At 60.9% G+C, this 55,588-nt stretch carries 60 protein-coding genes and 1 tRNA gene (2 of these 61 only partly in view); 19 read left to right on the top strand and 42 right to left on the bottom strand.

Annotated features, from left to right (window positions below):
* Positions 1 to 924, bottom strand: partial view of a pyridoxal-phosphate-dependent aminotransferase family protein gene (locus BM234_RS11050; RefSeq protein WP_092064632.1) — the 5' portion only. Its footprint begins 327 nt before the window's first position; the window shows 924 of its 1,251 coding nt (coding positions 1-924); it begins with the start codon at positions 922 to 924; the stop codon falls past the left edge of the window.
* A 128-nt stretch (positions 925 to 1,052) separates the two neighbouring features.
* Between BM234_RS11050 and BM234_RS11055 the strand changes: the two genes are divergently transcribed.
* Positions 1,053 to 1,748 (top strand): fused DSP-PTPase phosphatase/NAD kinase-like protein, encoded by a 696-nt coding sequence (locus tag BM234_RS11055; protein ID WP_245752595.1) that lies wholly within the window; start codon positions 1,053 to 1,055, stop codon positions 1,746 to 1,748.
* Positions 1,749 to 1,763: 15 nt separating this feature from the next.
* Here BM234_RS11055 and BM234_RS11060 read toward each other — a convergent pair whose 3' ends face one another.
* Positions 1,764 to 2,447: a TIGR04283 family arsenosugar biosynthesis glycosyltransferase gene (locus tag BM234_RS11060; protein WP_092064635.1), complete on the bottom strand. Its 684-nt coding sequence runs from the start codon at positions 2,445 to 2,447 to the stop codon at positions 1,764 to 1,766.
* A 61-nt stretch (positions 2,448 to 2,508) separates the two neighbouring features.
* Between BM234_RS11060 and ygfZ the strand changes: the two genes are divergently transcribed.
* On the top strand, positions 2,509 to 3,261 hold the full coding sequence (ygfZ, locus tag BM234_RS11065; RefSeq protein WP_092064638.1) for a CAF17-like 4Fe-4S cluster assembly/insertion protein YgfZ: 753 nt from the start codon (positions 2,509 to 2,511) through the stop codon (positions 3,259 to 3,261).
* Between the two features lie 6 nt (positions 3,262 to 3,267).
* On the opposite strand, the gene BM234_RS11070 is transcribed toward ygfZ, so the two are convergent.
* Positions 3,268 to 3,858: a hypothetical protein gene (locus BM234_RS11070; protein ID WP_092064641.1), complete on the bottom strand. Its 591-nt coding sequence runs from the start codon at positions 3,856 to 3,858 to the stop codon at positions 3,268 to 3,270.
* Positions 3,859 to 3,934: 76 nt separating this feature from the next.
* Positions 3,935 to 4,498 (bottom strand): elongation factor P, encoded by a 564-nt coding sequence (gene efp, locus BM234_RS11075; protein WP_092064644.1) that lies wholly within the window; start codon positions 4,496 to 4,498, stop codon positions 3,935 to 3,937.
* A gap of 212 nt (positions 4,499 to 4,710) precedes the next feature.
* On the opposite strand from efp, the gene BM234_RS11080 reads away from it, so the two are divergent.
* On the top strand, positions 4,711 to 5,028 hold the full coding sequence (locus BM234_RS11080; protein ID WP_092064647.1) for a DUF6280 family protein: 318 nt from the start codon (positions 4,711 to 4,713) through the stop codon (positions 5,026 to 5,028).
* A 191-nt stretch (positions 5,029 to 5,219) separates the two neighbouring features.
* Here BM234_RS11080 and BM234_RS11085 read toward each other — a convergent pair whose 3' ends face one another.
* On the bottom strand, positions 5,220 to 6,443 hold the full coding sequence (locus BM234_RS11085) for a UbiH/UbiF/VisC/COQ6 family ubiquinone biosynthesis hydroxylase (protein ID WP_092065226.1): 1,224 nt from the start codon (positions 6,441 to 6,443) through the stop codon (positions 5,220 to 5,222).
* Between the two features lie 82 nt (positions 6,444 to 6,525).
* Between BM234_RS11085 and BM234_RS11090 the strand changes: the two genes are divergently transcribed.
* Positions 6,526 to 7,869: an amidase gene (locus BM234_RS11090; protein ID WP_092064650.1), complete on the top strand. Its 1,344-nt coding sequence runs from the start codon at positions 6,526 to 6,528 to the stop codon at positions 7,867 to 7,869.
* Between the two features lie 19 nt (positions 7,870 to 7,888).
* Here the strand turns inward: BM234_RS11090 and BM234_RS11095 are convergent.
* The 4 genes from BM234_RS11095 to BM234_RS11110 form a co-directional block, all read right to left on the bottom strand.
* Positions 7,889 to 7,965, bottom strand: a tRNA-Arg gene (locus BM234_RS11095).
* A gap of 66 nt (positions 7,966 to 8,031) precedes the next feature.
* Positions 8,032 to 9,420 (bottom strand): sensor histidine kinase, encoded by a 1,389-nt coding sequence (locus BM234_RS11100; protein WP_092064653.1) that lies wholly within the window; start codon positions 9,418 to 9,420, stop codon positions 8,032 to 8,034.
* 18 nt (positions 9,421 to 9,438) lie between these two features.
* Positions 9,439 to 10,857: a dihydrolipoyl dehydrogenase family protein gene (locus BM234_RS11105; protein ID WP_092064656.1), complete on the bottom strand. Its 1,419-nt coding sequence runs from the start codon at positions 10,855 to 10,857 to the stop codon at positions 9,439 to 9,441.
* Complete coding sequence (locus BM234_RS11110) at positions 10,850 to 11,587, bottom strand: TVP38/TMEM64 family protein (RefSeq protein WP_092064659.1); 738 nt, start codon at positions 11,585 to 11,587, stop codon at positions 10,850 to 10,852. Before BM234_RS11110 ends, BM234_RS11105 begins: the two co-directional genes overlap by 8 nt.
* A 338-nt stretch (positions 11,588 to 11,925) precedes the next feature.
* On the opposite strand from BM234_RS11110, the gene rpmH reads away from it, so the two are divergent.
* The 10 genes from rpmH to BM234_RS11160 all read left to right on the top strand — a co-directional run bounded on the left by rpmH (position 11,926) and on the right by BM234_RS11160 (position 19,938).
* Positions 11,926 to 12,060, top strand: coding sequence for a 50S ribosomal protein L34 (gene rpmH, locus BM234_RS11115; RefSeq protein WP_084350332.1), 135 nt, complete (start codon positions 11,926 to 11,928; stop codon positions 12,058 to 12,060).
* A gap of 14 nt (positions 12,061 to 12,074) precedes the next feature.
* Positions 12,075 to 12,476, top strand: a complete 402-nt coding sequence (gene rnpA, locus BM234_RS11120) for a ribonuclease P protein component (RefSeq protein ID WP_092064662.1) — start codon at positions 12,075 to 12,077, stop codon at positions 12,474 to 12,476.
* Positions 12,473 to 12,691 (top strand): membrane protein insertion efficiency factor YidD, encoded by a 219-nt coding sequence (yidD, locus tag BM234_RS11125; RefSeq protein WP_092064665.1) that lies wholly within the window; start codon positions 12,473 to 12,475, stop codon positions 12,689 to 12,691. Before rnpA ends, yidD begins: the two co-directional genes overlap by 4 nt.
* An 87-nt stretch (positions 12,692 to 12,778) precedes the next feature.
* On the top strand, positions 12,779 to 13,648 hold the full coding sequence (ttcA, locus tag BM234_RS11130; protein WP_092064668.1) for a tRNA 2-thiocytidine(32) synthetase TtcA: 870 nt from the start codon (positions 12,779 to 12,781) through the stop codon (positions 13,646 to 13,648).
* Positions 13,649 to 13,730: 82 nt separating this feature from the next.
* Positions 13,731 to 15,251 (top strand): putative bifunctional diguanylate cyclase/phosphodiesterase, encoded by a 1,521-nt coding sequence (locus BM234_RS11135; protein ID WP_175501256.1) that lies wholly within the window; start codon positions 13,731 to 13,733, stop codon positions 15,249 to 15,251.
* Positions 15,252 to 15,351: 100 nt separating this feature from the next.
* Positions 15,352 to 17,154, top strand: coding sequence for a membrane protein insertase YidC (yidC, locus tag BM234_RS11140; protein WP_092064673.1), 1,803 nt, complete (start codon positions 15,352 to 15,354; stop codon positions 17,152 to 17,154).
* Positions 17,154 to 17,798, top strand: coding sequence for a ribosome biogenesis GTP-binding protein YihA/YsxC (yihA, locus tag BM234_RS11145; protein ID WP_092064676.1), 645 nt, complete (start codon positions 17,154 to 17,156; stop codon positions 17,796 to 17,798). The genes yidC and yihA overlap by 1 nt, the downstream gene beginning before the upstream one ends.
* A gap of 114 nt (positions 17,799 to 17,912) precedes the next feature.
* The gene (gene argB, locus BM234_RS11150; RefSeq protein ID WP_175501257.1) at positions 17,913 to 18,800 is read left to right on the top strand and encodes an acetylglutamate kinase; all 888 of its coding nucleotides are present in this window, start codon (positions 17,913 to 17,915) and stop codon (positions 18,798 to 18,800) included.
* The gene (locus BM234_RS11155; RefSeq protein ID WP_245752597.1) at positions 18,778 to 19,437 is read left to right on the top strand and encodes a ferredoxin; all 660 of its coding nucleotides are present in this window, start codon (positions 18,778 to 18,780) and stop codon (positions 19,435 to 19,437) included. The genes argB and BM234_RS11155 overlap by 23 nt, the downstream gene beginning before the upstream one ends.
* 9 nt (positions 19,438 to 19,446) lie before the next feature.
* A complete protein-coding gene (locus tag BM234_RS11160; protein WP_092064681.1) occupies positions 19,447 to 19,938 on the top strand; it encodes a SixA phosphatase family protein in 492 nt (163 codons plus the stop codon).
* A gap of 6 nt (positions 19,939 to 19,944) precedes the next feature.
* Here the strand turns inward: BM234_RS11160 and BM234_RS11165 are convergent, their stop codons facing one another.
* The 20 genes from BM234_RS11165 to dapD all read right to left on the bottom strand — a co-directional run bounded on the left by BM234_RS11165 (position 19,945) and on the right by dapD (position 37,913).
* Entirely contained in the window at positions 19,945 to 20,715 is a 771-nt protein-coding gene (locus tag BM234_RS11165) for an amino acid ABC transporter ATP-binding protein (RefSeq protein WP_092064683.1), read from the bottom strand.
* Between the two features lie 10 nt (positions 20,716 to 20,725).
* Complete coding sequence (locus tag BM234_RS11170; protein ID WP_092064686.1) at positions 20,726 to 22,015, bottom strand: amino acid ABC transporter permease; 1,290 nt, start codon at positions 22,013 to 22,015, stop codon at positions 20,726 to 20,728.
* A gap of 1 nt (position 22,016) precedes the next feature.
* Positions 22,017 to 23,231, bottom strand: a complete 1,215-nt coding sequence (locus tag BM234_RS11175) for an amino acid ABC transporter permease (RefSeq protein ID WP_092064688.1) — start codon at positions 23,229 to 23,231, stop codon at positions 22,017 to 22,019.
* A 120-nt stretch (positions 23,232 to 23,351) separates the two neighbouring features.
* On the bottom strand, positions 23,352 to 24,371 hold the full coding sequence (locus BM234_RS11180; protein ID WP_092064691.1) for an amino acid ABC transporter substrate-binding protein: 1,020 nt from the start codon (positions 24,369 to 24,371) through the stop codon (positions 23,352 to 23,354).
* A 188-nt stretch (positions 24,372 to 24,559) separates the two neighbouring features.
* Positions 24,560 to 25,279, bottom strand: a complete 720-nt coding sequence (locus BM234_RS11185) for an ATP12 family chaperone protein (protein ID WP_092064694.1) — start codon at positions 25,277 to 25,279, stop codon at positions 24,560 to 24,562.
* Positions 25,272 to 25,955, bottom strand: coding sequence for an HAD-IA family hydrolase (locus BM234_RS11190; protein ID WP_092064697.1), 684 nt, complete (start codon positions 25,953 to 25,955; stop codon positions 25,272 to 25,274). Before BM234_RS11190 ends, BM234_RS11185 begins: the two co-directional genes overlap by 8 nt.
* On the bottom strand, positions 25,952 to 26,998 hold the full coding sequence (locus BM234_RS11195) for an RluA family pseudouridine synthase (protein ID WP_092064700.1): 1,047 nt from the start codon (positions 26,996 to 26,998) through the stop codon (positions 25,952 to 25,954). Before BM234_RS11195 ends, BM234_RS11190 begins: the two co-directional genes overlap by 4 nt.
* Entirely contained in the window at positions 26,995 to 27,372 is a 378-nt protein-coding gene (crcB, locus tag BM234_RS11200; protein WP_092064703.1) for a fluoride efflux transporter CrcB, read from the bottom strand. The genes BM234_RS11195 and crcB overlap by 4 nt, the downstream gene beginning before the upstream one ends.
* Before the next feature lie 44 nt (positions 27,373 to 27,416).
* A complete protein-coding gene (locus tag BM234_RS11205) occupies positions 27,417 to 28,724 on the bottom strand; it encodes a replication-associated recombination protein A (protein ID WP_092064706.1) in 1,308 nt (435 codons plus the stop codon).
* 4 nt (positions 28,725 to 28,728) lie between these two features.
* Positions 28,729 to 30,108 (bottom strand): trypsin-like peptidase domain-containing protein, encoded by a 1,380-nt coding sequence (locus BM234_RS11210; protein ID WP_092064709.1) that lies wholly within the window; start codon positions 30,106 to 30,108, stop codon positions 28,729 to 28,731.
* 64 nt (positions 30,109 to 30,172) lie between these two features.
* The gene (locus BM234_RS11215; RefSeq protein ID WP_092064712.1) at positions 30,173 to 30,859 is read right to left on the bottom strand and encodes a lysozyme family protein; all 687 of its coding nucleotides are present in this window, start codon (positions 30,857 to 30,859) and stop codon (positions 30,173 to 30,175) included.
* A gap of 139 nt (positions 30,860 to 30,998) precedes the next feature.
* Positions 30,999 to 31,412 carry a 50S ribosomal protein L17 gene (gene rplQ, locus BM234_RS11220; RefSeq protein ID WP_092064714.1) on the bottom strand — a complete coding sequence of 138 codons (414 nt, stop codon included), beginning with the start codon at positions 31,410 to 31,412 and terminating at the stop codon, positions 30,999 to 31,001.
* Positions 31,413 to 31,571: 159 nt separating this feature from the next.
* Positions 31,572 to 32,588 (bottom strand): DNA-directed RNA polymerase subunit alpha, encoded by a 1,017-nt coding sequence (locus tag BM234_RS11225; protein ID WP_092064717.1) that lies wholly within the window; start codon positions 32,586 to 32,588, stop codon positions 31,572 to 31,574.
* Positions 32,589 to 32,704: 116 nt separating this feature from the next.
* Entirely contained in the window at positions 32,705 to 33,097 is a 393-nt protein-coding gene (rpsK, locus tag BM234_RS11230) for a 30S ribosomal protein S11 (RefSeq protein ID WP_092064722.1), read from the bottom strand.
* Between the two features lie 14 nt (positions 33,098 to 33,111).
* Positions 33,112 to 33,480 (bottom strand): 30S ribosomal protein S13, encoded by a 369-nt coding sequence (rpsM, locus tag BM234_RS11235; protein ID WP_092064725.1) that lies wholly within the window; start codon positions 33,478 to 33,480, stop codon positions 33,112 to 33,114.
* Between the two features lie 247 nt (positions 33,481 to 33,727).
* The gene (locus BM234_RS11240; RefSeq protein WP_092064728.1) at positions 33,728 to 34,375 is read right to left on the bottom strand and encodes an adenylate kinase; all 648 of its coding nucleotides are present in this window, start codon (positions 34,373 to 34,375) and stop codon (positions 33,728 to 33,730) included.
* 3 nt (positions 34,376 to 34,378) lie between these two features.
* On the bottom strand, positions 34,379 to 35,746 hold the full coding sequence (gene secY / locus BM234_RS11245) for a preprotein translocase subunit SecY (protein WP_092064731.1): 1,368 nt from the start codon (positions 35,744 to 35,746) through the stop codon (positions 34,379 to 34,381).
* Between the two features lie 105 nt (positions 35,747 to 35,851).
* Positions 35,852 to 36,325, bottom strand: coding sequence for a 50S ribosomal protein L15 (gene rplO, locus BM234_RS11250; RefSeq protein WP_092064734.1), 474 nt, complete (start codon positions 36,323 to 36,325; stop codon positions 35,852 to 35,854).
* Positions 36,326 to 36,764: 439 nt separating this feature from the next.
* Positions 36,765 to 37,013, bottom strand: a complete 249-nt coding sequence (locus BM234_RS11255) for a GlsB/YeaQ/YmgE family stress response membrane protein (RefSeq protein ID WP_092064737.1) — start codon at positions 37,011 to 37,013, stop codon at positions 36,765 to 36,767.
* A gap of 66 nt (positions 37,014 to 37,079) precedes the next feature.
* Positions 37,080 to 37,913: a 2,3,4,5-tetrahydropyridine-2,6-dicarboxylate N-succinyltransferase gene (dapD, locus tag BM234_RS11260; RefSeq protein ID WP_092064740.1), complete on the bottom strand. Its 834-nt coding sequence runs from the start codon at positions 37,911 to 37,913 to the stop codon at positions 37,080 to 37,082.
* Between the two features lie 186 nt (positions 37,914 to 38,099).
* On the opposite strand from dapD, the gene BM234_RS11265 reads away from it, so the two are divergent.
* Positions 38,100 to 39,092 (top strand): TAXI family TRAP transporter solute-binding subunit, encoded by a 993-nt coding sequence (locus BM234_RS11265; protein WP_092064743.1) that lies wholly within the window; start codon positions 38,100 to 38,102, stop codon positions 39,090 to 39,092.
* Positions 39,093 to 39,203: 111 nt separating this feature from the next.
* Entirely contained in the window at positions 39,204 to 41,444 is a 2,241-nt protein-coding gene (locus tag BM234_RS11270; protein ID WP_092064746.1) for a TRAP transporter permease, read from the top strand.
* An 87-nt stretch (positions 41,445 to 41,531) separates the two neighbouring features.
* Here BM234_RS11270 and hemF read toward each other — a convergent pair whose 3' ends face one another.
* A complete protein-coding gene (gene hemF, locus BM234_RS11275; RefSeq protein WP_092064749.1) occupies positions 41,532 to 42,410 on the bottom strand; it encodes an oxygen-dependent coproporphyrinogen oxidase in 879 nt (292 codons plus the stop codon).
* Positions 42,411 to 42,509: 99 nt separating this feature from the next.
* On the opposite strand from hemF, the gene BM234_RS11280 reads away from it, so the two are divergent.
* On the top strand, positions 42,510 to 42,884 hold the full coding sequence (locus tag BM234_RS11280) for a hypothetical protein (RefSeq protein ID WP_092064752.1): 375 nt from the start codon (positions 42,510 to 42,512) through the stop codon (positions 42,882 to 42,884).
* Here BM234_RS11280 and BM234_RS11285 read toward each other — a convergent pair.
* From BM234_RS11285 to clpS, 3 genes are read right to left on the bottom strand one after another with little or no spacing between them, the layout of a single operon-like run.
* Positions 42,881 to 43,684 carry an SDR family NAD(P)-dependent oxidoreductase gene (locus tag BM234_RS11285; protein ID WP_092064755.1) on the bottom strand — a complete coding sequence of 268 codons (804 nt, stop codon included), beginning with the start codon at positions 43,682 to 43,684 and terminating at the stop codon, positions 42,881 to 42,883. The two genes, BM234_RS11280 and BM234_RS11285, sit on opposite strands and share 4 nt — an antisense overlap.
* Positions 43,685 to 43,699: 15 nt before the next feature.
* Positions 43,700 to 44,677, bottom strand: coding sequence for a class I SAM-dependent methyltransferase (locus BM234_RS11290; RefSeq protein ID WP_092064758.1), 978 nt, complete (start codon positions 44,675 to 44,677; stop codon positions 43,700 to 43,702).
* Positions 44,678 to 44,699: 22 nt separating this feature from the next.
* A complete protein-coding gene (gene clpS / locus BM234_RS11295) occupies positions 44,700 to 45,038 on the bottom strand; it encodes an ATP-dependent Clp protease adapter ClpS (RefSeq protein WP_092064761.1) in 339 nt (112 codons plus the stop codon).
* A gap of 93 nt (positions 45,039 to 45,131) precedes the next feature.
* Here clpS and BM234_RS11300 point away from each other — a divergent pair, with 93 nt between their 5' ends.
* Both BM234_RS11300 and BM234_RS11305 read left to right on the top strand, forming a co-directional pair.
* Entirely contained in the window at positions 45,132 to 45,842 is a 711-nt protein-coding gene (locus tag BM234_RS11300; protein WP_092064764.1) for an HAD family hydrolase, read from the top strand.
* A 188-nt stretch (positions 45,843 to 46,030) separates the two neighbouring features.
* The gene (locus tag BM234_RS11305; RefSeq protein WP_092064767.1) at positions 46,031 to 47,437 is read left to right on the top strand and encodes a D-alanyl-D-alanine carboxypeptidase family protein; all 1,407 of its coding nucleotides are present in this window, start codon (positions 46,031 to 46,033) and stop codon (positions 47,435 to 47,437) included.
* Positions 47,438 to 47,452: 15 nt separating this feature from the next.
* Here BM234_RS11305 and ccoS read toward each other — a convergent pair whose 3' ends face one another.
* The 9 genes from ccoS to ccoN all read right to left on the bottom strand — a co-directional run.
* Positions 47,453 to 47,644, bottom strand: a complete 192-nt coding sequence (gene ccoS / locus BM234_RS11310; RefSeq protein ID WP_092064770.1) for a cbb3-type cytochrome oxidase assembly protein CcoS — start codon at positions 47,642 to 47,644, stop codon at positions 47,453 to 47,455.
* Positions 47,641 to 49,818 (bottom strand): heavy metal translocating P-type ATPase, encoded by a 2,178-nt coding sequence (locus BM234_RS11315; protein ID WP_092064773.1) that lies wholly within the window; start codon positions 49,816 to 49,818, stop codon positions 47,641 to 47,643. Before BM234_RS11315 ends, ccoS begins: the two co-directional genes overlap by 4 nt.
* Before the next feature lie 3 nt (positions 49,819 to 49,821).
* Positions 49,822 to 50,277, bottom strand: coding sequence for a FixH family protein (locus BM234_RS11320; RefSeq protein ID WP_092064776.1), 456 nt, complete (start codon positions 50,275 to 50,277; stop codon positions 49,822 to 49,824).
* Complete coding sequence (ccoG, locus tag BM234_RS11325) at positions 50,274 to 51,707, bottom strand: cytochrome c oxidase accessory protein CcoG (protein ID WP_092064779.1); 1,434 nt, start codon at positions 51,705 to 51,707, stop codon at positions 50,274 to 50,276. The genes BM234_RS11320 and ccoG overlap by 4 nt, the downstream gene beginning before the upstream one ends.
* A gap of 148 nt (positions 51,708 to 51,855) precedes the next feature.
* The gene (locus BM234_RS11330) at positions 51,856 to 52,719 is read right to left on the bottom strand and encodes a LysR family transcriptional regulator (protein ID WP_342714678.1); all 864 of its coding nucleotides are present in this window, start codon (positions 52,717 to 52,719) and stop codon (positions 51,856 to 51,858) included.
* Between the two features lie 335 nt (positions 52,720 to 53,054).
* A complete protein-coding gene (gene ccoP / locus BM234_RS11335; RefSeq protein ID WP_092064785.1) occupies positions 53,055 to 53,900 on the bottom strand; it encodes a cytochrome-c oxidase, cbb3-type subunit III in 846 nt (281 codons plus the stop codon).
* Positions 53,897 to 54,076 (bottom strand): cbb3-type cytochrome c oxidase subunit 3, encoded by a 180-nt coding sequence (locus tag BM234_RS11340; protein WP_092064788.1) that lies wholly within the window; start codon positions 54,074 to 54,076, stop codon positions 53,897 to 53,899. Before BM234_RS11340 ends, ccoP begins: the two co-directional genes overlap by 4 nt.
* Positions 54,077 to 54,085: 9 nt before the next feature.
* Entirely contained in the window at positions 54,086 to 54,814 is a 729-nt protein-coding gene (ccoO, locus tag BM234_RS11345) for a cytochrome-c oxidase, cbb3-type subunit II (protein ID WP_092064791.1), read from the bottom strand.
* 14 nt (positions 54,815 to 54,828) lie between these two features.
* A protein-coding gene (gene ccoN / locus BM234_RS11350; protein ID WP_092064793.1) for a cytochrome-c oxidase, cbb3-type subunit I crosses the window boundary here: on the bottom strand, positions 54,829 to 55,588 show its end. Its footprint extends 839 nt past the window's final position; only the last 760 of its 1,599 coding nucleotides appear in the window; the start codon falls outside the window, past its right edge — the gene reads right to left on this strand; it ends in the stop codon at positions 54,829 to 54,831.

Here is a 55,588-nt window from a genome sequence, read left to right on the forward strand (position 1 = left end):
GGTTACCGCGTGGGACCGCAGAGCGGGATCCGCGACATTCAACTCCAGCGGGCCCTCCTTCCCCCAAGCGTCGACAGCCGCCCAGATGGCCCTCGTCAAGGTGGCGTGCCGGGCCCAGATCGCTTCAATTCCCTCTTCGGCAATCATGTCGAGCGAGGCGCGCAGCCCGAGGAGATGATGGGTCGGGGCCGTTCCCCCGAAATACTGATAGAAGAATTCCGGATCTGCCCGTGGAATCCAATCCCAATATTTGCTCACACGCGGCATGGCGGCCCGCACCGTCGCGGCCTTCGGGGAGAAGAACACGAACCCCAAACCGGGCGGCACCATCAATCCCTTCTGACTGGCGGCAACCATGATATCGACGCCCCATGCATCCATCTCAAACCGATCGCACGCGAGCGAAGCGATGCAATCAGCCATCAGGAGGCCGTCATATCCGGCCGCATCAAGAGCCTTTCGCACCGCACCGACGTCGTTTCGAATGGATGTAGACGTATCGACATGGGTGACGAGCACCGCCCTGTAGTCACCGTCGGCGCGCAAATGCGCCTCAACCCGGGCGGGATCGACCTGTGCCTGCTTGCCGAATTCGAGGATGTCCACCTCTGCGCCGACGCCTTGCGCCACCTCTGCCCATCCGTGGGCGAATTGCCCCGTCGAGAGCACAAGCACCCGATCCCCCGGGGAGAGCACATTGGACAGCGCCGCTTCCCACGCCCCGTGACCGTTCGAGACATAGATCGCCACGTGGTGCGCCGTACGGGCCACCTGCCGCAATTCCGGGATCATCCCCGCCACCATATCCACCAGCGCGCCTTCATAGATGTTCGGTGCAGGCGCATGCATTGCCGCCAACACCCGGTCGGGCACGACGGAGGGGCCGGGTATGGCCAGATAGGGACGGCCGTGACGCAGCGACATGGGCAAACTCCTTCTGCCGGAACCGGGCAGACCTTACCGCCACGCCTCGCCGCGTCAATCGCGTAGCGGGTTGCCAGAACCGCCCCACCCCCCTAGATGGGGCAAGCAACAGCGCGGGGCGCACACTTATGGGCATCTGGAACGCGGTCATGCGCCGGATCGACAAGGCGAACGGCAAGTTCATTCGGAGTTTCGGGCATGATCTCACCACGCCCCGTGGCCGTCGCGTTGCGCGTTTTCACTACCATTGGATCGACCACGCGATCCTGCGGTACTGGTGGACGAACTTCGCTCAGATTGCGCCGGGGGTCTATCGCTCCAACCAGCCAACTCACGCCCGTTTTGAGGTGATGAAGGAGTTGGGGGTCAAGACTGTGCTCAATCTGCGCGGCGAAGAGCGGCTGAGTCATTTTCAGTTCGAGAAGGAAAGCTGTGACAAGTTGGGCCTCAAAATGGTCAACATCCGGCTTCACGCACGCAAGGCCAAAACTGGCGAACGCTATCTCGAAGCGATCAACGCCATGCGCGAGATCGAAAAGCCTTTCCTGATCCACTGTAAATCAGGCGCGGATCGCGCAGGGCTTGCCGCAGTGCTCTATCTTCTTGCCATCGAAAAGCGCCCGATCGAGGAAGCACGCAAGCAACTATCCCTTGGCCACCTGCACATTCGCTGGACCAAGACGGGCATTCTCGACCACATTCTTGACCTCTACGAGGCGCGCAATGAGAAATCGCCGATCGATATCGAGGAGTGGTTCCGTACGGAATACAATCGCAAGGCGGTTCAAAAGAGCTTTGACGCGCTGCCAATCTGGCGTCGCTAGGAAACTCCCCGGCGCTCAGCGGCGGCGTTCATAGCGCGCGACAAGTCTCTCCGGCGTTACGCCTGCGTAGTAGAGTGCCAAGGTCGTGAGGTTCTTTGCCCCGCGCCGCATCCATCCCTCCCGCTCATACCGTTCGGCGCCTGTCCGAATCTCCGCCGCTATCGGCACCAAATGCCCGCGTAGGGACCGTGAGAGCGCAACATCCTCCATCAACGGCTGATCTGAAAACCCTCCGACCTGATGATAAACCGTCCGGGGAAGCAGAAGCCCCTGATCCCCATATGGAATCCCGAATACCCTCGCTCGAAGGTTCGCCCACCCCGCCACGACATGCGCACCAGCCGCAGCGGAGCGGAACCGAAGGCGAAAATACCCGGCCTTGGTTCCCTGGATATGCGACGCCGCGGCCTCGGTCCAACCCGCCCCAAGCCAACTGTCAGCATGCAAGATCAGCAGCCATTTGCCTTCCGCGGCGGCGCATCCTCGCTGAAGCTGTCCACCACGTGAGGCCTCGCCGTGAACCACCTGCGCGCCAGCCGCCTCAGCAATCTCGAGCGTTTCATCGGTCGAGCCGCCGTCGCTTATGATCAGATCGCGGATAAGACCGCACGTCAGTCCCTCCGCCAGAGAGGCAAGGCAATCAGGCAGCGTCTTTCCCGCATTCAAAGTCGGGATCACCACGGAAATCGGTGCGCGCATGCCGCCCCCTGTTGTAGCTCAAGGCCATCTCTATATTACGGGAGCACATCAGGAGGGAAGCATGACCGAGGAACACGCAGATAGTCGCACGATCCTGAAGCTGTCCGGGGACGATGCCCGCGCATTCCTTCAGGGCTTGGTGACGAACGATGTGGACCGGCTGTCAGAGGGGATCGTCTACGCGGCACTGCTGACACCGCAGGGCAAGCTGATAAGCGATTTTTTCCTCGTCGAGCAAGCCGATGCGATTTTGATCGACGCCCCTGCGGAACGCGCTCCGACCCTGTTCCAGAGGCTGTCGCTCTATAAGCTTCGCTCCAATGTGGCGGTCGAGCAAACAGACCTCACTGTGCAGCGCGGCTTGGGGACACCGCCCGAAGGTGCCTATGCTGACCCGCGTCACCCCGCACTGGGCTGGCGAGCCTATGGCCAAAGCGAAATGGCCCTGCCTTCAGTCGATTGGGATGCTCTTCGTGTCGCGCATCTCATCCCCGAATGGGGCACCGAACTCGACGAGGACACGTTCATCCTCGAAGCCGGTTTCGAGCGGTTGAACGGCGTCGACTTCCGAAAGGGTTGCTATGTCGGGCAGGAGGTCACGGCGCGCATGAAGCACAAGACAGAACTGCGCAAAGGCTTTGCCCGCGTGGCTGTCACGGGGGATGGGGCAGCTGGAACCCCGATTGAGACTGCCGATCAAAAACCGGCTGGCCGCTTGCACACCCGCGCAGGGAACGAAGCCATCGCCTATCTGCGTTTCGACCGTGCAGAGGGGCCGATGACAGCGGGCGAGGCGAGCGTCAGCCGCCTGTGAAAGCCGCTAGAGCACTTCGGTGATCGGATAGACATGAGTGAGGTAAAGGTAGAAAAACGCCAATGAAATCGCGAGGATGATAATCCCCAGTACCGGCGAGGATACCTTTATCCCCCCTGTGCCGGCCTCGAACGATGTCTCTAGGGAGCCGCGCTTTTCATCCGTCGCGCGGCGCGCTTCCGCAAACTGAAGCCAAGAGAAATAGAGACCCGCGACAACGATCCCGATCACAAGGAAGAAGATCACCTTGGAGGACAGGAGTTGCCACTCAAAGACACGGCGGCGGTGATCATAGCCGCTGGCGCGGTACTCATAATAGGCCCGCAGGCTTTGCTGCATCGCCGCCATACCGTCTTCATCGAGTTGATCGGCCGCCCATAAGTCAGGAAGCTCTGCCTGCATTCCGCCGAATTCGTCCAAGGGAAGCGGTTCGACGACGATAGGCTCCTCTTCGACAAAGTCGTTTTCAAAGATGAACACATCGTCAGTTGGGAAAAGGCTTCCGGGGGCCTCAGGAAGGTCAGCAGGCTGAACCTGATCCTGCGCCGACAATGGCAGAGCGACGAGCGCCAGTACGAATGCTATGATCAAGCGCAAGGATTACTCCCCCCATGGTTGAACCATGAAGGGCACGAACCCCTCGCAAAATCAAGACATCGCGGGATAAAACGCCTCAGGCGCGCTCGGAATAGTCCATCGTTTCCGTGTTGACGATGATCATCTCTTCCTGACCGACGAAGGGCGGCACCATGACCTTGACCCCGTTGTCGAGGATCGCAGGCTTGAAGCTATTGGCCGCCGTCTGGCCCTTCACAACCGGTTCCGTTTCCACGACCTGACAGGTGACCTTCTGCGGCAGGGTGGCATTGAGCGCTTCGTTCTCGTGAAATTCGACCAGAATTGTCATGCCATCCTGAAGGAAAGGCCGACGCTCGCCGAGGATTTCCGAGGGAAGTTCCACCTGATCGAAGGTTTCCGTATCCATGAAGGTCAGCATGCCGTCCGTCTCGTAGAGGAACTGCATGTCTTTCTGCTCAAGGCGTACGCGCTCGACCTTGTCAGCGCTGCGGAAACGCTCGTTGAGTTTGGATCCGTTGCGAAGGTTGCGCATTTCCACTTGCGCAAAGGCGCCGCCCTTTCCGGGCTTCACGTGGTCAACCTTCACCGCGGCCCAGAGGCCGCCATTATGCTCCAGAACGTTTCCGGGGCGAATTTCGTTACCGTTGATCTTGGGCATCAGTAAACACCGTGGCAATGGTTGATGGATCGTTGACGCGCTCTATATCTGGCCGGGTGCGGTGGAGCAAGCCTGCGAGATAGGGTGCGTCATCGCGACGAGTTATGCGTCAGTCGCATATGTGCTATGCAAATTGGGTGTATCCGAATCGCGGCATATCAGTCATAAGCACCGGCACGCCGGAAACACAAGACCAATAAAAAGGACGGATCATGAAGGATTTCGTTGACGGTACGGCCTTCAATAACGAGCAAGGAAACCGTGCCCGAAAGCTATTCGCCGCCGTTGTGCTTGCAGCACTCGACGATGCGATCGCTGACGACAAGAAATACGGCAATGGCCCCGAGCAGATCGCCCGCTGGGCGCGCTCTCGTGATGGCCGCGAGGTACTGAGCTGTGCCGGAATCGACCCCAATGAGCGGGTCGTCGAGGGCCTGATGGACTTCGTATCGAAGGGTGTGCGGACCTCCGTCGCCCTGTCGCGCGAAGAGAGCGAGCGTCGAAACGCTGCGCAGGCCGAAGCTGCCTGAGACTTACCTCGCCGAATGATTGAACCCCGCATGTGCTCCGCACTGCGGGGTTTTTTCTTTTCAGGGATCAGCATCGCGGGTCATGGAACTCAGCCCACGGAGCGATAGACAACCAGAGGTCCCTTGTTCCTTCTTCACCACCAAAGAAGACGGAGTCTTACCAAGCAGGATCGCGTTCCGATCAGCCAGCGCTATATCATGCGGCCTTGCAGCAGGCGGGGAACCTCACCTGTCAGCCCGGCCGCTTCGCGGATGAAGCCTCTGCGCAACCCCGGCAAAGCGTTCACAACCCCAAGCCCCAGATCACGCCCGAGGCGCAAGATTGGGTTATCCGTCGAGAACAGTCGGTTGAAGGTATCTGTGGCGGCGGCGAGCCCAACGACGTCAAACCGTCGCCACTGCTCATAGCGTTGCAGGACGTCAATCGTGCCGATGTCCTCCCCCCGGCGGGCCGCAAGCACAATCACCTCCACGAGCGACGCCACGTCCCTCAGGCCCGCGTTCAGCCCCTGCCCGGCGATTGGGTGCACCACATGCGCCGCATCTCCCAGAAGCGCGACGCGGGGCGCTACGAACCGCTCAGCGAGGCTCAGCGCGAGCGGATAGTGGTATCGGGCCCCGTCGAGATGGATATCCCCGAGAAAGTCGCCGAAACGCGGGCGAAGGACCTCGAGATATTCCTCCGCGCCAAGATTGCTGATCCGGTCAGCCTCTTGCGTTTCCTCGGTCCAGACAATGGAGGCGCGATTGCCGTGAAGCGGCAGAATCGCGAGCGGGCCGGAGGGCATGAAGAATTGATGCGCCACCCCGTCGTGCGAACGTTCGTGCCCGATAGCGCATACCAAGGCCGTCTGATGGTAGGACCACCCGCGCCGAGCAATTCCCGCGCGCTCTGCAACTCCGGATGCTCGACCATCCGCTCCCATCAGAAGCTGGCCCGTGAGGTCAGTTCCATCCGCAAGACGCACTCGCACCCCTCCGGGGATCGTGTCTTGCGCCACCACCGATGAGCCGCTGCGCAACGTGATCGCAGGACTGGCTTCGATCATTGCCTGTAATACGGGGCGGAAATGGCGGTCTTCGACCATGAAGCCCATCGGCCCTTCTTCGATTTCCGCATGATCGAAGTGCAGAAAGAATGGTGACGGTCCTTCTCCCGCGCGGCCATCCGATACCTTGATATCCAAAATGGGTTGCGCTCGTGCGTCCAACACTTCCCAGATGCCAATGACCTTGAGCAGGCGCTGTGAAGCCAGCGCAAGCGCATAGGACCGGCCGTCGAACTCGCCGCTGCCCACAGTGGGCGCCCGCCCTTCGATCAACGTGATCGAAAACCCGGTTTGGGCAAGAGCAAGGGCAAGCGTTCCGCCGTTCAGGCCGCCACCGACAATCAGGATATCGCTATCGTGTTTCATGATGCCGAATATGCGCCGTCTTGCGGGATTGTCCATCCATGGACAGCCCGCTACCGTCCGCGCGCAGGATATGGAGAGAGCGATGAACGATTGGACTGGCAAGAGCGCAGCAGACCTTGGCCGCGGGATCGCTTCGGGGGAAATCGACCCGGTAGAGCTTTGCGAGCAAACCCTGGACGCAGCGACCCGCCATCCCGTATTCGCCCGCATATACGCTCGTCTCACCCCCGAACGCGCACTGTCCGAAGCGAAGGCCGCGCGGAACCGTGCGTTGGAGGGGAAACGCCGCTCCATTCTCGATGGCGTTCCCATCAGTTGGAAGGACCTCTTCGATACAGCGGGGGTCGCCACCGAGGCGGGTTCTGCCCTGCTTGCCGGGCGGGTACCTGAACGCGACGCCGAAGTGCTGCGGGTCGCGACAGAAATGGGCCTCGTCTGTCTTGGCAAGACACACATGTCGGAGCTTGCCTTCTCCGGGCTAGGCCTCAACCCAGTGACTGAGACATCTCCGTGCATAAATGATCCAGAGGCCGTTTCCGGTGGCTCCTCTTCGGGCGCGGCGGCGTCAGTCGCCCATGGGATCGCGCCTGCGGCTATTGGATCCGATACGGGAGGATCCGTGCGCATTCCGGCGGCGTGGAACGACCTTGTCGGCCTCAAGACAACCTCAGGGCAGCTCTCCCTCGAGGGTACGGTGCCGCTCGCCCCTAGATTCGACACAGTCGGGCCACTAACCCGCACGGTTGAGGACGCAGCCCTGCTTCTCGCGGCCTTGGAAGGACGCAACGCCCCTGCACCCCAGGCGGCGCCCCTTCGCGGGCGCCGTTTCGCCCTTCTTGAAACCGTGGCGCTAGACGACCTGCGGGATACGCCCGCAGCAGGCTACGATCGCGCGCTTGAGGCATTGAAGAGCGCTGGCGCGGAACTGGTCCCTTTGAAAGTTCCATTCCTTGAGGATGCAATGGCGCTCTCCGCCGTGTTGTACAGCAGCGAGGCCTACGGGATCTGGCGCGATACCATCGAAGCCGCGCCCGAGAAGATGTTCGATCAGATCCTTGAACGGTTCCGGGGCGGCAAGGACTTCTCCGCACCCGATTATGTCGCGGCTTGGGTAGAGTTGGACCGGCATCGCAAACGGTGGCTCGATGAGACCGCGGAATTTGACGCAGTGCTTTGCCCGACCTGCCCGATCCTGCCGCCGACCACGGCACGGCTTCTGTCCGACCACGCCTATTACGTACGGGAGAACCTGTTGACCCTGCGAAACACGCGGATCGGCAACCTCATGGGGCTATCTGCGTTGACCCTGCCTACCGGCATACCGAGCACAGGAATTTCCCTGATGTGCGCGCCGATGCAGGAAGAGACGCTACTCGGGCTTGGGCGCGCAGCAGAGGCTACGATTGGCATGGTGCCCGCAGGGTGAAGTCGAATTAGGAGGAAAATGGCGGACCGAGGAGGATTCGAACCCCCGACCCCCTGATTCGTAGTCAGGTACTCTATCCAGCTGAGCTATCGGTCCGTTGGGCGGTCATCTACGTGAGGTGCCCAACCTGTGCAAGTGCAAATTCACACTTTTTTCGACCGTTCAACTGCCTGCCGTGACGCCCCGGGGCAGGACGATCTCGAACGTCGTCCCGGAGGCATCGGACCTCAGCAGGCGCAACTCTCCGCCATGGCCCCGGATCAGTTCCAGGCTGATGGTCAACCCGAGTCCAGCACCGCCTTTGCTTACGCCCCCCTGAAACGGCTTGAAGATATTGTCCCTCGCCCGCTTCGGCAGGCCGGGCCCCGTATCCCTGACGTGAATGACCCATGCCGTTGCGGTTTCCTCGGCGGTCAAGGCGATTTCACCCGGAACTCCGGCGGAAATAATCGCCTGCCGCGCGTTTCTCACGAGGTTCGATAGCACGCGATGAAGCTGTTCGGGGTCGGCACGAAGCGACAATTGCGGCGGCATTTCCTGACTGAAGATCAGCGGGTGGGTATCGACCGCGAGGCGCTCTGCGGCAAAGACATCCTCAACGATTTCCGAGAGTGACACGCGAGTCAGCCGGGGCGAAGGCTCTTCGGCGCGGCCAAACGCAAGGGTCGATTCGCACAGGGTGATGGCCCGCGTCATGGAATTGACCAGTTTCGGGGCAAGCCGCCGAACCGTCGGATCCTGGCTGTCGTCGATGCGGTCGGCAAAAAGCTGGGCGCTGGTGAGAATATTGCGAAGATCATGGCTGATCTTGGCGACGGCCTGACCAAGCTGGGCCAGACGCTCCTTCTGTCGCAAAGCCCCGGTAAGCTCGAGTTGAAGCGACCTTAGGGCCTCTTCGGCCTCGCGCAACTCTCGGACCCGGTGGGATGGCTCTATGATCCGCCGCGCATCCTCGGGAGCCTCGGCATAGCTGGTGATATGGTCCACGACCCTGCGGATCGGGACCACCAGCAAGCGCCGCACCGCCACAAACAACATGCCCGCCGTGATGATCGAGATCACCAGCGACAAAAGCAGGATTCGTGCGGCGTAATCCAGCATGGCAGCCCGCAGAGGCCCCGTTGGCATCGTCACTTCGATCAACAGACCGGCCTCGCGCACCGGATCGCCGATCACCCGAATGATGTCCTCCTCCGGGTCCAGAAGACGCTTCAGCGCATCCAGGATAAGGTCCGTTGCGGTGTCGGTTCTCAAATCGAATGTCGCGTCGATCGGCTCGGGGATCGGAGAGGCAAGGATAAGCTGTCGCGCTTCATCCCGCCGAAGCACCACGTTGAGCACCCCGGCGTTTCGCAGCAACTCCTGCTCCAACTCGCTGTCGATCACGTCATCCGCGAGCAGCGCAAGCGATGCGATCTGGGCCCTTTCCAGACGAGATAGAAGGAAATCCTGCCGAAACCGCGCGACCGACGGCAGGAAGATGAGAATTTCCGCGAGCATGACGAAGATTATCGTCAGGATCAGGAAGCGACCTGAGAGCGTCTTCAACATGCTCGTTTGCTTGCCTCGTTACGGGATCCAGCGCTGTACCAGCCGGACGATCCGTTTCACAGTGGGGTTTTCGAACAATCTGGGGCTAAAGTAGGCGCCGACCACCCTCTTGTTAACCTCCGAAATCGTTGGATAGGGCACAACCATGTTCGCAAGCTGGGTCATTTTGAAGCGGTTCGCGATGGCAAGCGACCAGAATCCGATCAAATCTCCGGCCTGCGCACCAACAATAGAGGCCCCGACGGGCCGCCCCGAGACGACCATGATCTTGATAAGCCCGTCCGTTTCGCGTTCAGCGATAGCCCGATCATTCTCATCATAGTTGAACCGGAAAACCTCAACCCGTCCGCCATATTCCTTCCGCGCCTGTGCCTCGGTCAGACCGACTTGGGCAAGTTCGGGCCGGGTGTAGCTGCACCATGGTAGGTGGGCGGTCTTGGTCTTGGCAGGAAGAGCAAAGAGCAATGATCGGATGATGACCCCGGCGTGATACCCGGCGACATGGGTGAATTGCATCCCGCCTGCTGCATCTCCAATCGCATAGACCCGCCGGTTTGTCGTCCGCATCGAGGCATCGACCTTGATGCCCGATTTTGTGCGCTCGACGCCGGCTTTCTCGAGAGACATCCCATCGGTATTGACCTGACGGCCAACCGCCACGAGCAGATGACTGCCACGGATCGTCCGGCCATCGCTGGTGTCGAGTTCAATTGCGCCCTCTTCACCGCGAACGGCTTCTGCCTGTGCACCTTCGAAGATCTCGATCCCTTCGGCGCGCAGCTTCTTCAATACGATCTCGGCAAGCTCGGGGTCATCCTTGCCAAAAGCCCGCTGACCTTCGACCACAGTCACCGCCGAACCCAGTCTGCGATGGGCTTGCGCCATTTCCATCCCGATCGGGCCACCGCCTACCACGATGAGATGGTCCGGGCGGTCCCGCAGCTTCCAGAGAGATTCATTGGTAAGGTAGGGTGCGCCGTCCAGCCCGGGGATGGGCGGAACGAGCGGGGATGAGCCCGTCGCCAACACGATGCGGCGCGCAGTGATGGTATATTCCCCCGCCTGCACACGGCGATCGTCGATAAACTCGGCCCATTCTCGTATGACCCTCACGCCAAGGCCTTCGAAGCGCTCTTCGCTGTCTACCGGGGCGATGGACGCGATGACCTCCGCCACGTGATCTTGCGCCTTCGCGTAATCAATCTCCGGCTCATGTCCCGCGATCCCGAGCGGCCCGCTCTGTCGATGCGTCTGGGCGGCGGCGGCAGCAGCGATCAGGGCTTTCGACGGAACGCATCCGTAGTTGAGGCAATCGCCCCCCATCTCGCGGCCTTCGACAAGGATCACATCCGCGCCCATCTGTACCGCCCCCGCCGCAACCGAAAGCCCCGCAGAGCCAGCGCCGATAACGAGGATGTCGGTTTTGAGTTCAGCCATTGTCGAGGGCTCCTTTTCCACGCAACAGTTTCCAGATGATCGGCAGGGCTGCCAGCAGGCAGAGTCCGAGAATCGGTAGTAGGATCTGTGGCTCCAACAGAATGCCGAGGTCGGGCGTCCCTCCCCGTTCGAAGACTTCTCCAAGGCCAGCACCAACCGACGTGAACACCACAGCGCCGGGGATGATCCCAAGAAAGGTAGAAACGACAAACCGGAACACCGGGACCCCGACCAACGCTGGAATGAGATTGGCCGCAAAAAATGGAACTGCGGGAACCAAGCGGATGAGAAAGAGCATGGACCATTGATTCTGGTCGATTCCCTCCTTGATGCGCCGGATCATCCCCTCACCCGTTTCCATCCGGGACGCGAGCCTTTCGCCGAATCCCCAACGCGCTGCAAGAAAGATGAAGGTGGCCCCCATCGTCGCGCCCAAAACATTGAAGAGCGCCCCCGGAAAGAGAGAGAAGAGAAACCCGCCCGTCAGCGTTGCAATGGTCGCGCCGGGAAGGGAGAAACCAACAAGCGCAGTGTAGACGGCAACGAACACGAGCGCCGTCAGCACATAATTTTCATCGCGGAAGGCGATAAGCGCCTCCCGGTTGTCTCGCAGCGCCTCGAAGGTCAGATGGTCGCGCAGCGTAAAAGCCCCCACCAGCGCAACAACGCCAATGGCAAGCACAGGGAGGCGTCGAAGCCATTGGGAGGGCGCCGGGGCGCGATCGCTCATATCACTCACTTTTCAATCCATCATGTTGTCGGGGGCGGATAATCGCCAGACTTTCTTTGCACCAACATGATGCATGGCGCCTTGCCGGGACATGACCGATCACGGGGCATTGATGGTCAGTGACATCGAACGGCAGACAGGTCAGGGTTTTCACCGGGGCTGAAACAATCCCGCGCCCAACCCGGCGACCAATTGTTGCAAAAAATGCGGCGGGAGGTGTTTGACTCGGGCAAACGGCTTGCGTATAGGCAGTGCTTCGAATGCCTCAGGTGGCCCGTGATCGGTGCTACCTAAAGAGATGCGCTCCCGTTGGGGGGCAATGCCACGGAGACGGAGCGATGAAACGCACCTTTCAACCCTCGAACCTCGTCCGCAAGCGGCGCCACGGCTTCCGTGCACGCATGGCGACGAAGGCCGGACGCAAGATCCTCAATGCGCGCCGCGCACAGGGCCGGAAATCGCTGAGCGCCTGAGCGGCGCAAGGCTGATGACAGAGATGCCGCCGGAGGCCCCCGTGAGCACTGCGGGGATGATGCCCCCGGCGGCTTCTGCTTGCCCAAAGATCATCCAGAACCGAGCGGACTTTCTGCTGGCGGCACGCGCCCGCAAACAGGGAAGTGCGGCGATGATGGTGCAGGGACGCGATCGCATGGATGGCGATCCGGCCATCAGGATGGGATTCACCTGCTCCAAAAAAGTCGGAAACGCAGTTGCGCGGAATCGCGCCAAACGGCGATTGCGGGAGGTTGCGCGCAGCACGCTTCCCGAACTCGGTCGCCCCGGGTGGGATTACGTTTTGATTGGGCGAAAGGATGTGACGGCGTCGCGTCCCTTCCATCTGTTGCTGGACGATATGCGATACACCTTGCGAAAACTGCACGGCGGATGAGCCCCGCGGCTTGGGTTTTAGCCTTGCCGGTCAGGGCCTACCGCCTGATTTTCTCTCCGTGGGTGGGATACAACTGCCGGTATCATCCCACCTGTTCGGCCTATGCGCTCGAAGCGCTTGCCAAACATGGCGCAGTGAAGGGCGGCTGGCTGGCCGTGCGGCGCATCGCCCGATGTCATCCCTGGGGCAGCAGCGGGATCGACAACGTGCCATAGCGGTTCCGGTTGTTGTGGCCCCGCCCCCTTCTGTTGCGGACCACTGTTCCTCTTGCCGCACCGTCCCGGCTCGGATAAACGCCGACCATGCTGGACCAATCTGACGAAATCCATCCGCTGTTTCACGGGGCGCCCAAAAGCACCGAATTCAAGAAGCTGCGCAAACGGATCGTTCAGCATACCCGCGAAGCGATCGAGCAATACGGCATGATCGAGCCCGGAACCCGGTGGCTCGTCTGTCTCTCGGGCGGCAAGGACAGCTACACCCTACTTGCCGTTCTGCATGAATTGAAATGGCGGGGGTTGCTACCTGTCGACCTGCTGGCTTGTAATCTTGATCAGGGACAACCGGGCTTTCCGGCGACTGTCCTGCCGCGCTTCCTCGAAGAGATGGGCGTAGCGCACCGGATCGAGTATCAGGACACCTATTCCGTCGTCATGGACAAGATCCCACAGGGGCGCACCTTCTGCGCGCTCTGTTCACGCCTGCGGCGTGGGCACCTCTACCGTATCGCGCGCGAAGAAGGATGCTCAGCCGTAGTTCTGGGCCATCATCGCGACGACATCCTCGAAACCTTCTTCATGAACCTCTTCCACGGCGGGCGGCTTGCGACGATGCCGCCCAAGCTCCTGAACGAGGAAGGGGATGTTTTCGTCTATCGCCCCCTTGCACATGTAGCCGAGGCGGATTGCGAGAAATTCGCCCGCGCAATGAGCTATCCAATCATCCCTTGCGATCTCTGCGGCTCGCAGGACGGGCTGCAGCGGCAACAGGTGAAACAGATCCTCGATGGGTGGGAAAAGAACAGCCCCGGCCGACGGCAGATCATGTTCCGCGCCCTCATGAATGCCCGCCCTTCGCATTTGCTCGATCCAAAACTCTTTGATTTTGAGGGCCTTGCCCGTCGCTCTGTCGAGTTTGAAGAAAATACCACCGACAATCGAAGCCAGGATTAACCGCTCTCTCACTCCAGACCGCTGATATCCCGCTTGGGAATTGGGCAATTTGGGGTTCGAAACGATGTTGTTGGCGAGTTTTATGCGCATTCGGCGAGTGGCGGCTCTCTTGTTTTCTGGGCCGCAAGTCATCGCATTCACACCTGCCGTATCGCTTGGCGCTTTCTGGATCGGCGGCGAGGGCGCGCTTCTGGCCGCTTCGCTCGGCTATCCGATGATTTACATGCTTTTCGCACCAGAGGGATGGGTCCCGCACGAAACCGTCTCGCGACGCGATGCTGTAACCGGTTTGCCATTGCGGGAATTCATGCTCGAAAGGCTGGACGACTATTTCGAGATCTCCGCCAATCGTGCCCGGAACGGCGCCTGTATGCTGATCGAGCTGACGAATGCGGCGCATGTCGAGACCACCTTTGGATCCGAGGTTCTGAGCGAATTGCGCCGCGCAGTCGCAGATCGCCTGCGCGCCGCGCTGCGCGACAACGACATGGTTTACTGTCTCACCGACGATCGGTTTGGTCTTGTGTTGGGGACGACCACCAACCTCGACCTTGAGGCAGGCATCCAGTTGTCGAACCGACTGCTTCGAACCGTACAGGATCCCATCAAGGTGGGAAGCAATACGATCTATCCCTCGAGTTGCCTTGGATTCTGCCTTGCGAACGTTTCGCCTGAACCAACGGGTGAGGCCTTGATGGACGCCGCGCAATCGGCACTCTTGAGCGCTATGAAGAGCGGCGAAAGCACCATAAGAGCCTATGCCCCCGACACAATCCGCGCCGCCGCAAAGGTCGACAACAATGCGCGTGAGGTCATCGAAGCGCTGGAAGACGGGCGTATTACCGCATGGTTCCAACCGCAGGTGAGCACTGATACGGGCCTTGTCTCGGGCTTTGAAGCGCTTGCCCGCTGGATCCACCCCGAGAAAGGTCCTATCGGGCCGAGCAGCTTTATCCCCGCTCTCGAAGCTGCTGGCCGGATGGAGCAGCTTGGCGATATTATCCTTCGGCATTCGCTCTTGGCATTGCGCAAATGGGATGCGGCGGGCTTCGACGTGCCATCCATTTCGGTCAATTTCTCCGAAGTAGAGCTCAGCAATCCGCGCCTCGTCGACAAGGTGCGTTGGGAACTGGACCGGAATGAACTCCCCCCGGAGCGGCTGACTGTCGAGATTGTCGAAAGTGTCGTGACGGCGGACCCCAACAACTTGGTTACGCGGAATATCGCGGGCCTCGCGGCGCTTGGTTGTACCGTGGATCTTGACGATTTCGGGACCGGAAACGCCTCCATTGCGGCCATCCGACAGTTCGATATCAACAGGATCAAGATCGACCGCTCCTATGTATCGCGGATCGACCGGGACCCCGAACAACAGCGGCTGATATCGGCGATCATCACCATGGCCGAACAACTTGGCCTGCAAACCGTGGCCGAAGGCGTGGAGACACAAGGAGAGCATGCGCTCATTTCCCAGCTTGGATGTGATCACGCTCAGGGGTTTGCACTGGCGCGGCCGATGGCGCTGGACAACACCTTTGGCTGGATGGAGCAGCACTACGCCCACCTTCTGCCCATACCCCAGATCGGTGGCCGCGCGTTTTGACGGTGCGGCCCAACCGCCGCAGGGTCAAAATCGCTTGACGTTCCGGCCAATGCTCTGTTGAACCCCACCAAGTTTGAACAGACGTAGGTGGCGGTCCCAAATGGACAATCAGAACAAGAACCTCATTCTCGCGACGGCGCTTTCTTTCGTCGTGATCCTCGTGTGGTTCCTACTCTTCCCGCCGCCCGATCGTGCGCCGACCACGGATGTGGCGGAGCAGTCGGAGCAAATCGAAGCGGCTGATCCGGCCCTTCCGCGCGCTGACGGCCCCGCAGCTTCGACGGCAAGCACCGATATCGCGGCAACCGACGCCGATGCGCCGCGCATTCAGATCGATACCCCACGGGTTTCCGGCTCCATCTCGCTTCTGGGTGGACGGATCGACGATCTGAGCCTCAAGGACTACCGAGTCTCGATCGACGAGGATTCGGATAACGTCACCGTTCTCAAGCCGGTAGGCTCGTCCTCTGCCTACTACGCCCTCTTCGGCTGGGCCGCTTCGACCGGGGTCGATGCCACCGCCGTACCAGGTCCTGACACGATCTGGGAAGGCGTCGAAGGCCAGACCCTGACCCCCTCCAGCCCTGTCACTCTTACGTGGGACAATGGCGCGGGCCTCCTTTTTGAGCGCACTATCGCGGTCGACGAAGATTTCATGTTCACCGTCTCGCAATCAGTCACCAACGCGGGGAACGGCGAAGCGACGCTGCGCCCCTATGGCTTGCTGCGCCGCCATGGTGAGCCTGAGAACCTGAAGGACTTCTTCATCCTGCACGAAGGACTTGTCCGCATGTCGGACGGAGCGCTGCAGGAAGCGGACTACGGCAAGATTGCTGACTTCCCGGTCGACGACCGCGAGGGCGCCGCTGCAGAGCGTGTCGAGGTTGCCGAAAACGGGTGGATCGGCTTCACGGATCACTACTGGATGGCGACGCTGGTCCCCCAGAACGGATTCCGCTCGACTGCCAAGTACTTCTCTGGTCGCGATATCTATCAGGCCGAAGCGGTCAGCGGGCTGCAGACGATTGCCCCCGGCGAAAGCGCAACCGTCGAAACGCGCCTGTTCGCAGGTGCCAAGGAATGGGAAACCATCCGCCATTATCAGAACGATGAAGGTGTCGAGGGCTTTGTCGACAGCATCGACTGGGGTTGGTTCTTTTTCCTGACGAAGCCGATCTTTGCCGTACTGCACTGGCTCAACCAACTGATCGGCAACATGGGCTGGGCCATCATCGGCCTGACCGTGCTCATCAAGATCATTCTCTTCCCCTTGGCCTATAAATCCTATTCCTCCATGGCCAAGATGAAGGAATTGCAGCCTGAGATGGAGAAGCTCAAGGAGCGGACCGGCGACGACCGCCAAAAGCTCCAACAAGAGATGATGGCGCTCTACAAGAAGGAGAAGGTGAACCCCGCCGCAGGTTGCCTTCCGATCCTGATGCAGATCCCGATCTTCTTCTCGCTCTACAAGGTGATCTTTGTCACGCTAGAGCTGCGCCACGCGCCATGGATCGGCTGGATCCGCGATCTGTCCGCCCCCGATCCGTCGTCGATCTACAACCTCTTCGGGCTGCTTCCATGGGGCCCGCCGGAAACCGGTACGATTATGGCAACGGTGTTCATTGGCCTCCTGCCGATCATTCTGGGTATCTCCATGTGGTTGCAGCAAAAGCTGAACCCGGCACCCGCCGATCCAACGCAGCAGATGATCTTTGCGTGGATGCCATGGGTCTTCATGTTCATGTTGGGCGGCTTCGCGTCGGGGCTGGTGGTTTACTGGATTGCGAACAACACGATCACGTTCACGCAGCAGTACCTGATCATGCGCAGCCACGGCTACAAGCCGGACGTGTTCGGCAATATCCTCGGCAGTTTCCGCCGCAAATCCCGTGATGAAACCTGATGTCACTTCCCTATCCCCTCGTTGAGGAGCCAGATCCTCTTGCCGCTGAAACGGGGCGAAAGCTCTTCGCAGGGCCATGTGATTTCGTGAAGGGCGTGGTCGCCATGTCCGGCCTGCCTGATCCCGACAGGCCGGAAATCTGCTTTGCAGGGCGGTCCAATGTGGGCAAGTCCAGCTTGATCAACGCACTGACCGGTCGCAAGTCTCTCGCCCGCGCCTCGAACACGCCCGGACGCACGCAGGAGATCAACTACTTCGCGCTCGGCCCGGCCTTCTACCTCGTCGACCTGCCCGGCTACGGCTACGCCAATGCGCCGCTTAGCAAGGTCGAGCAGTGGCAGAAGCTGCTCAAGCAATACCTCGCCGGCCGTCAGACGCTACGCCGGGCCTTCGTCCTCGTTGACGCGCGCCATGGGATAAAGTCGGTCGATGAGGAGATCATGTCTCTGCTCGATACCAGCGCCGTCACCTTTCAATGCGTGCTGACGAAGGCCGACAAGATGAAGGCAGGCGACGGGGTTCTGGATCAGGTTCGGAGCAGGCTTGCCAAACACCCGGCGGCCTATCCCGAGCTTGTCCTCACCTCCTCCGAAAAGGGCGATGGCATCGCCACGCTCAGGGCTATCGTCGCCTCGCTCCTGTGATCCGCGAGCAGGCCGGGATCCGGTCTGTTTCGGCGAGATTTGCGGGGGTGCAAGCCTCTTGCGCAGCGGGCCGCCTTTCAGGATAAGCGGTCAAGACCGCGAGGATCACGAAAGATGAAGCCGAGAGACATGAACCGCGACTGGATCGCCACTGCACGCACCCTGAGCCAAGCCCTGCCCTATCTGCAGCGCTACTCCGAGGCCGTTGTCGTCATCAAGCTCGGCGGTCACGCCATGAGCTCTCCCGAGGCGATGGACGAATTCGCCCGTGACGTGGTGCTGATGCGGCAAGTTGGCGTCAACCCCGTGATCGTTCATGGCGGCGGGCCGATGATCAATGCCATGCTCGACAAGCTTGGGATCGAATCGACCTTCGTACGGGGGAAGCGCGTGACCGATGCCGCGACCGTCGAGGTCGTGGAGATGATCCTCTCGGGCTTGGTCAACAAACAGATCGTGCAAGCGATAAACCGCCAAGGTGGCAAGGCCGTTGGCCTGTCGGGCAAGGATGCGGATCTGATGATCTGCGAGCAGACGGATCCCAATCTTGGGTTCGTCGGAACCCCTGTCGAGGTTCGCCCGCAAATCCTCCAGGATCTATTCCAGAACAACACCATCCCCGTCATCGCGCCACTGGGTGCAGGCCGCGAGGGCGAGACCTTCAATGTGAACGGAGACACCGCAGCAGGCGCCATCGCGGGGGCGCTGAAGGCAGACCGGCTTCTGCTCCTGACAGATGTCAGCGGCGTGAAGGATGACAGCGGCGACGTTGTAACCGACCTTACCGAGGGCCAGATCCGGGCGATGATCGCCGACGGCACTATCGCGGGTGGTATGATCCCCAAGACGGAAACCGCGCTCGAGGCGATTGCGGGCGGCGTTCGCGCCGTGGTGATTCTCGATGGGCGCGCCCCCAACGCCTGCCTTCTTGAGTTGTTTACAGAGCATGGCGCGGGTTCGATCATCCGCTCAGAGGCCAGTGCCGCCGCGCAGCGCACCTGAAGACCTCATCCTCGGGGAGCCGGTCCCTCGGGGACTGCGGCTCTTTGGGGGGTTTTCACCCACAGTTCACGATCTTGTCCCGGGTGGCACGCGGGTTATTCTGCTACTCGCCCCGCAGGAGCCGGAGTTCTGGTCCGTGCTCCGGGCCTCCGATGAATACGGTGATGGTATGGCTGATCCATTGGATCGTTGGTCCCGGCGCGTCATCGGCAACTGGGCTACGGATCTGGGCGGCACGGCACTCTTCCCCTTCGACGGCCCGCCCTACCGACCATTCGTCACTTGGGCCTTCGCCACGGGACGGGCCTTTCCATCGCCCCTTGGTCTTGCCATGGACCGGGCCGCTGGATTGTTCCTGAGCCTGCGCGGCGCGGTCGCCCTACCCGTCCCAGTGCCCCTGCCCGAGGCACAAGTTTCACCCTGCGCCAGTTGCGCCGGGCAACCCTGCAAATCGGCCTGCCCTGTCGGGGCCTTTCAAAGCGAAAGCTATGATGCGTCGGCCTGCCGAGAATGGACGCGGAGTGTGCCCGGAGCGGCGTGCCGCCATGGTGGATGCGCGGCGCGGCGGGCCTGCCCCTTCAGCGCCCGGCGCCTCCCTGAGCAATCAGCGTTTCACATGACAACATTTCTCGAATAGCATTCACCCATGACGCTCCGCCTGATCCTTATGCGCCATGCAAAATCCGACTGGTCGGGTGATCTTACCGACCATGATAGATCCTTGAATGCTCGGGGCCGTGCCTCGGCAGAGGCCTTGGGAAATTGGCTGAGGGAAAAGCGTATTACGCCGGGGGAAATCCTGTGTTCCTCCGCACGTCGAACTGTTGAAACACTAGAGCGGCTCAACCTGAACGGCGGCCATACGAACCTCAGCGATGTACTCTACCTCGCCGAGGCGGAAACGCTGCTACATGCGATCCGGAAGGGTGTATCGGAGACTCAGCTTCTGCTCGCCCACAATCCCGGCATCGGAGAGTTGGCAAACCACATTCTGGATCGCCCGGTCAAACATCCACGCTTCAACGCCTATCCAACCGGGGCGACCCTTATTGCGACCTTCGACTCCGGCACGTGGGAAGAGGTCCGCCCCGGTTCGGGACCGGTCGAACACTTCACCGTCCCGAGGGAACTAGTCTGAACCGGATCAATGACCGAGTATCTGGCTGAGGAACAACTTGGTCCGCTCCGACTTGGGATTGTTGAAGAATTCCTCAGGCTCGTTCTGCTCGACGATTTGCCCCTGATCCATAAAGATGACCCGGTTCGCGACCTGCCGTGCAAAGCCCATCTCATGCGTCACACAGATCATCGTCATGCCTTCTTCGGCAAGGCTCACCATCGTATCGAGCACTTCCTTGATCATCTCCGGATCAAGCGCCGAAGTCGGCTCATCAAACAGCATGATCCGTGGCATCATGCAGAGAGAGCGTGCGATTGCGACCCGCTGTTGCTGCCCCCCTGACAACTGTCCGGGGTATTTGTTGGCTTGATCCGGGATCTTCACCTTTTCGAGGAAATGCATGGCCGTCTCTTCGGCCTCCCGCTTGGGCGTCTTGCGCACCCAGATTGGCGCGAGCGTGCAGTTCTCAAGAATGGTCAGGTGCGGGAAAAGGTTGAAGTGTTGAAACACCATGCCGACCTCGGAGCGGATCTTGTCGATGTTCTTCAGGTCGCTCGACAGCAGCGTCCCATCCACGACGATCTTGCCCTTCTGGTGCTCTTCCAGAGCATTGATACAACGAATGAGCGTGGATTTCCCCGAACCGGACGGGCCAGCGATGACGATCCGCTCCCCTGCATAGACGGTGAGGTCGATGTCGCGCAGGACGTGAAACGTCCCGTACCATTTGTTCATGCGTTGGATCGAGATCGCGACCTCGTCGGAAACGTGCATCTGTGGTGCGGTGTCGGCCATGGTCAGCCCCCTAGCGATGATCGGTCCGAAGCTCACGCTCCAGCCATTGTGAATATTGAGAGATGCCGTAGCAGGTGACAAAGAACAGAAGGCCCGCTGCGAGGAACAACTCCCAGTAGACCCCATTCCACTCTTGCGAACTGGAAATCGGCCCGCGGATCATGCCGACCAAGTCGAACATGGAAATGACCGAGACGAGCGTGGTGTCCTTGAAGAGGCCAACCGCTACGTTCACGATCCCCGGGATGGATATCTTGAGGGCCTGTGGCAGAATAATCAGGCGCATGGATTGCGCATAGTCGAGCCCGAGACTGTTTGCCGCCTCGTACTGGCCGCGCGGAAGGGCTGCGAGCCCGCCCCTGATGACCTCGGCGATATAGGCCGAGGCAAACATCGTGATCATGATGATGACCCGTAAGATAAGGTCAAAGTTTGTCCCCGGCGGCAGGAAATAGGCCAGCACAACGTTCGCCACGAAAAGCAAGGTAATGAGCGGTACGCCACGGATGAATTCGATGAAGACGACGCAAATCCATTTGATGATCGGCATTGAGCTCTGGCGTCCGAGGGCCAGCGCGATCCCGAAGGGAATGGAGAGCGATACGCAAACCGTCCCGAGGATCAGGTTCAGCATGAAGCCACCGATCTCTCGCGATTCCACAGGTTCTATCGCGAGTATCCCTTCGACGGGGAGGTATCCCGAGAGGATCCAGAAGGCGAGCGCGGCGAACAGTCCACCGAAGAACCCGAGGGCAAAACTCTGTGCCACCAGTTTCGTGTAGACGAAGTACCCCACCACAAATCCTGCGAGCGCGAGCACAGGTGTCAGCAGCGATCCCCCCCAAATGAGGAAAAAGGCGATGAACGGGTAGAGCGCCGTGAAGATGAGCATCTTGGACGGGACGTATTTCTGGAACAACACCGGCGCGATTGCCACAAACAACAGCAGAAACGCTGCGAGCGGGCGCCAGTAGAGTTCAGAAGGATACTGGAAGCCGAAGAGCAACTGGTTCCAGCGCTCGGACAGCACTGCGAAGCAGGCGCCGGTCTCGCCTGCCAAGGCCTCCCGGCAATCGGAAAGGCTGGACCCGGACCAGACGCCATTCGCCAACCAAGGCACCACTGTCAGCGCGATCTGGATGACGACCACAAAGACGAAAATGGTCATCACCGTGTTTATGGTCGAGGAAAAGAAGTTCTGGCGGACCCATTTCGCTGCGCCCCGTTCCGACGCCGGGGGCGGTGCTTCTGGAAGCATTTTGGAGCGGACGAATGCGAACTGAGCGTGCGTGTCGGACATCTCAGCGCTCCTTCAGTTTCATGGCGTTGTTATAGGCGTTCATGATCGCCGAGATCCCGAGCGATATGGCGAGATAGAACAGCATCAGCAGCAGGATGGCCTCAATAGCGCGCCCCGTTTGGTTCAGGGTGATCCCACCAAGCGTCCCGGTGATGTCCATGTAGCCCACGGCGATGGCGAGGGAGCTGTTCTTGGTCAGGTTCAGGTACTGCGAAATGAGCGGCGGGATGATCACGCGCAGCGCTTGGGGCAGGATGACGAGGTTCATGATGCGGCGCGGACGCAGCCCAAGAGCGGCGGCGGCTTCAGTTTGCCCGGCGGATACCGCCTGAATGCCCGCGCGCACGTTTTCAGCCACGAAGGCACCTGTATAGATCCCCAGCGCAAGCCAAAGCGCGATCAGGGAGCCGCGAATTTGCACCCCACCTTGAAAGTTGAACCCTTTGAGTTCGGGGATCTCCCATCCTATGGGCATCCCGAGGGCGAAGTAAACGAGCAAGGCAGGCAGAAAAAGAATGCCGAGCGTTGGCCAGAATGTCGGAAGCAATTTGCCCGTATTGAAGAGCAGATTGCGCGCATAGCGCCGATAGAAAAAGACACCCACGATCGAGAGCAGAAACACGGCAAAGACGATACCGCTTCCGTTTTCGAGGATAGGTTTGGGAATATAGACCCCGCGGTTCGTCAGCGCGATGATGCCGAAAAGTGGGCTAGCTTCAGGATCCTCACCGCGGAAAGCCCTCGGGGCCGGCATCGCGGCGGCCATGATCGCAAAGATGATCAGGATCCAGATGAAAACGGGGATATTGCGGAAGATCTCGACGTACACCGACATCAGCTTGCGCAGGAGCCAGTTCGGAGACAACCGCGCCACACCCGCGAGCACCCCGAGTATGGTCGCCGTGATGCACCCGAGGACCGAGACGATAAGCGTGTTGAGCACTCCGACGATGGCGGCGCGCATATGCGTCGATTGACTGTCGTAGGGAATAGGGCGCTGGTTGATGTCGTACCCGGCAGGTTCGCCGAGGAATTTATAACTGATATTCTGACCTTGATCCGCAAGGTTCGTCACAAGGTTGGACGCCAGATATCCGAAAAGCAGCAGCAGCAGGACGAGCGCGATGAACTGAAGCGTGTAAGAGCGATAGCGCGTGTCGTTCAACAGCATGGAAAGCCGGAACGACTCCCGAGGGGGGTCGCTGAGGGTGGTCATCCTGAAGTTCCCTGTTTGACGGCCTTTGTGGTGGGGTCTCTTTGCCCCGGGGCCTTTGCGAAACGTCTGTTGGCCAGAAGCGAAGAAGGCGCGGGATGATCCGCGCCTTCTTCGTCGTGTTTAGCGGAACGGCGGCGAGTAGATGAGACCGCCTTCGGTCCATTGCGCGTTGAGACCGCGCGCGAGACCGATCGGGGTGTTCTCACCGATGTTCTTTTCGAAGAGCTCACCGTAGTTGCCAGCCGCGGCGATGGCGTTGACGGCCCAGTCGGATTCAAGGCCGATCATCTCACCAAGGTTGCCTTCGGTACCGAGCAGACGGTTCATCTCCGGGTTGTCGGTTCCTGCTTCGGCGAGTTCCTTGACGTTGGCGGAGCTGATGTTCAGCTCTTCTGCTGCGACCAGCGCATTCAAGGTCCAGCGAACGATGTCGCCCCATTCGCTGTCGCCGTGACGAACCAGCGGTCCAAGCGGCTCCTTGGAGACGATCTCGGGCAGGATGACGTGATCGGACGGATTCTCAAACGTCGCTCGAACGGCCGCGAGGCCGGAGGCGTCGGTCGTGTAGGCGTCGCAAGCCCCGGCGAGGTACTGCTGCTGGGCTTCGTTGTCCGTTTCGATCGGAACGGGCTCGTAGTCCATGTTGTTCTTGCGGAAATAGTCGGCAAGGTTGAGTTCAGTGGTCGTCCCCGTCTGGATACAGATGGTCGCGCCGCCAAGCTCCTTGGCGGACGTGACGCCAAGCTCCTTGGGCACCATGAAGCCCTGACCATCATAGTAGTTGATGCCGACGAATTCGAACTTGAGGTCCGTATCGCGGCTGAACGTCCATGTCGTGTTCCGTGCCAGAACGTCGATCTCGCCGGACGCCAGCGCGGTGAACCGCGTCTTGCCCGTGGTCGGTACGAACTGAATCGCGGTCGGATCGCCAAGAACAGCGGCAGCAACTGCGCGGCAAACGCCGACGTCGAACCCTTCCCACTCTCCGTTGGCATTGGGCGACGCAAATCCGACGAGGCCGGTATTCACCCCACAATTGAGCGACCCGCGTGCCTTCACATCCTCAAGCGTCGTGGCCGCCGCCATGCCCGCCGCCATTCCGGCGACTGCAACGGTGCCAAGAAATACCGTTTTCCTCATGTATACCTCTTCCTGATTGGCCGTTCTGTCCCAAACGGCTTAGCCGGCTCTAGGAGCCGGATTGTTATGCGAAGGCTTCATCCCCCTTCAGTGCGGTGAGTTTGGGCGAAAATAATTGCGCAGGTCAAGGCTTTCAAAGCGCTTTTTGACGATAGGTTATGCAACCGATGCGAAATCGGGCAGTGCCTTTAGATCGCCGAAGGGCGGTGCAAATCGAGAAAGCGACGCGCTTGCAGAAAGTCGTTTTGTTTCAATGCTCTTGTCGCGTCCGCTTCCTCATCTGCGCCCCAGACTTCGCGCTGATAAATCTCGTCCACCAGAGAGCGATTCCAGAGATCCTCCGCCTCCAGGTGACGTTCCGTCACGGCAAGACCGATGATCAGCGACCCCGACAAGGTGACCACCTCGTTCAACGCAGTCAGTTCAAACGGATCGTGGCGACGCACTTCTGCGGCGAGGCGATCAATGCTCTCTTGGGGCTGTGGCTGATACATGACGCCGGGCATCGCATGCAAACGCGCGCCAAACCGATCCGCAGCCCACTCCAGGAGCGGATCCCATGCCTCGCTCTGACGAAGTGCGAGCGTTTCGGGTGCCACCGCCCGATAGCACAAAAGATCGGTTTCACCATAACTGGCAAGCAGCGCGGCGACATCGTCAAACTGTGGCACGACCTTATCGACGGTGGCATTGGCGGCACGGGTGACCGGCATCGAGAGCGGGTTGATCTTTTCGTCCTGCGCATCCCATTCCGCCGCAATGGCCGCTGCCATCTGCTGCGACGGGACAACGAGCGGTGCCTTTGCCGGTGTCCGAACGGGGCGGCCGTCAAGCTGCACCGTGAACCCATCGGCCTTTGCTATGACCTCTGCCGTTTTCCAGAACCGTTTCGCCGCCCATTCACTCATATGCTACGTTCCAGATCTGGTCGATCGCGGGCAAAAGCTCCGCAAAGTCGTGAATTACCCGGTCTGCCAATGCGAGGCTTTCGACCGCATGATATCCCCAGCTCACCCCAATCGCAGCCACACCGGCGGATCGCGCCATTTCCATGTCAAAGCTGGTATCGCCGATCATGATCGCCTGTTCCGGCCCAACGCCCGCTTCGGCCAATGCGGCTTGGAGCATTGCGGGATGCGGTTTCGAAGGATGAAAATCACAAACCTGCCGCGTGACGAAAAAATGCCCCAGATCATGCCCTTCCATCAGCACATCCAGCCCGCGTCGTGATTTGCCCGTGGCCACCCCGAGCAGCGTGTGGGGACGTGCGTGCAGCGCCTCGATCGCGCTGCGCGCGCCGGGATAGAGCGGTGACGTTTCCGAAATGACCGACTTCGCCCTTAGGCTGGCGTAGCTGTCGCGGTAGGTGGCCACCATGTGGGTGTGTTCGGCGGCGCTGCACTGAGGGGCCAGACGCGGGATGGCAATTTCCAGTGAAAGCCCCACAATCGACAGGACATCGGCTCGGGTTGGTGCGGGTGCGCCAACCGAAGCAAACGCAGCGCCCATCGCCGCCACGATATCGCCTTGGCTGTCGACCAGCGTTCCGTCGACGTCGAAAACAACCAGCTTCAGTTCGCTCATAGATCTTCCTCAAAGGGATCGGCAGGCACATCGCCGGGCAACCATTCCAGATAGTCCCATGTGCGTTTCATATGGTCCGGCAAGGGGGCCGTCAGTTGCAGCACTGCGCCAGTCACCGGGTGTTTGAGGGTCAGCGAGCGCGCATGAAGATGCAGCTTGCGGCTGACCTCTCCGCCGAGTTGTGCGCCCCAGCCATCGCCAAGGTTCTCTTGACCGGAACCGCCATATTTGCCGTCTCCAATAATTGGATGGCCCAGTTCCGCCATATGCGCGCGAAGCTGGTGGGTGCGGCCGGTGATCGGGACAAGCGCGACCCATGCCGCGCGCCGCCCGAGTGGAGCGAGCACGGCATAGTCAGTGGTTGCAGCCTTGGCGCCGGGGGTGGCGTCGATCTCACGGGGATGAACGCAGATCATCTTTTCCGCTTCACCCTTCGCCCCGTGTCCGGGGGCTTTGACCAATCCGTATCGGATCGTGCCCATCTGGGGGGTCGGCACGCCCGCGACGGCGGCCCAATAAATCTTGCGCGTAGCACGGTGGCGGAAGGCCGTGGTCAGGTCAGCGGCGACCGCGCGCGTGCGAGCCATGATCAGAACCCCGGAGGTATCCTTGTCCAGCCGGTGCACCAGCCGTGGCTTTTCCTCCGACCCGAACCGCAGCGCATCGGCAAGACCGTCCACATGCCGGGTCAGCTTGCTGCCCCCTTGCACGGGAAGGCCCGGCGGCTTGTTGAGCGCAATGATATGATCGTCGCGAAAGATCACACAGTTTTGGATCATCTCCGCGTCGGCGTCACTGACCCGCTGTACCTGCACCACGGGGCGATCATCGCTTTTCTCCGGCATGGGCGGCACGCGCACCTGTTGGCCGACCAAGAGCCGCGTATTGGCCTTCACCCGTCCGCCATCGACCCGCAGATCCCCCTTGCGGCACATCTTTTCGATGCGCCCCTGCGTTACGGCGGGAAACAGGCGGCGAAGCCAGCGATCGAGCCGTTGGTCGGCATCCGCCGGGGAAACCGTAATCGTTTGAACACCGCTCATGACAGAACTCCACGCGACAAAAGAATTCCAAGCGCGAGCGCCGCAATCGAACCCAGAATGGAGAAGATGACATAGGCCATGGCCTGTACCGGCTCCCCCCGCTCAAACAGGGTCACCGTTTCCAGCGAGAAGGCCGAGAATGTCGTGAAGCCGCCAAGCAGGCCGGTCATCACGAAGGGGCCAAGGTAGGTCAGCCCGCGCTCGGCCGCGACCACGACGAACACGCCCATCAGAAAGGAGCCGAGGACATTGACCGAGAGGACCCCGAGCGGAAAGCTTCCGCCCCAGATCCGTGCGATCCCGATCCCGCTGAGAAAGCGCAGGCTGGCACCGATGGCGCCTCCGGCAGCGACGGAGAGAAGGCTTGTAAACATGGCTTCCTGTCGCGCGGAGGGCGCCGCTTGTCAAGCCGCCGCCCTCAGGACTCGCGCTTGAGACGGAGCTTGGCGAAGTAGTCCATCCGCTTCTTCAGGTCTCGCTCGAACCCCCGCTCCACCGGAGCGTAAAGCGCAGGGCGCGCCATGCCTTCCGGGAAGTAGTTCTGGCCTGAGAACCCGTCTTCGGCGTCGTGGTCATAGGCGTAGCCCTGGCCATATCCCTGCTCGCGCATGAGCGAGGTAGGCGCATTCATGATATGCTTCGGCGGCGGCTCGCTTCCGGTTTTCTTGGCCGTGGCTCTGGCCCCCTTATAGGCGGCATAGCCTGCATTCGATTTGGGGGCCAAGGCGAGGTAAATGAGCGCCTGTGCCAGTGCCAGTTCGCCTTCGGGACTTCCCAGACGCTCATACGTCTCCCAACTCTGGAGGCAGATCGCCTGTGCCTGCGGATCGGCAAGGCCGATATCCTCCACAGCCATGCGGGTGATGCGGCGGGCGAGATAGCGGGGATCTTCGCCCCCTTCGAGCATCCGTGCAAACCAGTAGAGCGCGGCTTCGGGATCTGATCCCCGCACCGATTTGTGCAGCGCACTGATGAGGTTGTAGTGCGCATCGCCTGATTTATCGTATTGCGCGGCACGGCGCATCAACCGCGCGGACAGCCCCTTGGTATCCAGATCGCCCTCGATCTTCCACGCGCTAACCTGCTCGATGAGATTGAGCAGGGCCCGCCCGTCACCGTCCGCCATCTCCAGCAGGGCCTCTCGGGCGTGCGCATCAAGGGGCAACGTCTTGCCCAGTTCCTGCTCCGCCCGCGAGGCGAGGCGCTCCAATTCCGCGAAATCGAGACGTTCCAGCACCAGCACCTGCGCCCGGGACAGCAAGGCGGCGTTGAGTTCAAAGGACGGATTCTCCGTCGTTGCCCCCACGAGCAGGATGGTTCCGTCCTCCATATGCGGCAGGAAACCGTCCTGTTGCGCCTTGTTGAAGCGGTGGATCTCATCAACGAAGAGCAGCGTCCCCTGCCGGTTTGCATGCCGGTGCTTTGCCGCGTCGAACACTTTGCGCAGTTCCGGTACGCCCGTGAAAATCGCGCTGATCTGTACGAAGTGCAGATCCGTCTCATCCGCGAGTAAGCGCGCGATCGTCGTCTTCCCCACGCCCGGCGGCCCCCAGAAGATGAGCGACGACAAGCTCCCCGAGGCGAGCATCACCCCAAGCGGCGCATCCGGCCCCAGAACCTGATCCTGCCCGATGACCTCGCCAATTGCCTTCGGACGCAAACGGTCGGCCAGCGGGCGCGGCCCGGCCTGCGTCGAAGGAGTGGATGTTTCAAACAGATCCGCCATGCGGTCAGAGCCTGACCTGAAATGAAAGCCGCCGTCCATCCCGTTCGATCAGAATGGAAACTGCCCGGCCATAGGCGGCAAGCAATCCGGGAACATCCGCGGGCTGGCGAACCTCCGCACCGTTTATCGCGACGATATGATCCCCCGGACGCAACCCGAGCCGTGCGCCAATCGGACCGGGCTCCCACACGATGACGCCTTCGGCAGGCTGACGCTGGCCGAGTTCGCCCAGCAATGCCGGGTTGGAATTCGCGACTAGCAATCCCGCGAGCGGTAGCCGGGCGGGAACCTGTACCTCATCCCGTGCGGGAACCTCGGGGGGCGCGATCAGCGGGACGTGCAAGGTTTCACGTTCCCCTTCGCGGATACGCTCCACTCCGATGCGCGCACCCGGCCCGCGCACCGCCATGTGGTATTCCAACTCCGCCTCGGTGCTGACCTCCTGCCCTTCCACCGTGGCCAGAATATCCCCGGACATGAAGCCCGCTTCGGCAAAGGGGCTAGAGGGGTGAAGCTCTGCAATTGCGATCCCCTCGGGGAAATCCAGACCCATCGCGGCCGCCAGATCGGAGGTGACGGGCTGGGCACTCAGGCCGCTCCACGGGCGTTCGAACCGCTTCTTGCCCGCGCGCGCCTGATCGACGAAGCGCGCCACGAGGTTGGCAGGAATGGCGAAACCAATCCCATTGGAGCCGCCGGAGCGGGTCAGGATGGAGGTATTGACCCCGATCAAGCGGCCGGCATTGTCGATCAGCGCCCCGCCCGAGTTGCCGGGATTGATCGGAGCGTCCGTCTGGATGAAATAGCCGCGCGCGGATCCCGTGGCCGTTCCGGACCGCGCAAGCCCCGAGACGATCCCGCTGCTGACAGTCTGGCCCACACCAAACGGGTTGCCGATCGCAAGCACCAACTCACCAACCTCCACCTCATCGCTGTCACGCAGGGGCAGGACGGGCATGTCGACCGCCCCGTAAAGCTGCAATATGGCAAGGTCGGCCTCCTCGTCGGCCAGCAGCACCTCGGCGCCGTATTCCCGCCGATCGTTCAGCACCACCCGGATATCCGTTGCATCGCCAACAACATGGTAGTTCGAGACGACAATCCCGTCGCTGGAGAGTATCACGCCCGATCCCAACGAATTCTGCACACGAGGGCGCGGGGCGCTGAAGCTACGAAAAAACTCACTGAAAAACGGATCATCGCGCAGGGGAGAGCGGCGCCCCTCAACCACCCTTCGGGCATAGATGTTCACGACCGCTGGCGCCGCCTGCTTGACCAGTGGGGCAAAGCTGAGAGCAATCTCAGAGCGCCCTGCCGGGACCTGTTCGGCCCAGCCCTGGAGCGGGACCAACAGGCTCAGGATCAGGCATGTCACGCGGATCATCCGGACCTCCGTCTTGCTACGGGGCCAGATATGCGCAAGCCGCGCACTGATTGCAAGGAAAGGGTCAGTCGGGGAAGATATCCGCCATTTGCCGGGAAAAATGCGCGCGAGTCATCCCTGCCGAATTGCCCGCGTATCCTTCGTAATACGACCCCCCAGATGCCGTCGGCAGCCCGGCCCAGATCTTGGCGAGATTGTCCATGAAGCTATCGCGATCAAGCTCCCCCGCCTGAAAGGCCGTGAACCCTGCTTCGCGCAGCAATTGGTCAGCAAAGCGGTCCTGCACCTTCGGAGAAAAGCGTTCCTTGGGGTCAACGCCCAGCGTTTTGACCAGACGCCGCAGGGTCTTGGGGATGAGTTGATAGCGCCCGATGGCATGATGCTGTCCCGGAGTGGCGCGGATCCAGTCATAGATTTCCGCGATCGTCAGATCGGAGGGGCGCCTTGGCGGTTTGATACGTGCAGCGAGTTGCACAGCATCATAACCCGCCTTCCCCGCCTCTACGCTGGCGATCAGGGTTCTGAGCCGCTCCACATGCGGGCTCGATCGCTTCATGGGCTGAAAGATACTCGCACCCGCACGCCCGACGAAAAGGCTCGAACCGCTGGTTGAGATGATCGGAGTGTCCGGGGCTGCCAAGGGAGCCGGGGCCGCCTCTCGCCGGAAATAGGTATCGCGGAACAGCGCCTGCGCACTCGCGGTTTCAGCGAGGAGTATCAACAAGAGGAGGATCGGCAATCTGACAGTCATTCCGGCCTTCTGGCGCTAGAGCAGTTGCCGAAGACTGGCCCGTCATGGTTGATATTTCGTGTGCGCCTAGCGGAAAATGAAAAACCCCCACTCGGCTTATGCCGAATGGGGGTCTAAACCGTTGAGGAGAGAGCGGATCTTATTCCGCGTCTTCGGCCTCAAGGCGGGCCTTGTCGGCGGCGCCTTTCGCGTCGACATCGCGGTCGACGAATTCGATGATCGCCATGGGTGCCATGTCGCCGTAGCGGAATCCGGCCTTCAGGATGCGGACGTAGCCGCCCTGACGCTCAGCATAACGGGGCCCGAGGACCTCGAAGAGCTTCTCCACATAGGCGTCCTGCTTGAGGCGCGACGCGGCGTTGCGGCGTGCGTGCAGATCGCCGCGCTTGGCGAGCGTGATGAGCTTTTCCACGATGGGGCGAAGTTCCTTCGCCTTGGGCAGCGTGGTCTTGATCTGCTCATGTTCGATGAGCGAGCCGGCCATGTTGGCAAAGAGCGCCTTGCGGTGCTCGTGGGTGCGGTTCAGGCGGCGGTAGCCTCGTGCGTGACGCATTTGATGGTCTCCTAGCTTTTATGCTTTGTCCGGGGCTCCATGCGTTGCGGAACCCTCTCCTTGGGGCGGGATTGCCCGAATTTGCCGGTATGACAAACGTTTGACTTGTGTATGACACCCGTATGCCACCTGCGACATACGGGTGCCAGAAGGACGCCCTTAAAAGGCGTCTTCGAATTTCTTGGCCAGATCCTCGATGTTGTCCGGCGGCCAGTCCTCGACGTCCATCCCGAGGTGCAGCCCCATGCCGGAGAGCACTTCCTTGATCTCGTTGAGCGACTTGCGGCCGAAGTTCGGGGTGCGGAGCATCTCGGCTTCGGTCTTCTGGATCAAATCGCCGATATAGACGATGTTGTCGTTCTTCAGGCAGTTCGCGGAACGCACCGACAGTTCCAACTCGTCGACCTTCTTGAGCAGGAGCGGGTTGAACTCCAGCCCGTCTTCGTCGTCCTGACGGGTTGCCGATTCCGGCTCGTCGAAGTTGACGAAGATGGACAGCTGATCCTGCAGGATCCGCGCGGCATAGGCCACGGCATCTTCTGCAGTAACGGAGCCATCAGTTTCGATCTTCAGCGTCAGCTTGTCATAATCGAGCACCTGCCCCTCGCGGGTCGGCTGCACGTCATAAGCGACCTTCTTGATCGGCGAATAGATCGCGTCGATCGGGATCAGGCCGATAGGTGCATCTTCGGGTTTGTTGCGGTCGGCCGCGACATAGCCCTTGCCGGTGTTGACCGTCAGCTCGACATAGAAATCCGCACCTTCATCAAGGTGACAGATCACGTGATCCTTGTTGAGGATCTCGATGCCGGCGCTTTCAGTGATCTCGGCCGCGGTGACAACACCGGGGCCCTTTGCGTTGATCGACAGCCGCTTGGGTCCCTCGACCTCCATCTTCAGGCAGACGCCCTTGAGGTTGAGGATGATGTCGGTGACGTCTTCGCGAACGCCCGGCACGGAGGAAAACTCGTGCAGCACGTTGTCGATCTGTACGGAGGTGATGGCTGCCCCTTGCAGGGAGCTCATGAGCACGCGACGCAGCGCGTTGCCCAGCGTCAGGCCGAAGCCCCGCTCAAGCGGTTCGGCAACCACGGTTGCCTGCCGGGTCGGATCGTTGCCCGGCTTGATGTCAAGCTGTGTCGGCTTGATCAGCTCGGCCCAGTTCTTATGGATCATGCGTCCCTCCATTCCTGCTTCTGCCCCATGTCCAAAGGCGAGAAGCGCCCGAGGTTAAATGACGACAACGGGGGCCGGTGCACAGCACTGGCCCCAGTCGGTAGTGGTCTGTTTGATCAGACGCGACGGCGCTTCGGCGGACGGCAGCCGTTGTGCGCCATCGGGGTCACGTCACGGATGGACGTGATGTTGAAGCCCGCAGCCGCGAGAGCGCGAAGTGCGGATTCACGACCCGAACCGGGGCCCTGAACTTCGACTTCGAGCGTCTTGACGCCATGTTCCTGCGCCTTTTTGCCCGCATCTTCTGCGGCCATCTGAGCGGCGTAGGGTGTCGACTTCCGGGAGCCCTTGAACCCCATCGTGCCAGCGGACGACCATGCGATCGCATTGCCCTGCACGTCGGAGATCAGGATCTTGGTGTTGTTGAACGAGCTGTTCACATGCGCCACGCCTGCGGCGATGTTCTTGGAGACCTTCTTCTTGCCTCCACGACGAGTATCGCGTGCCATTGTCTAAGCCTCCCTTACTTCTTCTTGCCGGCAATGGCCTTCGCGGGGCCTTTGCGGGTACGAGCGTTGGTGTGGGTCCGCTGACCGCGGACGGGGAGGTTGCGACGATGACGCAGGCCGCGGTAGCAGCCGAGGTCCATCAGGCGCTTGATGTTCATCTGCGTCTCACGGCGCAGGTCGCCTTCGACGGTGAAGTTCGCGTCGATGTGCTCGCGCACGGCCAGAACTTCGGAATCCGACAGCTCATTCACGCGGCGCGACGGGTCAATACCCACGGCTTCGCAAATGGACTTGGCGGAAGCCTGGCCAATTCCGGTAATATAGGTGAGTGCGATCGGCACCCGTTTGGCAGTCGGGATGTTTACGCCGGCGATACGTGCCACGTGTCACTTTCCTTTCGTTGCGGTTCCGTAGCTCCAGAACCTTTTTTCACAACGTAAGCCCGAGGCAGGTGCCTGCGAGCCGCAGCTGATGTTGATCGATCCTGATACTCGGGCGCACCCGAACAGAATCACGTCTCTTGCGGAGATAGCGTTGGCTATGGAATTTTGACCGGTGCGTCAACCCGGAATTAAGCTCTGCGTGGAAAGGCGCGAAAGGGCGCGGAATCGGCCCTTTCGGCATTCATGATCACTCAGCGAGCGCCGCATCGATCCGGCTTGCGACTTCACCGATTTCGCCCAGACCATCGAGGGTCTGAAGATCGCCCTTCGCGTGGTAGTACCCCACCAGCGGCGAGGTCTGCTTGTAGTAGGCAAGCAAGCGGGTCTTGAGGCTTTCTTCGTTGTCGTCAGCACGGCGCTTGAATTCGGTTCCGCCGCATTTCGCGCACTTGCCGTCGTCCGGGATCGGCTTGGTGATGTCGTTATACACCTCGCCGCAGGTACCGCAGGTGGAACGCGCCGTGATCCGCGCTACGAGCGCATCATCGTCAACCCGCATCTCCAGAACCGCGTCCAGCGTCTCGCCCAACTCACTCAGCAAATTGCTGAGCGCGTCGGCCTGGGCCAGGGTGCGGGGGAAGCCGTCGAAAATATAGCCGCCCTTGGCATCGCCCGCCTGAAGCTTCTCACGGATCAGGCCGATGACGATCTCATCCGTCACCAGATCGCCACGATCCATCACATCGGCGACGACCTTGCCCATCTCGGTCCCGGAACTCCGCGCGTCGCGCAGCATGTCCCCGGTGGAAAGCTGGATCATGTCACGCTGCTCGACGAGTCTGCGCGCCTGTGTGCCCTTGCCCGCTCCGGGGGGGCCGAGAAGAATGATGTTCATGTGTTAGCGACGTCCCGTGTTGCGTTTGCCGCGTCTTTTCCCGCCCGAGCGGCCGCGCAGCTGTGATTTTTCGATCAGACCTTCGTATTGGTGCGCCAGCAGATGTGATTGCACCTGTTGGATGGTATCCATCGTAACACTGACAACAATTAGCACCGAGGTGCCACCAAAATAGAACGGGATCGCCAACTCGGCGCGCAGGATCTCCGGCAGCATACAGACCAGAGCGAGGTAGCCTGCACCCAAAACCAGAACCCGGTTTACCACGTATTCGAGATACTCGGCCGTCCGCTTGCCCGGACGGATGCCCGGCACGAACCCGTTCTGGTTCTTGAGATTGTCCGCCACGTCCTCTGTCTTGAAGGAGACGTTATGCGTGTAGAAATAGGCGAAGAAGACGATCATCGCCGTGAAGAACAACAGGTACAGCGGCTGTCCGGGACCGAAATAGGCGAGGATGGTCGACATGACCGGCCCGGTTTGGGAGCCGCTGAACGTGGCCAGCGTGGTCGGCAGCAGCAGCAGCGACGAGGCAAAGATCGCCGGGATCACGCCCGCCGGGTTCACCTTGACCGGAAGGTGGGACGAGCCACCGTCATAGACCTTCATCCCCACCTGACGGCGCGGATACTGGATGTGGATCTTGCGCAGCGCCCGCTCCATGAAGACCACGAAGGCGATCACGGCAACAATCATGACAAGCACGCCGATGATCACTGCCGGTGAAATCGCACCCGAACGGCCGCTTTCAAAGAATTGCGCCATTGCCGCAGGAACCTCGGCGATGATGCCGACGAAGATGATGAGCGAGATGCCGTTGCCGATACCGCGCGCGGTGATCTGTTCACCCAGCCACATGAGGAACATCGTGCCCCCCACCAGCGTGATCACGCAGGCCGTCAGGAAGAACCAGCCGGGATCGTGGGCCAGATCGCCGGCCTGCAGGCTGACGGCAAGGCCATAAGCCTGGAAGGTGCCCAACAGCACGGTGCCGTAGCGCGTGTACTGGTTGATCTTCTTGCGTCCCTGCTCCCCTTCCTTCTTGAGTTGCTCAAGGGCGGGGACCATGGAGGCAAGAAGCTGAATGATGATCGAGGCGGAAATATAAGGCATGATCCCGAGGGCAAAGATGCCCATGCGGCTGATCGCACCGCCGGTGAACATGTTGAGGATGCCCCCGATTCCGGCAGACGCCTGATCCATGAATTCGCGCAACGCGCCCCCGTCGATCCCCGGCACCGGGATATAGGTGCCGAGTCGATAAACGATCAGCAGGCCGAGGGTGAAGAGGATGCGGTTGCGAAGGTCGGTTGCCTTGCCAAGGGCGGCCCAGCTCGTGTTGGCCGCCATTTGCTCTGCTGCAGATGCCATTCGCCGGTCTCTTTCATGCAAGCGCCGCCGGGCCGGTCTTCCGGCCGGCGGCGTCTTTGGAAAACTCGAGGTTATGTAAGCGGCTCAGGCGCCGCTCACAACTCCTTATTCCGCAGCGGGTGCCGAAGCGACCGTCAGCGTACCGCCAGCTTTCTCAACCGCATCGACCGCGGATTTCGACGCGCCGGTGACATCAAGGGTCACTTTTGCGTTGAATTCACCCTTGGCGAGGATGCGCACACCGTCGAGTTTGCGGCGAACGAGCCCGCTCTCCACGAGCGCGTCTTCGGTGATCGCAGCGGAGGCGTCGAGTTTCTTGGCGTCGATGAACTTCTGGATGAGGCCGAGGTTCACAACAGCGAATTTCTTACGGTTGGGCTTGTTGAAGCCACGCTTCGGAAGGCGCTGGTAGAGCGGCATCTGGCCACCCTCGTAGCCATTGATCGCCACACCCGAACGGGATTTCTGACCCTTGATACCGCGCCCTGCGGTCTTGCCCTTGCCGGAGCCGGGGCCGCGGCCGACGCGCTTGGCCTTTTTGGTCGCGCCGTCATTATCACGAAGTTCGTGCAGTTTCATGTCGCTTCTCCTTTGCCGGATGCGGCCCCCAGCGACGGATGGGCCGACCACGGCGTTGATGATGGAATCGTGGCCCGGACGGCCACCGGGCGCGTATAGACGGCAGGGGTGACGGGATCAAGGGGTGTGCTCTTGATGCTTGGGCGGCGCAGGACCAAGCTCACACAACAAAGAACGGGGATAGAAGTTTGTCAGCGCACTCTTCCCGAGCAGCTAGGGCGCTAAGCTATCGCGGAATGCTCGCGGTATTTGTCGGGATACCTGTCGCGCTTCAGGGTTTCTGTTCGCCGCTGGACACGGTTTCGTCACTAAAGCGATCATTCATGATTTTCGCGCATATGCCCGCCTCATTGGCGCGCTCTGAACGGTAGCTTGAAAATGAAAAGGGGCCGTCGCATCCAGCCAGATGGACAGCCCCTTCGCGTGTCAGGCGTATGCTTCAGCGTTTGATCGCGCGCCAGCCGGCAATGAGGACGCACGCCCCGATCAGGCCGACGATCAGTTGGGCAAGCCATGTGCCCGATGCGTTGATCCCGAGAATTCCCAACAGGAAATTCGCCACGATCGCGCCGATGATCCCCAGAATGATATTTGTGAAAAGGCCGGTGTCGGCCTTCATGATCATGCTGGCGATCCATCCTGCCAACCCGCCGACGATGATCGCCGCAAACCAACCTAGTCCTTGCATCTTAACCCTCCGGTTTTCGCTGTCTCTCGTGGCATAGTATGGGGCGCGGTGCGATCCCGGCAAGGTTCAGTCGCGCAGCAGCTCGTTGATGCCCGTCTTGGAGCGGGTTCGCTCATCCACGCGCTTGACGATTACGGCGCAGTAGAGGTTTAGGTTGTTCTTGGTTGGCATGGAGCCGGAGACCACCACCGAATAGGGCGGCACTTCGCCCATGAAGACCTGACCGGTTTCGCGGTCAACGATCTTGGTGGACTGCCCGAGATAGACACCCATGCCCAGAACGGAGCCCTCGCGGACGATGACGCCCTCGACCACCTCGGAGCGTGCCCCGATGAAGCAGTTATCCTCGATGATCGTCGGGCCCGCCTGCATCGGTTCCAGCACGCCGCCGATACCGACACCGCCCGAAAGGTGCACGCCCTTGCCGATTTGTGCGCAAGAGCCGACGGTGGCCCATGTATCAACCATGGTCCCCTCGCCCACATAGGCGCCAAGATTGACGAAAGAGGGCATCAGAACCACGCCCGGCGCGATATAGGCCGATTTGCGGACCACGGCATTGGGCACCGCGCGGAAGCCCGCCGCGCGCCATTGGTTGTCGCCCCAGCCCTTGAACTTGCTGTCGACCTTGTCCCACCAGCCGCCGCCCTGGGGCCCGCCGGATTGTTGCTCCATGTCCTTGATGCGGAAGCCGAGCAGCACGGCCTTCTTGGCCCATTGGTTGACGTGCCAGTCCTGCCCGCGCTTTTCCGCGACGCGCAACTGCCCGCTGTCGAGTGCGTTCAGCGTGTCCTCGATGGCTTCGCGCGTCTCACCGCCCGTGCTGGGGGTGATCTCATCGCGGGCCTCCCAAGCGGCTTCGATGGCGGTCTCAAGTTGGGCGTTGGTTGCGGTCGTCATGTCGGTCCTCCTGCATTCGGTTGGCCGCCCTATAGCCGCCCTACTCGCGCCGCACAATCCGCACGCGGACGTCACGGCAGCCGCCGCGCACCGGGGCAGGCGGCCCTTTTTCCTTGTAAGCATCGCATTGTTCAATACTCTGCCCCGAGACGAAAAGGTAAGTTTCGCATCATCTGGGAGGATTGCATGAAAATCACCAACACGCTTATCGCGGCAACCGCCGTCGCCGGGCTGGCCGGGACCGCGTTCGCAGAAGCGCACATGGACCGCGACGGTTGGCCCGAAAGCTTCACCGTCGGCACGGCATCGCAGGGCGGCACGTACTTCGCCTATGGCTCTGGCTGGGCCAACCTTGTTGCAGAAGAGCTTGGCATTTCCGGCGGCGGCGAAGTGACCGGCGGCCCCATGCAGAACATGGCGCTGGTCCATACGGGCGATGCGCAGTTCGGCATGACGACCATGGGCCCCGCGAAAGAGTCGCTCGACGGAACGAACCCGATCGCTCCGGGCCTCCAGATGACCGGCGCCTGCGCGATGTTCCCGATGTATCAGACGCCCTTCTCCGTCACGGCGCTGTCGTCATCAGGCATCGAAACGATTGCCGACATTCCGGACGGGGCCAAGATCGGCTTCGGTCCAGCGGGATCGACTTCGGACACCTACTTCCCGCGCATGATGGACGCGCTCGGCGTCAACTACGACCGGCGCAATGGCGGGTGGTCCGATCTCGGGGGGCAGCTTCAGGACGGTTTGCTCGACGTCATCGCCTTTGCGGCGGGTGTACCAGTTCCGGCGGTCAGCCAGCTCGAAGTGCAGACGGACGTGAACATCATCGAATTCACCGAAGAGGAACAGGCGACCTTGCTCGGCGAATTCCCAGTGTCCGAATTCGATATTGCCGCCGATACCTACACCACGCTTGAGGCCCCTGCCCGCTCTGTCTCGATGTGGAATTTCTCGATCGCCAACTGCGACCTTCCGGAGAGTTTCGTCAACGCCGTGGTCGACATCGTCATGTCCGACAACGAGCGCATGGTGAACATCCACCGCGCGGCGGCGAGCACACTTCCGGAGAACTGGGACAAGAACAAGGTTCTCAAGTGGCACCCCGGTGCGGCCCGCTGGTTCAAGGAAAACGCCGGCGCCGACATTCCGGATGACATGATCCACGGAATGTAATTCGCACATTGATCAGACTTATATCGGGGCCGCTTTTCGATGGGAATGCGGCCCCGACGTCTTAAAGACGCGACACAAGACGCAAGGCGGCGACGCCGCGGAGGGACAAACATGGTTCAGAGCACCGGTGATCAAGACGGGGTCGTCATGGCCGAAGGCGTCGACGAGGAGCCCATCGAAAGCAATCGCCGGATGTTCGACGGGTGGCGCATGGTCTTCATCTTCGCCTTCGCGGCACTCTATGCCGCGTTCCATATGGCGGCGCTCAATGGCCTGTCGATCTATGAATGGACCGGGGTTTCCGTCCCTCTCCTCCCGACCTTCCCGATGGAGACATGGAATTTCCGCATCGTTCACGTGGCCGGGGCCCTTTCCCTTGGCTTCCTGCTCTTTGCCGGGCGGGAGACTTTCCCCGAACCGGGCAAAGGGGAAACACCGTTTCTCGGCTACATCTCCTATGCGCTGATGATCCCCGCGATCCTGTCACTCGGCGCGGCGATCTCCTTCGCGCTCGATATTGAATCCGGAACCATGTGGAACGGAATGGACGCGGGCATCAAATCTCGGGAGACGTGGCTGTTCGGCGTACCTCTGATCGCGGCAACCGGTGGAGGGATCGTGGTATCATGGTTGCACGGGCGGCACCGCTCGGGGTTCGCCGCGCCGGATGTTCTGCTGCTGATTTGCGCAGTCACCGTCGCCACGTATCTCATCACGATCTACGGCACCTTGATGCGAAACTCGACCGGAACGCCCTTCGCACCTATCGGTATCTCCATCGCGGCAGTCGCCGGGACCGCTCTGATCATGGAATTGACCCGCCGCATGGCGGGGCTTGCGTTGATCATCATTGCGGGGATCTTCCTTGCCTATGTTTTCGCTGGGCAATTTCTCCCCGGTTTTCTGAATTCACCTGCCATCACGTGGCAGCGGTTCTTCTCGCAGGTGTACACGGATGCTGGCATCCTCGGGCCGACTACCGCGGTATCCTCTACCTACATTATCCTCTTCATCATCTTCGCGGCCTTCCTGCAGGCCTCCAAGGTGGGGGACTACTTCGTCAACTTCGCCTTTGCAACGGCTGGTCGCGCACGGGGCGGCCCTGCAAAGGTGGCGATCTTTGCCTCTGGCCTGATGGGCATGATCAACGGCACCAGCGCAGGTAATGTCGTCGCCACGGGCTCGCTCACCATCCCGCTGATGAAGAAGGTGGGGTATCACAAAAAGGTCGCGGGCGCGGTAGAGGCCGCGGCCTCCACCGGCGGGCAGATCATGCCCCCGATCATGGGCGCCGGGGCCTTCATCATGGCCGAAATCACCGGCATTCCATACACTGACATTGCCGTCGCCGCGATCATCCCCGCCGTGCTCTATTTCGTTTCCGTCTACTTCATGGTGGATTTCGAAGCGGCGAAACTCGGCATGCGCGGCATGCGTGAGGATGAACTGCCGAATTTCCGCGAACTGGTGAAAAGGGTCTATCTGTTCCTGCCGATCATCATCCTGATCTACGCCCTCTTCATGGGCTACTCGGTGATCCGGGCGGGCACGCTTGCGACCCTGTCGGCGGCGGTCATCTCATGGCTCACCCCATTCCGTATGGGATTGCGCGAGATTGCCAAGGCCTTTGAAATCGCCGGGGTCATGTCGATCCAGATCATTGCCGTCTGTGCCTGTGCCGGCATCATCGTCGGCGTGATCTCCCTGACCGGGGTGGGCGCACGGTTCTCGTCCTTGCTCCTCGGGCTGGCCGAAGCCTCTCAACTGCTCGCCCTCTTCTTTGCGATGTGCATCGCGATCCTGCTCGGAATGGGGATGCCCACAACAGCGGCCTATGCCGTTGCCGCGTCAGTGGTGGCTCCGGGGCTGGTCCAGCTCGGCATTCCGCATCTCACGGCGCATTTCTTCGTATTCTACTTCGCGGTGCTGTCTGCGATCACGCCGCCGGTTGCCTTGGCAAGCTATGCGGCGGCGGGGATATCAGGGGCGAACGCGATGGAAACCTCCGTCGCCTCGTTCAAGATCGGTATCGCGGCCTTCATCGTGCCGTTCATGTTCTTCTACAATTCGGCTCTGCTGATGGAGGGCACCTGGCTCGAAGTGATCCCTGCGGGCATTACGGCAATCGTGGGCGTCTTCCTGCTCTCCTCCGGGGTTCAGGGCTGGTTCCTCGGGGGCAGAGCGGCATGGTACATCCGGCTTGCCGTCATCATCGCTGCGTTGCTCATGATCGAAGGTGGCTTGCTTACGGATCTGTTTGGTATCGCCGTGGCGGGCGGCGCGTTCCTCGTTCAAAAGTACCTCAGACCGGATCCAGAGACGCCCCTTCCAGTGCGCGGTACCGCGGATTAAAGCGCGTCATACGTGGCGGTCACTGGCCCGGTGACCGCCACGATGTGACAGTTCCGGCACTGTCCAAGCCTGCGAACCGCCGGGCGCTCAAATCCACTTCGCGAGGGGGGGCAAGCTCATCAAGACCGCATCGGGATCGTGCCCCGTCTCCAGCCCGAATTTCGTGCCGCGATCATAGACAAGATTGTATTCGGCATAGAGCCCGCGGTGGACAAGCTGTATCTCTCGTTCCGCCTTGCCCCAATCCAGTGCTTGGCGCCGCTCCACCAGCGGCAGGTAGGCGGGTAGAAACGCGCGCCCGATATCACGCGTCAGCGCGAAATCGGCATCCCAATCACCACTGCAGTGATCATCCATAAAAATGCCGCCCACACCGCGGGCGCGTTTGCGGTGCGGAATGTAGAAATACTCGTCCGCCCACGCCTTCAGCCGGGGATAGAACCCATCACCATGCGGATCGAGATGCGCCTTTTGAACGGCGTGGAAATGCTCGGTATCCTCGGGGTATTCGATACAAGGGTTGAGGTCGGAGCCGCCACCGAACCACCATGCATGGGGGGTCCAGAACATCCGCGTGTTCATGTGCACTGCTGGTGCATGAGGGTTTTGCATATGGGCCACAAGGCTTATCCCCGAAGCCCAGAAACGCGGATCTTCGGCCATGCCCGGAATGCCCTTGCGCGCGGCCATCGCGACCTGTGCCCGATCCCCGAGACGTCCGTAGACCTCCGAGACGTTCACGCCGACCTTCTCGAAAACCCGCCCGCCGCGCAGCACGCTCATCAACCCGCCGCCTGTGTCGGAGCCATCCTCGGAGGCGCGCCGGGTTTCGCGCACATCGAACTTCACCGGATCGCTATCCCCGGCAGCCTCGGCTTCGAGTGTCTCGAAGGCGGCGACAATCTCATCCCGCAGGCTGTGGAACCACTCGGCGGCCTTGCGCCTTTGTTCGGTAAGCTCGGTCATCTCGGGTCTCCTATCGGCAGTCCGGCGCTTCTAGCAAGGCGTGGCCTCTTCCGCCATAGGGGCCCGCGCGCTAGGATCGCATCCAACTGGAGGTGCCATATGTGGAAATTCGCCCTGCCCGCTGTTCTGATCATCGCCGGCTGCGCCAGCCCGCAGCAACAATGCGTCTCCCGCGCGAACAAGGACCTGCGGGTCATCGACCGCCTGATTGCGGAGAAGCAGGAAATCGTGACCCGTGGCTATGCCGTGGTGACCGAAACGGAAACCCGCACCCGATTTGAGCGGTGCCGCGATGAAGACGGCGATGCACGGCTTTGCCGGGTAGAGCGAGACTTTGAGAGGACGCGCCCGGTGGCGGTCAACCTTGAGGAACAGCGGGATATCCTGCGTCAACTACGGGCCAAACGCGCACAGCTCGCGGATGAGGCGCAATCGAGAATTGCTGCCTGTCGCACTGCCTACCCAGAGGGCTAGTGCGCGGGGGCGGCCACCGGATCAAGGAGGGTCCGGCCTCCATCGACAGTCATGATCTGACCCGTGACGAAGCCCGCGGCTTCGGAGCAAAGGAACTGAACCGATCCTGCCACCTCGGCGGGATTGGCGATGCGCGACAGCGGCGTGTGATCCTCTATGTCCTCGCGGTAATCGCTGTTTTCCTTGAGCGTATCACGGAGGCTCTGGCTCATGACGGAACCAAAGGCCACGGAATTGACCCGGATCCGCTCCGGCGCGAGCGCCACGGCCATCGATCTGGTAAGTTGATCGAGCGCGGCCGAGCTTACGGAATACGCCAGAAGATCGGGATGCGTGCGGCGTGCGGCAATGGAGGAAAGGTTCACGATAGACCCTGCGCTCCCCTGATCCTCAGGGTTCGACTGTTTGATGAACCGGCGAGCCACGGCTTGCGACAGTCGATATGCCGTCATGACATTCTGGTCGATCAAGGTGCGCAGCGTTTCGCCGTCCCCCTCGAGGCAACTGGAGGACATCATCTGGCGACTTGCATTGATGAGGATATCCACGCGATCGAAGTTATCGAGTGTAGCGGAAAGCAGGTTGGCGATCGTCAGCTTTTCCCGGAGGTCACCCGCGAAGTAAGCAACATGCTCTCGGTCATCCGACCATTCCGCCAGTTCATGGAGCAATCGGCCTTCGTCCATGTCTGCAAACATGACACGCGCGCCTTGGCCCACGAAATGCCGACCGATGGCAAGCCCAACACCATTGGCCGCCCCGGTGACGATGGCCGTGCGCCCTTCGATGGAATATGACAACAGTTGTCTCCAGTCCTAGTGTCTAGGTTTGGCGGCCCGCAGGATCTTGAAACCGCGGTCCCCGCCAATTTCTTCTGTTTGCCCAAATCGTTCGGCAAGCGATACCTCGTAAGGCAAATGCCGGTTGGCTACGAGTAGGAGTTGCCCTTTCGGCGCAAGCATCCCGGCCGCTGCCGCAATAAAGGCCTGTCCAAGAGCGGGATCGGCATTGCGTCCCTGATGAAACGGCGGATTGGTGATGATCACGTCAGGTTTCTTTTCAGGGGTCCAGCGCGTCGCATCCGCCCAGTGGAACGCGGCCCTCGGATCGTCCAAATTCATGCGGGCGCAATCCAGGGCGCGGCCATCAGCCTCTACCAGATCGAGTTTGGTAATCTCCTCAGAGGTGCCAAGCGCATGCTTTGCGAGAAAGCCCCACCCTGCACCAAGATCCACGACATGGCCCGACAGCCCTTCGATCTCGGCCGCGAGCAAAACCGAAGCCTTATCCGGACCGTCCGCGGAGAAGATGCCCGGCGCAGTCACGAAACCGCCCTCAATCGTGCGTTGGCCTTCGGCCCACTGCGCCGGAGGCTCTTGCCCGGCGGCAATGCTGAACACCTTGCCATGGGCCTTGGACCATGCAGGGGAAACCGCCGCGTGCTTGCCGATTTCACGATAGAGACTGTCGACACCGTGGACCTTCGCCCCGTTGACAAGGACCTCCGCACCGCTGCGCATTGCGGCATGCAAGTGGGCCCGCGCCAAATCACGTGCGCGTGGAAGGAAAACGATGACCACGGCGACATCTTCCGGCAGCGTCTCCGCGCGATCATACCCAAATGGCCCGAGCGCATCATGCACCAACCGATCCCGGCTGATCACAACGGTCCGATCCTTGGGCAAACCCCAAAGGTCTTGCTCGACCACCGGACCAAGGGTCGCGATGGTGCCCTCTTCAGGAAGCGCGACGATCCCCGCATCCAGAGCAAGTGTCAGGCGCGCGGCACTCATGGGGCGGAGCGAGGACAGAGTCTCACTCTTTCTCCATCGTGCATTGCAACGGGTGCTGATGACGACGCGCGAAATCCATCACTTGGGTGACTTTGGTTTCGGCAACCTCGTGGGAAAATACCCCGACGACGGCAAGACCCTTTTTGTGGACGGTGAGCATGATTTCAAACGCCTGTGCGTGGTTCAGACCAAAGAAACGTTCCAGCACATGGACCACGAATTCCATCGGCGTATAGTCGTCGTTAAGCAGAAGCACCTTGTAGAGAGGCGGGCGTTTGGTCTTGGGCTTGGTATCGACCACTACCGAACCGTCCGGCGAGTGGCCGGGGGGATCTGCCATCATGCGAGGAGGTAGGGGCATAGTTCGGGTCAATCCACTCGTATCTATATGGGCTTTCTATATAGCCAATGCCGGCCGACAGAAAAGAGTGCGGTTCACGAAAAGGGCACAGATATGACGCGAAAGCTATCCATCGTCGGTTTCGATGCCGACGATACGCTCTGGCACAACGAGCGCGTGTTCAAACTCAGCCAAGATCGCTTTGCAGCTTTGCTCGCCGACGAAACCCCGCCGGAGAACCTTATGGCACGGCTGGAGGCGGCAGAGAGGCGAAATCTCGGGCACTATGGTTACGGGGTCAAAGGCTTCACGCTCTCGATGATCGAAACCGCCATCGAAGTCACCGACGGACGGGCGTCCGCGACCACCATACAAGCGCTGATCGACATCGGGCGCGAGATGCTCGAACACCCGATCGAGTTGCTGGAAGGCGCACGGGAAGCAGTCGAATCGGTTTCGCGGTCGCATCGCGTGTTGCTGATCACCAAAGGCGACCTTTTGGACCAGGAGCGCAAACTCGCGCAGTCCGGCTTGGGCGATCTGTTCCATGGGGTGGAGGTTGTCAGCGAAAAGACGCCGACCGTGTACGAGACGGTTTTCCAGAGGCATGGCAGCACCGGAGAGCACGCCTTGATGGTGGGCAACTCTTTGAAATCCGACGTCCTTCCGGTGATCGAAACGGGTGGTTTCGGTGTCTACCTCCCTCATGCCCTGACTTGGGCGCTGGAACGCGCCGATCCTCCCGAAAGCTCACACCGATTTTACCAGATCGAGCAACTTTCGGCCCTTGGCGAGGTGCTTTCGCGCATTGAGGGAGATGCGTGAGCATTTTGGGGCAGCAAAACATGCTTGCACAAGATATAGCCCTTTAACACTTCCGTAACCAAAATCGGTTTTTCCCTTAGATGTAAAGGGTTTCTCCGCGCAGGCTGATGTGCTAACATCAGATCAATTAACGTTGACCGGACGGAACAAGTTTCGGCAATGAGGCACAGTAAAAAGAGGCAGGCACCATGAAGGCATGGCTTGGGTCATCGGCCCATCGTTCACCCGTGATCGTCGTACTCATCACACTTCTGGCACTTTCTCCGATCTCTGCGATTGCCGCGCCCTACGCGGCCATGGTGATGGATGCCAGAACAGGTGAGGTTCTTCATTCGCGCAACGCCGACACGCGGCTTCATCCCGCCTCCCTGACGAAGATGATGACACTCTACACCGTGTTTCAGGCAATCGAAGCCGGAAAGCTGAGCCTTGATCAGAAGATTACCATTTCCGCCAATGCAGCAGCAGAGCCGCCCTCGAAGCTGGGTTTGCGCAAGGGCCAGACCATCGCGCTGCGCTACTTGATCCGCGCCGCGGCAGTGAAATCGGCGAACGATGCGGCGACCGCGCTTGGCGAGGCTGTCGCAGGGTCAGAGGCCGCCTTTGCACGGCACATGAACCGCACGGCCAAATCCCTCGGGATGACCCGCACCACCTTCAAGAACGCACATGGCCTGACCGAGCAGGGGCATCTTTCCACCGCGCGGGACATGTCGATCCTCGGCCGTCACATGCTCTATGATTACCCTGAGTACTATAACCTCTTCTCCCGCCGTTCGACCCATGCCGGTCTGCGCGAAGTTGCCAATACGAACCGTCGCTTCCTCGCGGCCTACAAGGGCGCCGATGGTATCAAGACGGGGTACACCCGCGCGGCGGGCTTTAACCTTGTCGCCAGCGCGGAGCGTGGTCAGACCCGCATCATCGCGACCATGTTCGGGGGCCGCTCTACGGCGCAGCGCAACGAACGGGTGGCCGAACTGCTTGATATGGGTTTTGCACGCGCCCCTCGTGTGGCCCGCCTGCAAAAACCGCATAAGCCCGGATTTGAGGGCGTAGGTGTTGCCGTCGCAACAGTCACCGCCGTCAAACGCAGCTTGTTCCCACAGGCACGACCCATCGTAGCGACCGCAGCCGTCGTCGCGGCTATGGAAGCTCCTGCTGCCGTCGCAGTCGATCTCAAGGACGACATTGCCGAAGCCGTAGCGCTCGCCGCAACGACGCCAGAAGGTGCCGCGCCCATCCCCGTGATCGCCAGCCCGACCGGTCTGCCGCCGGTCCGTCCGGCGGCGCTTATGGAATCCCGGGCGAACTCGGAGCCAGAACTTGAAGTCGTGACCCGGATCAGTTCCTCTGGCGGGCGTCTGTGGGGGATCAATGTGGGCCGGTATGGGTCGCGCTATCAGGCTGAGAGGATCCTGTTGCAAACGGCCCTGACGGAGATGTCCACTCTTGATGGAAGCCTGCGCAAGGTTGTAAAATCGCCACGGGGATACGATGCCCATTTCGTGGGAATGACACAGGAAACCGCGGCTCTGGCCTGTCGCCGGCTACAGGCGCGACAGGTGGAATGCTCGCCCTTCGGACCGAGTTGACCCACTGACAGGATGTTAAACGGAGGGACCGGGGCCATCGCTCCGGTCTTTTGGTTTTGGACCGTCTTCCCAATCATCAGACAGCACGCGCCACGCATCGCCTTCGAGATCATCGTACTGACGTGCGCGGAGGGTGTAGAGAAACGCAACCAGCCCTGCAGCGCCGAGGCAAAGCGAAATGGGGATCAGCAGGACGAGTACGTTCATGTCCGCCCCCCGAGCCTCAGCGCATTGAGCGACACCGTTATGGAACTGGCGGACATGGCGAGCGCCGCGATCAACGGGGTCGCAAAGCCAGCCACCGCCAGCGGTACGGCCAGCACGTTGTAAAGCGTCGCGAGGCGGAAGTTCTGCCGAATGCGTTCGGTCGCGACCCGGGATGTGCGATGCGCATCGGCGATAGGCGAGAGATCCGTCCCGAGCAGGACAATGTCGGATGCCGCGCGCGCCGCGTCGAGCGCTGACGCCGGAGAAATCGCGACATGCGCCGAAGCGAGCGCGGCTGTGTCGTTCAATCCATCCCCCACGAAAAGCACCTTGCGACCTTCGGAAGCCAAGCCGGAAATCCGAGCCGCCTTTTGCTGGGGGCTCTGCCCTGCTGCCCAATCTGCTATCCCGACCTCCTCGGCGATGCGCCGTGTGACGGTGGACCCATCGCCTGATAGCAGAAGAACCGCCAAACCTCTTTCCTGAAAAGTGTGGACCAGCTTCTCGGCCCCCGGGCGGAGGCTGTCGGTGAAGGCAAATTCCACGGGGGGGTCTTCGCCTACTCGAAGCCAGCTCGCAGTCTCCCTGCTGGCCGGAGCACCGAGCCAATCACCGCGCCCCAACCGCACGGGTTGGCCCTTCCACATCCCCTCAACCCCGCATCCGGGAACTTCGCTTATGTCGGTCACGACCGCCGCACCTACCCCCTTGTCATCCAGCGCCGCCGAGAGCGCTTGGGCCAGCGGGTGGTCAGAGGCTCCGGCCAAGGAGCGTGCGATTGCGGCCTGCTGCTTTGGTATCTTCTCGCGGTTGAGAAGTCGGAACTGGCCCGTCGTCAGCGTTCCGGTCTTGTCGAAAGCCACCGTATCAATTTCGGAGAGTCGCTCCAATGCCGTGGGGTGCTTTAGCAAAAGCCCTCGACGAAAGAGGCGCCCGGAGGCGGCGGTTGTCACTGCGGGCACAGCAAGGCCAAGAGCGCAGGGACACGTGATGATCAAGACCGCAGCGGCAATGTTGATGGCAACCCGCGCATCCTGCGTCGCGACGAACCAACCCGCAAACGCAAGCGCCGCGAGGATATGAACCCCCGGCGCATAGAGCTTTGCGGCCCTGTCAGCGAGCGGAGTGTACTGCGCACGGCCAGACTCGGCGAGGGCGACGAGATCGGCGATGCGGTGCAGCGCGGTATCGCGCCCCACGGCTGTAGCCCGCACGATCAACGGGCCCGTCAGGTTGACTTCGCCCGAGGTGACGACTCCATCCGCCGCGACAGGTTGAGGCAGCGTTTCCCCCGTCAGAAAACTGCGATCAAGTTCGGAGCGCCCCTCGACCACGATCCCATCGACCGGAATCCGCCCGCCGGGGCGTACCCGCACCAAATCGCCGACGGCGACTGATGCAAGGGGGACCTCCTCTTCCACTTCGCCGCGTAGCAACAGGACGCGGGGCACCTCCAACGCCGTCAGCTCTTCGGCAGCCGACCGCGCCGCGGCTCTCGCGCGGTGGTCGAGATAGCGCCCGGCCAAAAGAAAGAAGGTCAGCGCGATGGCAGCGTCGAAATAGGCATGTTCTCCCGAAAGCGCAGTTTCCCAAAGCGATGTTGCGACCGCCAGCAAAATCGCAAGCGTGATCGGAACATCCATGTTGAGGCGGCGAACCCGAAGCGCGGCATAGGCATTGGCGAAAAACGGTTTTGCGGAGAAGGCGATTGCCGGGAGGGTTATCGCGGCCGAAACCCAATGAAACAGATCCCTCGTGGCATCGGTCGCCCCCGACCAGACCGCGACAGACAGCAACATGACATTCATCGACGCAAAGCCCGCCACGGCGAGACGCATCAGCAAATCCCGGCCCGCACGATCCGTTTCGGTGGCACTGAAGGCCCCCGCATCCAGCTCATGCGCTTCATAGCCCGCTTCCCGAAGCGCCATGATGAGATCGCCCGGACGCACCTCCTCCTCTGCCTCGACACTCGCGCGCTTCAACGACAGATTCACGCGGGCAGTGCGGACGCCGGGATACTTAGTGAGAACCCGTTCAACGCCGGCGATGCAGTTCACGCAATGTATCCCCGGCAGGGAGAGTTGCACGGAGGCGGTTTCCGCCGGTTTGGCAAGGCTTTCGGCGGCGGGGGCGGCCGCGCAAGCCGGACATGCCGAAATCACGCTGGCCATGGCCTAGTGCACGTCCAGAATGACGCGCTGAGTGAAGACTGTTCCATCCGGCGCAGAAGCGGTCATGCGAATGTTCCAATTGCCGGGCCGCAACGTTAGCGGCGCGCGGAACGCCCCCTCAGAGAAAGTGAAGACAGGGCTGATATCCTCCTTCACATGGGTTGCGCGGCCTATCGAGGCATCCAGATTACGAACGTCTACGGGGGCTCCTTCGGCGTCCTGAATGAAAAGCACCACTTCTCCTGCCGTCGCTTCCGCGCGCACCTGCCATCCGAGCGCCTCTTGTGAGGCACGGCGTTGATCAAAGCTCTGGGAGGCGACATAGGAATTGCGCACTTCGAGGCCGGGGAAGGTCCGCACCGCGCTGAAGGCAAGTACGAGGTTCACCCCGATGATGATCCCGAAGGCCCCGATGAAGAGCGTCAGAACGTGCCACCCCCTGAGTTCGAACGTGTTCATCGATTATCCCTTCCGTTGAACACCGACGCCTCAGAAGCGCGTTCGGCGTTGCTTAGATCCTCGACCCAGAACCGGATCTCGCTGCGTTCCGCCTGCGCCGGGGCGGAGGTCGCGGGTGCGTCGACATAAACGCGCTGAAGACGGGTGCTATCCGGGCCAACCGTGACAGTTGCGTCGGAGGCGCCCTCAAGCACGATGCGCAAGGCAGGATCACCGGTAACCGTGACGTGAAACGGGCGCGCATCCCCCTGTTTGTTGCGCAAACGGATGTCGTAGACATTGCGCACCGTCCCGTCAGACATGGTGATGAACGTGGGATTGCGTACCGGAGCGACGGTCAATTCGATGTCCGCACGGATGAAGAGCGCAAAGACCAAGCCAAGGCCGACCAGCCCCCAAAGCGCGGTATAGATCATGGTCCGCGGCCGAAGAATGTGCCGCCAGATCGGGGTTGGCGCTTTGCCCGCCCGCTCCGCCGGTTCGTCGGATAACGCGAGGTAGTCGATCAATCCGCGCGGTTTGCCGATCTTGGTCATGACGTCATCACAGGCGTCGATACACAAGGCGCAGGTGATGCATTCGAGTTGCTGGCCATCGCGGATGTCTATCCCCATTGGACAAACGTTCACGCAAGCCATGCAATCGATACAATCGCCCAAGCCTTCTTCCGAAACCTTGCGATGCTTGCCGCGCGGCTCCCCGCGCCAGTCGCGGTAAGCGACCGTGATCGTATCCTCATCCATCATAGCCGCCTGAATCCGGGGCCATGGGCATGCGTAGATACAGATCTGTTCCCGAGCGAAGCCCCCAAAGGCGAAGGTCGTCAGTGTAAGAATCGCCATGGTGATATAGGCGGCGGAATGCGCCTGTAGCGTGAAAAGGTCACGCAGAAGCGTGGGCGCATCCGTGAAGTAGAACACCCATGCCCCACCGGTGGCCAACCCGATGAGAAGCCACAAGACCCATTTCGTCAGGCGCAGCCGTGCTTTGCGCAAGGTCCACTTGGATTGCCGATGGAGACGCAGCCGTGCGTTGCGGTCCCCTTCTACCCACCGCTCCACCAGAATGAACAGGTCAGTCCAGACGGTTTGGGGACAGGCATAACCGCACCACACACGGCCCAACGCCGAGGTAAATAGGAACAGACCCAACCCCGCCATGATAAGAAGGCCCGCGACGAAATAGAATTCATGCGGCCATATCTCGATCCAGAAGAAGAAGAAGCGCCGACCCGCGAGGTCAACAAGCACGGCCTGATCCGGAAGGTTCGGCCCCCTGTCCCATCGAATCCAGGGCGTGATGTAATAGATCCCAAGCGTAATCGCCATCAGCACCCACTTGAGGTTGCGAAAGCGGCCAGAGACGCGGCGCGGAAAGATCGGCTCGCGCGGGGCATAAAGATCGGGCTGGTCGGGGGTTGTGGTGGCCATGGGTGTGAACTGCGCGCCTTTGGGTCTTTGGCATCTTCTGACAGACTGCGAGGGTTCGCTCCTTGACTTGAATCAAGAACCGGCTTTTGCGGTGCAATTGTCATAGAAACGCGGATAAGGCGCAGCGGCCGCGCCATCGCGGCAGTCTTCAGGTCTCCGGACGGAGCTTTTCGCACGCAAGCCAGCGGAGGAATTCACGGACGGGCGCACGTTGCACCCCGGGCCGCGTCAGGATGAAATACCCCTTGGAGCCATCTTCGGAGAACAGCAGCCTCAACCGACCCGAGGCGATATCCTCCTCGACAAAGCAGCGCACGGTAACGGCGATCCCCTGCCCCGTCCGCGCCCCGTCGATCAGCAGGTTTCCGGGCACCTGAAGCATGCCGCCCGGCCGATCCATCACGCCCCTGCGACGCAGCCAATCCGTCGACTCGTTTGTCCCGTACTCTTCAAGCCACGGGTGGCGCAAAAGGGCCTGGGCACCATCGACGGGCCCCTCACCCACGAGCGATGGTGCCGCCACGACCACGAGCGGGGACTGAATGAGCGGCACCACATCATGACCCGGCCAGTTTCCGTCGCCATAGCGAATGGCCACGTCAATTCCCCCCGGTTCGAGCGAGACAAGCGCGGGTGTCGGGTTCAGCATGACATCGAGGTGCGGCGCTCGGGCGCTGAACCGCGGCAAGCGCGGCATGAGCCAGAGAGCGGCAAAGGTCGGAGAAGTCGATATCTGTAACGCGCGGACCGCGTCGGCTCCGGTCAGAGCATCAAGCTCACGCGCCATGAGGTTGAAACCGTCGCGTGCGGATTGCGCGAGCCGCGCTCCTTCGGGCGTCATCACCGTTCCGCGCCCGGCCCGGCACAGCAAGGACACGCCGAGACGCGATTCAAGAGCCCTGAGTTGCTGAGAAACAGCGGCATGGCTGACGTTGAGCGCATTGCCCGCAGCGGTCATAGAGCCCGTCTCTGCAAACACTGCCAGCGCCCGTAAAGCCGAAAGGGAAGGCATGTCCCGCCAGTTCACTTGCTAGTTTACCTTACACCTCGAAAAAATCGCTGACTCGCATGGTGCCTCCATTCGCCCCAGTATGAAAGCATAAACGGGATTGCAGGAGACGAACCGATGATGGGAATCTTTGCCAACACTTTCCGGACAGCGACACGCACGGACCAGCCTTTGCGCACTGAGCCGCGACCGGAGCAAACCGAGGCTCACAGGATCTGGGTCCGGCGGGTTTTGTCCGTATCGGTCTGGAGAACCGGCCCCCGCACCGGCGCATAGCGTGATATCGCGCCGCCCCTGTCCGTAGTCGCGGGTAGGGGCGGCGCCTCGTGTTCGCACCGCTACTCGCCGCCGCCAAGGCCATGGACATAGGTCGCGACCGCGGCGATCTCTGCATCGCTCAAGCGATCTTGCCAAGCGGGCATGACCCCGTAGCGGGAATATTCGACCGTATGACGGATGGTCTCATAATCACCACCATAGAGCCACACAGCATTGCTGAGGTTGGGCGCACCAAGAGACTGATCGCCCTCGCCTGCCGCGCCATGACAGGCAGAGCAGTTGTCGGCGAAGACATCGCCACCTGCCGCCACGAGATCTGCCTCGCGAGGCTCGCCCGAGAGTGACATGACATAGTTGACCACCTGATCGATTTCGTCGTCTTCGAGGATCTCGCCGAAAGCAGGCATTTCCGAATAGCGCGCCATGTCGGATTGGTCATTCCGTATGCCATGCTGGATCGACTCGTGGATCGCCTCGATCGACCCACCCCAAAGCCACTCGTCATCCAGCAGGTTGGGATAGCCCTTTGCACCGGCCGCACCCGACCCATGGCATTGCGCGCACCAAGTGCGGAAAACCGCGCCACCGGAATTGCGGGCGAAACCGTCGAGCACAGGATCTGCAGCGATCTCCGTCAACGGGGTTTCCGCTAGCCGCGCCGTGATTTCGGCGTTCGCGGCTGTTGCAGCAGCGATGTCTTCGGCGATATTGGCGCGCGTGGACCACCCCATCACCCCCGCCGTGGCCGACCGGATGCCGGGCCAAGCGGGATAGGCGATGGTGTATCCGATACCCCACACAATCGTCGCGTAGAAGACCCAAAGCCACCATCGCGGCAGCGGGTTGTTGAGTTCTTCGATCCCGTCCCATTCATGGCCGGTTGTCTCGACATCCCGTTTTTTCATGTCCGATCCTCCGAGGCAGGGCGATCATCGTGCCGGAAGGGGATCGCGGCGGTATCCTGATGGGTTTTGCGGGCTCCGGGACGAAAGACCCAGAGGATCACACTGACGAAGACCGTGAACAGCAGGAGCAGCATCCAGCTGTCGGCGAATTCGCGGAGCAGGGAATAGGTGTGCATTGCGGCCTCCTAACGGCTGGCGTCTGGGGTGAAGGTTGAGAAATCGACGAGGGTGCCAAGCATCTGAAGATAGGCGATGAGGGCATCGGCCTCTGAAATGCCCGGCGCGCCATCGAAATTGCGCACCTGAACGGCCTCGCCATAGCGATCCAGCAACCCGTCATAGTCGCTGTCGGGATCGGCCTGGGCCTTGAAGTCGGCATAGGCGGACTCGATCTGCTCGTCGCTATACGGCACGCCGACGATCCGGTGTGTCGCCAAGAGATCCTCGATATGCGTCGCATCGATGAGACGCGCTTCCAGAAAGCCGTATTTCGGCATGACGGATTCAGGCACGACGCTTTGCGGATCGCGCAGATGGTCGACATGCCATTCGTCCGAGTAGCGCAGGCCAACGCGGGCAATATCCGGACCCGTCCGCTTGGACCCCCACTGGAACGGATGATCGTACTTGGATTCCGCGGCGAGCGAGTAGTGACCATAACGCTCCACCTCGTCCCGCATGGGACGGATCATTTGGGAATGGCACACATAGCAGCCTTCGCGGATATAGATATCTCGCCCGGCCAGTTCGAGCGGCGTGTAGGGGCGCATGCCCTCCACATCCTCGATGGTGTTCTCCAGCCAGAACAGCGGTGCGATCTGGACGATGCCGCCAATGGTGACCACGAGAAAGGACAGAACCAACAGAAGCGTTGCGTTGGTCTCGATGAACTTGTGCTTGTCGAGAATTGCCATGGGCCCAAGCCTCCTTATTCGGCCGGGACGGCTGCGGCGGATGCGACCTTTTCAGGCACACGTATCGCAGTCATCCAGAGATTGTAGCACATGATGAGCGCCCCCACGAGGAACAGCACCCCACCCAGACCGCGCACGACATACATCGGGAACTTGGCGGCCACCGTGTCGGCGAAGGAATTCACAAGGAAACCATTGGCATCCACTTCGCGCCACATCAGGCCTTCCATGATACCGGTGACCCACATCGACGCCGCGTAAAGAACGATACCGATGGTCGCGAGCCAGAAGTGCCAGGAAACGAGAGACAGCGAATAGAGCCGCTCCCGGTTCCAGAGTTTGGGCACGAGGAAATAGAGCGCGCCAAAGGTGATCATGCCGTTCCATCCGAGCGCACCGGAATGCACATGGCCGATGGTCCAGTCGGTGTAGTGGCTGAGCGAGTTGACGGCGCGGATCGACATCATCGGTCCTTCGAACGTGCTCATCCCGTAGAAGCCGACGGAGATCACAAGCATCCGCAGGACCGGGTCGGTGCGCAGCTTGTCCCAGGCACCCGAGAGGGTCATCAGCCCGTTGATCATGCCGCCCCAGGAGGGCATCCAGAGGATGATTGAGAACACCATGCCCAGCGTCGAGGCCCAGTCAGGCAGCGCGGTATAGTGCAAATGGTGCGGTCCCGCCCAGATATAGAGAAAGATCAGCGCCCAGAAGTGGATGATCGACAGCTTGTAGGAATAGACCGGACGCTCGGCCTGTTTCGGGATGAAGTAG

This window comes from Poseidonocella pacifica (assembly GCF_900111875.1).
GTDB classification, from domain to species: Bacteria; Pseudomonadota; Alphaproteobacteria; order Rhodobacterales; family Rhodobacteraceae; genus Poseidonocella; species Poseidonocella pacifica.

Coding starts and splice junctions, on each gene's coding strand:
- BM234_RS11055 (WP_245752595.1), top strand. CDS start 1,053: ATGGGCATCTGGAACGCGGTCATGCGCCGGATCGACAAGGCGAACGGC.
- BM234_RS11060 (WP_092064635.1), bottom strand. CDS start 2,447: ATGCGCGCACCGATTTCCGTGGTGATCCCGACTTTGAATGCGGGAAAG.
- ygfZ (WP_092064638.1), top strand. CDS start 2,509: ATGACCGAGGAACACGCAGATAGTCGCACGATCCTGAAGCTGTCCGGG.
- efp (WP_092064644.1), bottom strand. CDS start 4,498: ATGCCCAAGATCAACGGTAACGAAATTCGCCCCGGAAACGTTCTGGAG.
- BM234_RS11080 (WP_092064647.1), top strand. CDS start 4,711: ATGAAGGATTTCGTTGACGGTACGGCCTTCAATAACGAGCAAGGAAAC.
- BM234_RS11085 (WP_092065226.1), bottom strand. CDS start 6,443: ATGAAACACGATAGCGATATCCTGATTGTCGGTGGCGGCCTGAACGGC.
- BM234_RS11090 (WP_092064650.1), top strand. CDS start 6,526: ATGAACGATTGGACTGGCAAGAGCGCAGCAGACCTTGGCCGCGGGATC.
- BM234_RS11100 (WP_092064653.1), bottom strand. CDS start 9,420: ATGTTGAAGACGCTCTCAGGTCGCTTCCTGATCCTGACGATAATCTTC.
- BM234_RS11105 (WP_092064656.1), bottom strand. CDS start 10,857: ATGGCTGAACTCAAAACCGACATCCTCGTTATCGGCGCTGGCTCTGCG.
- BM234_RS11110 (WP_092064659.1), bottom strand. CDS start 11,587: ATGAGCGATCGCGCCCCGGCGCCCTCCCAATGGCTTCGACGCCTCCCT.
- rpmH (WP_084350332.1), top strand. CDS start 11,926: ATGAAACGCACCTTTCAACCCTCGAACCTCGTCCGCAAGCGGCGCCAC.
- rnpA (WP_092064662.1), top strand. CDS start 12,075: ATGACAGAGATGCCGCCGGAGGCCCCCGTGAGCACTGCGGGGATGATG.
- yidD (WP_092064665.1), top strand. CDS start 12,473: ATGAGCCCCGCGGCTTGGGTTTTAGCCTTGCCGGTCAGGGCCTACCGC.
- ttcA (WP_092064668.1), top strand. CDS start 12,779: ATGCTGGACCAATCTGACGAAATCCATCCGCTGTTTCACGGGGCGCCC.
- BM234_RS11135 (WP_175501256.1), top strand. CDS start 13,731: ATGCGCATTCGGCGAGTGGCGGCTCTCTTGTTTTCTGGGCCGCAAGTC.
- yidC (WP_092064673.1), top strand. CDS start 15,352: ATGGACAATCAGAACAAGAACCTCATTCTCGCGACGGCGCTTTCTTTC.
- yihA (WP_092064676.1), top strand. CDS start 17,154: ATGTCACTTCCCTATCCCCTCGTTGAGGAGCCAGATCCTCTTGCCGCT.
- argB (WP_175501257.1), top strand. CDS start 17,913: ATGAAGCCGAGAGACATGAACCGCGACTGGATCGCCACTGCACGCACC.
- BM234_RS11160 (WP_092064681.1), top strand. CDS start 19,447: ATGACGCTCCGCCTGATCCTTATGCGCCATGCAAAATCCGACTGGTCG.
- BM234_RS11165 (WP_092064683.1), bottom strand. CDS start 20,715: ATGGCCGACACCGCACCACAGATGCACGTTTCCGACGAGGTCGCGATC.
- BM234_RS11170 (WP_092064686.1), bottom strand. CDS start 22,015: ATGTCCGACACGCACGCTCAGTTCGCATTCGTCCGCTCCAAAATGCTT.
- BM234_RS11175 (WP_092064688.1), bottom strand. CDS start 23,231: ATGACCACCCTCAGCGACCCCCCTCGGGAGTCGTTCCGGCTTTCCATG.
- BM234_RS11180 (WP_092064691.1), bottom strand. CDS start 24,371: ATGAGGAAAACGGTATTTCTTGGCACCGTTGCAGTCGCCGGAATGGCG.
- BM234_RS11185 (WP_092064694.1), bottom strand. CDS start 25,279: ATGAGTGAATGGGCGGCGAAACGGTTCTGGAAAACGGCAGAGGTCATA.
- BM234_RS11190 (WP_092064697.1), bottom strand. CDS start 25,955: ATGAGCGAACTGAAGCTGGTTGTTTTCGACGTCGACGGAACGCTGGTC.
- BM234_RS11195 (WP_092064700.1), bottom strand. CDS start 26,998: ATGAGCGGTGTTCAAACGATTACGGTTTCCCCGGCGGATGCCGACCAA.
- crcB (WP_092064703.1), bottom strand. CDS start 27,372: ATGTTTACAAGCCTTCTCTCCGTCGCTGCCGGAGGCGCCATCGGTGCC.
- BM234_RS11205 (WP_092064706.1), bottom strand. CDS start 28,724: ATGGCGGATCTGTTTGAAACATCCACTCCTTCGACGCAGGCCGGGCCG.
- BM234_RS11210 (WP_092064709.1), bottom strand. CDS start 30,108: ATGATCCGCGTGACATGCCTGATCCTGAGCCTGTTGGTCCCGCTCCAG.
- BM234_RS11215 (WP_092064712.1), bottom strand. CDS start 30,859: ATGACTGTCAGATTGCCGATCCTCCTCTTGTTGATACTCCTCGCTGAA.
- rplQ (WP_092064714.1), bottom strand. CDS start 31,412: ATGCGTCACGCACGAGGCTACCGCCGCCTGAACCGCACCCACGAGCAC.
- BM234_RS11225 (WP_092064717.1), bottom strand. CDS start 32,588: ATGATCCATAAGAACTGGGCCGAGCTGATCAAGCCGACACAGCTTGAC.
- rpsK (WP_092064722.1), bottom strand. CDS start 33,097: ATGGCACGCGATACTCGTCGTGGAGGCAAGAAGAAGGTCTCCAAGAAC.
- BM234_RS11240 (WP_092064728.1), bottom strand. CDS start 34,375: ATGAACATCATTCTTCTCGGCCCCCCCGGAGCGGGCAAGGGCACACAG.
- secY (WP_092064731.1), bottom strand. CDS start 35,746: ATGGCATCTGCAGCAGAGCAAATGGCGGCCAACACGAGCTGGGCCGCC.
- rplO (WP_092064734.1), bottom strand. CDS start 36,325: ATGAAACTGCACGAACTTCGTGATAATGACGGCGCGACCAAAAAGGCC.
- BM234_RS11255 (WP_092064737.1), bottom strand. CDS start 37,013: ATGCAAGGACTAGGTTGGTTTGCGGCGATCATCGTCGGCGGGTTGGCA.
- dapD (WP_092064740.1), bottom strand. CDS start 37,913: ATGACGACCGCAACCAACGCCCAACTTGAGACCGCCATCGAAGCCGCT.
- BM234_RS11265 (WP_092064743.1), top strand. CDS start 38,100: ATGAAAATCACCAACACGCTTATCGCGGCAACCGCCGTCGCCGGGCTG.
- BM234_RS11270 (WP_092064746.1), top strand. CDS start 39,204: ATGGTTCAGAGCACCGGTGATCAAGACGGGGTCGTCATGGCCGAAGGC.
- hemF (WP_092064749.1), bottom strand. CDS start 42,410: ATGACCGAGCTTACCGAACAAAGGCGCAAGGCCGCCGAGTGGTTCCAC.
- BM234_RS11280 (WP_092064752.1), top strand. CDS start 42,510: ATGTGGAAATTCGCCCTGCCCGCTGTTCTGATCATCGCCGGCTGCGCC.
- BM234_RS11290 (WP_092064758.1), bottom strand. CDS start 44,677: ATGAGTGCCGCGCGCCTGACACTTGCTCTGGATGCGGGGATCGTCGCG.
- clpS (WP_092064761.1), bottom strand. CDS start 45,038: ATGCCCCTACCTCCTCGCATGATGGCAGATCCCCCCGGCCACTCGCCG.
- BM234_RS11300 (WP_092064764.1), top strand. CDS start 45,132: ATGACGCGAAAGCTATCCATCGTCGGTTTCGATGCCGACGATACGCTC.
- BM234_RS11305 (WP_092064767.1), top strand. CDS start 46,031: ATGAAGGCATGGCTTGGGTCATCGGCCCATCGTTCACCCGTGATCGTC.
- ccoS (WP_092064770.1), bottom strand. CDS start 47,644: ATGAACGTACTCGTCCTGCTGATCCCCATTTCGCTTTGCCTCGGCGCT.
- BM234_RS11315 (WP_092064773.1), bottom strand. CDS start 49,818: ATGGCCAGCGTGATTTCGGCATGTCCGGCTTGCGCGGCCGCCCCCGCC.
- BM234_RS11320 (WP_092064776.1), bottom strand. CDS start 50,277: ATGAACACGTTCGAACTCAGGGGGTGGCACGTTCTGACGCTCTTCATC.
- ccoG (WP_092064779.1), bottom strand. CDS start 51,707: ATGGCCACCACAACCCCCGACCAGCCCGATCTTTATGCCCCGCGCGAG.
- BM234_RS11330 (WP_342714678.1), bottom strand. CDS start 52,719: ATGCCTTCCCTTTCGGCTTTACGGGCGCTGGCAGTGTTTGCAGAGACG.
- ccoP (WP_092064785.1), bottom strand. CDS start 53,900: ATGAAAAAACGGGATGTCGAGACAACCGGCCATGAATGGGACGGGATC.
- BM234_RS11340 (WP_092064788.1), bottom strand. CDS start 54,076: ATGCACACCTATTCCCTGCTCCGCGAATTCGCCGACAGCTGGATGCTG.
- ccoO (WP_092064791.1), bottom strand. CDS start 54,814: ATGGCAATTCTCGACAAGCACAAGTTCATCGAGACCAACGCAACGCTT.